50 protein-coding genes and 1 riboswitch (1 of these 51 running past the window's edge) are annotated in these 57245 nt (G+C 70.2%); of the genes, 27 read left to right on the forward strand and 23 right to left on the reverse strand.

The window, feature by feature from the left end; translation table 11 throughout:
• The first annotated feature begins 207 nt into the window (after window positions 1–207).
• A complete protein-coding gene (locus ACFY0T_RS34215) occupies window positions 208–423 on the forward strand; it encodes a hypothetical protein (RefSeq protein WP_388879507.1) in 216 nt (71 codons plus the stop codon).
• Window positions 424–437: 14 nt separating this feature from the next.
• Here the strand turns inward: ACFY0T_RS34215 and ACFY0T_RS34220 are convergent, their stop codons facing one another.
• The 4 genes from ACFY0T_RS34220 to ACFY0T_RS34235 all read right to left on the reverse strand — a co-directional run bounded on the left by ACFY0T_RS34220 (window position 438) and on the right by ACFY0T_RS34235 (window position 5932).
• Window positions 438–956, reverse strand: coding sequence for a DUF4240 domain-containing protein (locus ACFY0T_RS34220; protein ID WP_388880057.1), 519 nt, complete (start codon window positions 954–956; stop codon window positions 438–440).
• A gap of 181 nt (window positions 957–1137) precedes the next feature.
• Window positions 1138–2115, reverse strand: a complete 978-nt coding sequence (locus ACFY0T_RS34225) for a helix-turn-helix transcriptional regulator (protein ID WP_388879510.1) — start codon at window positions 2113–2115, stop codon at window positions 1138–1140.
• A 148-nt stretch (window positions 2116–2263) separates the two neighbouring features.
• The gene (aceE, locus tag ACFY0T_RS34230; RefSeq protein WP_388879513.1) at window positions 2264–4966 is read right to left on the reverse strand and encodes a pyruvate dehydrogenase (acetyl-transferring), homodimeric type; all 2703 of its coding nucleotides are present in this window, start codon (window positions 4964–4966) and stop codon (window positions 2264–2266) included.
• A 342-nt stretch (window positions 4967–5308) separates the two neighbouring features.
• Window positions 5309–5932: a GntR family transcriptional regulator gene (locus ACFY0T_RS34235; RefSeq protein WP_388879516.1), complete on the reverse strand. Its 624-nt coding sequence runs from the start codon at window positions 5930–5932 to the stop codon at window positions 5309–5311.
• A 278-nt stretch (window positions 5933–6210) separates the two neighbouring features.
• Between ACFY0T_RS34235 and ACFY0T_RS34240 the strand changes: the two genes are divergently transcribed.
• Window positions 6211–6894: a hypothetical protein gene (locus ACFY0T_RS34240; protein ID WP_388879519.1), complete on the forward strand. Its 684-nt coding sequence runs from the start codon at window positions 6211–6213 to the stop codon at window positions 6892–6894.
• Between the two features lie 89 nt (window positions 6895–6983).
• Here ACFY0T_RS34240 and sucB read toward each other — a convergent pair whose 3' ends face one another.
• The 5 genes from sucB to ACFY0T_RS34265 all read right to left on the reverse strand — a co-directional run bounded on the left by sucB (window position 6984) and on the right by ACFY0T_RS34265 (window position 13755).
• On the reverse strand, window positions 6984–8813 hold the full coding sequence (sucB, locus tag ACFY0T_RS34245) for a 2-oxoglutarate dehydrogenase, E2 component, dihydrolipoamide succinyltransferase (protein WP_388879522.1): 1830 nt from the start codon (window positions 8811–8813) through the stop codon (window positions 6984–6986).
• Window positions 8814–8903: 90 nt separating this feature from the next.
• A complete protein-coding gene (gene lpdA / locus ACFY0T_RS34250; protein WP_388879525.1) occupies window positions 8904–10292 on the reverse strand; it encodes a dihydrolipoyl dehydrogenase in 1389 nt (462 codons plus the stop codon).
• Between the two features lie 240 nt (window positions 10293–10532).
• Window positions 10533–12062 carry a leucyl aminopeptidase gene (locus ACFY0T_RS34255; RefSeq protein ID WP_388879528.1) on the reverse strand — a complete coding sequence of 510 codons (1530 nt, stop codon included), beginning with the start codon at window positions 12060–12062 and terminating at the stop codon, window positions 10533–10535.
• 224 nt (window positions 12063–12286) lie between these two features.
• Window positions 12287–12862, reverse strand: coding sequence for an RDD family protein (locus tag ACFY0T_RS34260; RefSeq protein WP_388879531.1), 576 nt, complete (start codon window positions 12860–12862; stop codon window positions 12287–12289).
• 110 nt (window positions 12863–12972) lie between these two features.
• Entirely contained in the window at window positions 12973–13755 is a 783-nt protein-coding gene (locus ACFY0T_RS34265; protein ID WP_388880060.1) for an adenosylcobinamide-GDP ribazoletransferase, read from the reverse strand.
• A 72-nt stretch (window positions 13756–13827) separates the two neighbouring features.
• Here ACFY0T_RS34265 and ACFY0T_RS34270 point away from each other — a divergent pair, with 72 nt between their 5' ends.
• Entirely contained in the window at window positions 13828–14595 is a 768-nt protein-coding gene (locus ACFY0T_RS34270; protein ID WP_388879534.1) for a hypothetical protein, read from the forward strand.
• Here ACFY0T_RS34270 and ACFY0T_RS34275 read toward each other — a convergent pair.
• From ACFY0T_RS34275 to cobT, 3 genes are all read right to left on the reverse strand, one after another.
• Complete coding sequence (locus tag ACFY0T_RS34275; protein WP_388879537.1) at window positions 14532–15242, reverse strand: hypothetical protein; 711 nt, start codon at window positions 15240–15242, stop codon at window positions 14532–14534. The two genes, ACFY0T_RS34270 and ACFY0T_RS34275, sit on opposite strands and share 64 nt — an antisense overlap.
• Window positions 15239–17035 carry a phosphatidylglycerol lysyltransferase domain-containing protein gene (locus tag ACFY0T_RS34280; protein WP_388879540.1) on the reverse strand — a complete coding sequence of 599 codons (1797 nt, stop codon included), beginning with the start codon at window positions 17033–17035 and terminating at the stop codon, window positions 15239–15241. Before ACFY0T_RS34280 ends, ACFY0T_RS34275 begins: the two co-directional genes overlap by 4 nt.
• Before the next feature lie 543 nt (window positions 17036–17578).
• The gene (gene cobT / locus ACFY0T_RS34285) at window positions 17579–18688 is read right to left on the reverse strand and encodes a nicotinate-nucleotide--dimethylbenzimidazole phosphoribosyltransferase (RefSeq protein ID WP_388879543.1); all 1110 of its coding nucleotides are present in this window, start codon (window positions 18686–18688) and stop codon (window positions 17579–17581) included.
• A gap of 193 nt (window positions 18689–18881) precedes the next feature.
• Here cobT and ACFY0T_RS34290 point away from each other — a divergent pair, with 193 nt between their 5' ends.
• Entirely contained in the window at window positions 18882–19943 is a 1062-nt protein-coding gene (locus tag ACFY0T_RS34290; protein WP_388879546.1) for a class I SAM-dependent methyltransferase, read from the forward strand.
• Window positions 19944–20043: 100 nt separating this feature from the next.
• Here ACFY0T_RS34290 and ACFY0T_RS34295 read toward each other — a convergent pair whose 3' ends face one another.
• Window positions 20044–21243: a bifunctional adenosylcobinamide kinase/adenosylcobinamide-phosphate guanylyltransferase gene (locus tag ACFY0T_RS34295; protein ID WP_388879550.1), complete on the reverse strand. Its 1200-nt coding sequence runs from the start codon at window positions 21241–21243 to the stop codon at window positions 20044–20046.
• 323 nt (window positions 21244–21566) lie between these two features.
• Here ACFY0T_RS34295 and ACFY0T_RS34300 point away from each other — a divergent pair, with 323 nt between their 5' ends.
• Entirely contained in the window at window positions 21567–21779 is a 213-nt protein-coding gene (locus tag ACFY0T_RS34300) for a hypothetical protein (protein ID WP_054231569.1), read from the forward strand.
• 76 nt (window positions 21780–21855) lie between these two features.
• Here the strand turns inward: ACFY0T_RS34300 and ACFY0T_RS34305 are convergent, their stop codons facing one another.
• The 3 genes from ACFY0T_RS34305 to ACFY0T_RS34315 all read right to left on the reverse strand — a co-directional run bounded on the left by ACFY0T_RS34305 (window position 21856) and on the right by ACFY0T_RS34315 (window position 24452).
• On the reverse strand, window positions 21856–22980 hold the full coding sequence (locus ACFY0T_RS34305) for a S1C family serine protease (RefSeq protein WP_388879553.1): 1125 nt from the start codon (window positions 22978–22980) through the stop codon (window positions 21856–21858).
• A gap of 60 nt (window positions 22981–23040) precedes the next feature.
• A complete protein-coding gene (locus ACFY0T_RS34310; RefSeq protein WP_388879556.1) occupies window positions 23041–23742 on the reverse strand; it encodes a class I SAM-dependent methyltransferase in 702 nt (233 codons plus the stop codon).
• 83 nt (window positions 23743–23825) lie between these two features.
• On the reverse strand, window positions 23826–24452 hold the full coding sequence (locus ACFY0T_RS34315) for a DUF3043 domain-containing protein (protein ID WP_388879559.1): 627 nt from the start codon (window positions 24450–24452) through the stop codon (window positions 23826–23828).
• Between the two features lie 268 nt (window positions 24453–24720).
• Between ACFY0T_RS34315 and ACFY0T_RS34320 the strand changes: the two genes are divergently transcribed.
• From ACFY0T_RS34320 to ACFY0T_RS34340, 5 genes are all read left to right on the forward strand, one after another.
• Window positions 24721–25509 (forward strand): PspA/IM30 family protein, encoded by a 789-nt coding sequence (locus ACFY0T_RS34320; RefSeq protein ID WP_388880062.1) that lies wholly within the window; start codon window positions 24721–24723, stop codon window positions 25507–25509.
• 54 nt (window positions 25510–25563) lie between these two features.
• Entirely contained in the window at window positions 25564–25842 is a 279-nt protein-coding gene (locus tag ACFY0T_RS34325) for a hypothetical protein (protein WP_388879562.1), read from the forward strand.
• 200 nt (window positions 25843–26042) lie between these two features.
• Window positions 26043–27263: a sensor histidine kinase gene (locus ACFY0T_RS34330; protein WP_388879566.1), complete on the forward strand. Its 1221-nt coding sequence runs from the start codon at window positions 26043–26045 to the stop codon at window positions 27261–27263.
• Entirely contained in the window at window positions 27260–27943 is a 684-nt protein-coding gene (locus tag ACFY0T_RS34335) for a response regulator (protein WP_388879569.1), read from the forward strand. Before ACFY0T_RS34330 ends, ACFY0T_RS34335 begins: the two co-directional genes overlap by 4 nt.
• A gap of 202 nt (window positions 27944–28145) precedes the next feature.
• Window positions 28146–31274 carry an efflux RND transporter permease subunit gene (locus tag ACFY0T_RS34340; RefSeq protein ID WP_388879572.1) on the forward strand — a complete coding sequence of 1043 codons (3129 nt, stop codon included), beginning with the start codon at window positions 28146–28148 and terminating at the stop codon, window positions 31272–31274.
• A gap of 284 nt (window positions 31275–31558) precedes the next feature.
• On the opposite strand, the gene nadA is transcribed toward ACFY0T_RS34340, so the two are convergent.
• Entirely contained in the window at window positions 31559–32743 is a 1185-nt protein-coding gene (gene nadA / locus ACFY0T_RS34345) for a quinolinate synthase NadA (protein WP_388879575.1), read from the reverse strand.
• 349 nt (window positions 32744–33092) lie between these two features.
• Here nadA and ACFY0T_RS34350 point away from each other — a divergent pair, with 349 nt between their 5' ends.
• Window positions 33093–33449, forward strand: coding sequence for an iron-sulfur cluster assembly accessory protein (locus ACFY0T_RS34350; RefSeq protein WP_028805207.1), 357 nt, complete (start codon window positions 33093–33095; stop codon window positions 33447–33449).
• Between the two features lie 132 nt (window positions 33450–33581).
• On the opposite strand, the gene ACFY0T_RS34355 is transcribed toward ACFY0T_RS34350, so the two are convergent.
• Together ACFY0T_RS34355 and ACFY0T_RS34360 are read right to left on the reverse strand one after the other, a co-directional pair.
• On the reverse strand, window positions 33582–35177 hold the full coding sequence (locus tag ACFY0T_RS34355; RefSeq protein ID WP_388879579.1) for a hypothetical protein: 1596 nt from the start codon (window positions 35175–35177) through the stop codon (window positions 33582–33584).
• A 187-nt stretch (window positions 35178–35364) separates the two neighbouring features.
• Complete coding sequence (locus tag ACFY0T_RS34360) at window positions 35365–35586, reverse strand: hypothetical protein (RefSeq protein ID WP_388879582.1); 222 nt, start codon at window positions 35584–35586, stop codon at window positions 35365–35367.
• A gap of 134 nt (window positions 35587–35720) precedes the next feature.
• Here ACFY0T_RS34360 and ACFY0T_RS34365 point away from each other — a divergent pair, with 134 nt between their 5' ends.
• A complete protein-coding gene (locus ACFY0T_RS34365; RefSeq protein ID WP_388879585.1) occupies window positions 35721–36695 on the forward strand; it encodes a carbohydrate kinase family protein in 975 nt (324 codons plus the stop codon).
• Window positions 36696–36703: 8 nt separating this feature from the next.
• On the opposite strand, the gene ACFY0T_RS34370 is transcribed toward ACFY0T_RS34365, so the two are convergent.
• A complete protein-coding gene (locus tag ACFY0T_RS34370) occupies window positions 36704–38086 on the reverse strand; it encodes a cysteine desulfurase/sulfurtransferase TusA family protein (RefSeq protein ID WP_388879588.1) in 1383 nt (460 codons plus the stop codon).
• 326 nt (window positions 38087–38412) lie between these two features.
• Between ACFY0T_RS34370 and coxB the strand changes: the two genes are divergently transcribed.
• From coxB to ACFY0T_RS34390, 4 genes are all read left to right on the forward strand, one after another.
• Window positions 38413–39378, forward strand: coding sequence for a cytochrome c oxidase subunit II (gene coxB / locus ACFY0T_RS34375; RefSeq protein WP_388879591.1), 966 nt, complete (start codon window positions 38413–38415; stop codon window positions 39376–39378).
• Window positions 39375–41111, forward strand: a complete 1737-nt coding sequence (gene ctaD, locus ACFY0T_RS34380; RefSeq protein WP_388879594.1) for a cytochrome c oxidase subunit I — start codon at window positions 39375–39377, stop codon at window positions 41109–41111. The genes coxB and ctaD overlap by 4 nt, the downstream gene beginning before the upstream one ends.
• Entirely contained in the window at window positions 41108–41506 is a 399-nt protein-coding gene (locus ACFY0T_RS34385) for a cytochrome c oxidase subunit 4 (RefSeq protein WP_388879597.1), read from the forward strand. Before ctaD ends, ACFY0T_RS34385 begins: the two co-directional genes overlap by 4 nt.
• A 130-nt stretch (window positions 41507–41636) precedes the next feature.
• Window positions 41637–42896, forward strand: coding sequence for an Ig-like domain-containing protein (locus ACFY0T_RS34390; protein WP_388879600.1), 1260 nt, complete (start codon window positions 41637–41639; stop codon window positions 42894–42896).
• A gap of 116 nt (window positions 42897–43012) precedes the next feature.
• On the opposite strand, the gene ACFY0T_RS34395 is transcribed toward ACFY0T_RS34390, so the two are convergent.
• Window positions 43013–43414, reverse strand: coding sequence for a hypothetical protein (locus tag ACFY0T_RS34395; RefSeq protein WP_388879603.1), 402 nt, complete (start codon window positions 43412–43414; stop codon window positions 43013–43015).
• A 193-nt stretch (window positions 43415–43607) separates the two neighbouring features.
• Between ACFY0T_RS34395 and ACFY0T_RS34400 the strand changes: the two genes are divergently transcribed.
• The 6 genes from ACFY0T_RS34400 to ACFY0T_RS34425 all read left to right on the forward strand — a co-directional run bounded on the left by ACFY0T_RS34400 (window position 43608) and on the right by ACFY0T_RS34425 (window position 50829).
• Window positions 43608–44228 carry a heme-copper oxidase subunit III gene (locus ACFY0T_RS34400; RefSeq protein ID WP_388879606.1) on the forward strand — a complete coding sequence of 207 codons (621 nt, stop codon included), beginning with the start codon at window positions 43608–43610 and terminating at the stop codon, window positions 44226–44228.
• 64 nt (window positions 44229–44292) lie between these two features.
• A complete protein-coding gene (locus ACFY0T_RS34405) occupies window positions 44293–45102 on the forward strand; it encodes a c-type cytochrome (RefSeq protein ID WP_388879609.1) in 810 nt (269 codons plus the stop codon).
• Window positions 45099–46163, forward strand: a complete 1065-nt coding sequence (locus tag ACFY0T_RS34410) for a Rieske 2Fe-2S domain-containing protein (protein WP_388879612.1) — start codon at window positions 45099–45101, stop codon at window positions 46161–46163. The genes ACFY0T_RS34405 and ACFY0T_RS34410 overlap by 4 nt, the downstream gene beginning before the upstream one ends.
• On the forward strand, window positions 46160–47800 hold the full coding sequence (locus ACFY0T_RS34415) for a cytochrome bc complex cytochrome b subunit (RefSeq protein WP_388879615.1): 1641 nt from the start codon (window positions 46160–46162) through the stop codon (window positions 47798–47800). Before ACFY0T_RS34410 ends, ACFY0T_RS34415 begins: the two co-directional genes overlap by 4 nt.
• Before the next feature lie 141 nt (window positions 47801–47941).
• The gene (gene trpD, locus ACFY0T_RS34420; RefSeq protein ID WP_388879618.1) at window positions 47942–49006 is read left to right on the forward strand and encodes an anthranilate phosphoribosyltransferase; all 1065 of its coding nucleotides are present in this window, start codon (window positions 47942–47944) and stop codon (window positions 49004–49006) included.
• Between the two features lie 131 nt (window positions 49007–49137).
• Window positions 49138–49254: riboswitch (SAM riboswitch) on the forward strand.
• A gap of 213 nt (window positions 49255–49467) precedes the next feature.
• Window positions 49468–50829 (forward strand): aminotransferase class V-fold PLP-dependent enzyme, encoded by a 1362-nt coding sequence (locus tag ACFY0T_RS34425; RefSeq protein WP_388879621.1) that lies wholly within the window; start codon window positions 49468–49470, stop codon window positions 50827–50829.
• An 838-nt stretch (window positions 50830–51667) separates the two neighbouring features.
• Here the strand turns inward: ACFY0T_RS34425 and ACFY0T_RS34430 are convergent.
• Together ACFY0T_RS34430 and ACFY0T_RS34435 are read right to left on the reverse strand one after the other, a co-directional pair.
• Window positions 51668–51949: an Lrp/AsnC family transcriptional regulator gene (locus tag ACFY0T_RS34430; RefSeq protein WP_388879624.1), complete on the reverse strand. Its 282-nt coding sequence runs from the start codon at window positions 51947–51949 to the stop codon at window positions 51668–51670.
• On the reverse strand, window positions 51946–52680 hold the full coding sequence (locus ACFY0T_RS34435) for a rhomboid family intramembrane serine protease (protein ID WP_388879627.1): 735 nt from the start codon (window positions 52678–52680) through the stop codon (window positions 51946–51948). Before ACFY0T_RS34435 ends, ACFY0T_RS34430 begins: the two co-directional genes overlap by 4 nt.
• Before the next feature lie 154 nt (window positions 52681–52834).
• Here ACFY0T_RS34435 and ACFY0T_RS34440 point away from each other — a divergent pair, with 154 nt between their 5' ends.
• The 5 genes from ACFY0T_RS34440 to ACFY0T_RS34460 all read left to right on the forward strand — a co-directional run.
• Window positions 52835–53074, forward strand: coding sequence for a hypothetical protein (locus ACFY0T_RS34440; protein ID WP_037624014.1), 240 nt, complete (start codon window positions 52835–52837; stop codon window positions 53072–53074).
• Window positions 53075–53108: 34 nt separating this feature from the next.
• Window positions 53109–54458, forward strand: coding sequence for an NYN domain-containing protein (locus ACFY0T_RS34445; protein WP_388879630.1), 1350 nt, complete (start codon window positions 53109–53111; stop codon window positions 54456–54458).
• 328 nt (window positions 54459–54786) lie between these two features.
• Window positions 54787–55821 (forward strand): NlpC/P60 family protein, encoded by a 1035-nt coding sequence (locus ACFY0T_RS34450; protein WP_388879633.1) that lies wholly within the window; start codon window positions 54787–54789, stop codon window positions 55819–55821.
• A gap of 221 nt (window positions 55822–56042) precedes the next feature.
• Complete coding sequence (locus tag ACFY0T_RS34455; protein WP_388879636.1) at window positions 56043–57065, forward strand: NlpC/P60 family protein; 1023 nt, start codon at window positions 56043–56045, stop codon at window positions 57063–57065.
• A 32-nt stretch (window positions 57066–57097) separates the two neighbouring features.
• A protein-coding gene (locus ACFY0T_RS34460; RefSeq protein ID WP_388879638.1) for a hypothetical protein crosses the window boundary here: on the forward strand, window positions 57098–57245 show its beginning. It continues 1049 nt past the right edge of the window; only the first 148 of its 1197 coding nucleotides appear in the window; its start codon is at window positions 57098–57100; the stop codon falls past the right edge of the window.

The raw sequence follows: 57245 nt of genomic DNA on the forward strand, positions 1-57245 counted from the left end.
CCGTCCGGCGTTTGAGGACGAGCGCGTTAGCGCGATACGGGGGTCTGGGGGCGGAGCCCCCAGGGACGGGACGGGTAGGGGCGGAGGGGGCGAAACAACGGTGGGGCCCACAGGCGTGGCGCAGGTGGGGCACAGGGTTTCCTGAGGCGGGCGGCCTACGGTCGGCGTACGCACTGACTGGAGGTGGGGAACGTGAGGAGCAGTCGGATGGAGAGCACGCAGAAGACGGCCGGGTGGGCGAAGGCCGCACGGAGCCCGTGGACGGTGGTCTGCGCGGTGGCGACGGTCGTCCTGGGCCCGGCGGCGGTCACCGCGTCCGCCCTGGACCAGGCCAACGCGGCCCCGCTGCACCACGCGGTACGGGCCGACCAGCAGCAGGCGTACATCCCCTCGGACTTCGGCCGCCGACGCACAACGGCCTGAACCCGGGTACGGCGTCAGTCCCTGAACCGGTCCCACAGCTTGGGGTAGCGCTCCGCGACGACCGACTCGTTCTCGAAGTCGAGCGGCGCGCCCTCGGGCTCCGCGGCCGCGGGCGGGATGCCCAGGTCGGGAGCGACGGAGCCGGTGAGCTGCTCGTACGCCTCGTCCGCGGCGTAGCCCAGCTCCTCGCCGTCGCCGTCGATCTCCTCGTCGAAGTCCTCCAGGAGGTCGGCGAGCGCGTCCGGATCGTGCACCGCGCCCTCGAAGACCTCCCGGCCCTGGCCGATCAGCCAGCACCGGAAGAAGTCGAACGCGTCGTCGCTGGCGCCGTCGAGCAGCACCCAGGCCGCGCCCCAAAGGTCCCAGCGGTACGCGCGGTTGTAGCGGGCCTCGAAGTGCCGGGCGAAGTCGAGGACCGCATCCGGGTCCAACTGGACGAGCCGCTCGACGAGCAGGTCGGCCTGTTCCTCGGGGTCGCCCTCGGCGGCCTCGCGGGTCGTGTCCACCAGCTCCCAGAACTCCGTCTCGTCCATCACGGGTCAAGCATCGGGCCTGGACGGGAGGGACGCACGTGGAGTGAGGCAGATTGTTATGCGTGCACATGCCGAAGGTAAAACCGTCGGGTTCGTACGCATTTCAAGGGGGCGGTCACCTGTCCCACACGGCGCGGTCACCCAAGTTCAAGCCCTCCGTCACCCAAGCGCAAACGCGCCGTCACCCGTAGAGCGTCGCCAGCCGGACCGCGTCCCGCGCGAAGCGGTCGCGGAGCGTCCCCGGGGCGAGCACCTCCACCTCCGGCCCGAGCGCCGTGAGCTGCGTATGGGCGACCTCCTCGGACTCGACGGGAAGTGTGACGGTCAGCCAGCCCCTGCGGCCGGGGGCGCCGGGCGCGTCCAGGGCCTCCCGCGCGGACGTGGGATCAACGACGTACGGCAGTCGTCGCACGCCGTGCGGGGACAGCCGTACGACGACCTGCGTCCGCAGGATGGACCGGGCGAATTCCTCGGCCCGCTCCTCCCAGAACCCGGGCAGGTCGAAGCCCTCGTCCCGCCGGAAGCGCTCCTCGCCGGGGTCGACCGCGGCGAACCGGTCGATCCGGTACACCCGGAAGGACCCTGCCTCGGGCACCCGGGCGCACAGGTACCAGACGCCCGCCTTGAGGACGAGCCCGTACGGCTCGAGCGCCCGCTCGACCTCTATCTCCGCCTCGCCCCGCCGGTAGCGCGCCACGATCCGCCGGTCGTCCCACACCGCGTCCGCGACCGAGGGCAGCAGCTCGGGCGTCTCGGGCTCGCTGAACCAGGCGGGCGCGTCCAGATGGAACCGCTGCGCCGCCGTGCGCGACGCGTCCCGCAAGGACGGCAACAACGCCGCGGACACCTTCAACCGGGCCGCCGAGGCCGTGTCCTCCAGGCCCATCTCGCGCAGCGCCCCTGGTACCCCGCTCAGGAACAGCGCCTCCGCCTCACTCCGCGCGAGGCCCGTCAGCCGCGTCCGGTACCCCCCGACCAGCCGATATCCCCCGGCCCGCCCCCGGTCCGCGTACACCGGAACCCCCGCCTCCGAGAGGGCCTGCGCGTCCCGCGTGATCGTCCGCTCGGACACCTCCAGCTCCCGCGCCAGCTCGGCGGCGGTCATCGACGGCCTCGACTGGAGCAGCAGCACCATCTTGATCAGACGAGCAGCACGCATAGGTTCATGATGCAGGGCACCACTGACAACGAAGAGACGTACGACAGACGCCGAAGGGGCACGGCAGTCGCCGTACCCCTTCGCCGAGTTGAGCCTCGCGTCGAATCTCAGGTCCTACAGAACCTCAGGTCCTACAGAACCTCAGGTCCTACAGCCCGTAGCGCTCCCGGGCCTCCTTCACCGCCGATGCCTGGACCTCACCGCGGCGGGCGAGCTGCGCCAGCGCCGCGACGACGATCGACTGGGCGTCCACGCCGAAGTGGCGGCGGGCGGCCTCACGGGTGTCGGACAGACCGAAGCCGTCGGCACCGAGCGAGGAGTAGTCCTGCTCGACCCACTGCGCGATCTGGTCGGGTACCTGGCGCATGTAGTCGGAGACCGCGAGGACCGGGCCCTCGGCGCCCTGCAGCGCCTGGCGGACGAACGGCACCCGCTCCTCGCCGCGCAGCAGCGCCGCGTCGGCCTCGAGCGCGTCGCGCCGCAGCTCGGTCCAGGAGGTCGCGGACCACACGTCGGCGGCCACACCCCACTCCTCGGCGAGCAGCTTCTGCGCCTCGAGGGTCCAGTGGATCGCCGTGCCGGAGCCGAGGAGCTGGATGCGCGGCGCGTTGGCGACCGGGGACAGCCCCGCGGACTCGGCCGTGTTGAAGCGGTACAGGCCCTTGACGATGCCTTCGTCGATGCCGAGTCCGGCCGGCTTGGCGGGCTGCGGAATCGGCTCGTTGTAGACGGTCAGGTAGTAGAAGACGTTCGGGTCCTCGCCGGGCGCGGCCTCGCCGTACATGCGGCGCAGACCGTCCTTCACGATCGCCGCCACCTCGTACGCGAACGCCGGGTCGTACGTCAGCGCCGCCGGGTTGGTCGCGGCGATGACGGGGGAGTGGCCGTCGGCGTGCTGCAGACCCTCGCCCGTCAGCGTCGTACGACCGGCCGTCGCGCCGACCAGGAAGCCGCGGCCGAGCTGGTCGCCGAGCTGCCACATCTGGTCGGCCGTGCGCTGCCAGCCGAACATCGAGTAGAAGATGTAGAAGGGGATCATCGCTTCGCCGTGCGTGGCGTACGCGGTGGACGCGGCGATGAAGTCCGCCATGGAACCGGCCTCGGTGATCCCCTCGTTGAGGATCTGGCCGTCCTTGGCCTCCTTGTAGTACATCAGCTGGTCGCGGTCGACCGGCTCGTACGTCTGGCCCTTGGGCGAGTAGATGCCGAGGGACGGGAAGAGGCTCTCCATGCCGAAGGTGCGCGCCTCGTCGGGGACGATCGGCACCCAGCGCCTGCCGGTCTGCTTGTCGCGGACCAGGTCCTTGACCAGGCGGACGAAGGCCATCGTCGTCGCGACGTTCTGCGAGCCGGAGCCCTTGTCGAAGGACGTGAACGCCTTCTCGGCGGGCGCGGGCAGCGGGGCCAGCGCGTGCGTACGGCGGGCCGGGGCCGGGCCGCCGAGGGCCGCGCGGCGCTCCTGGAGGTAACGGACCTCGGGGGCGTCGGCACCGGGGTGACCGTAGGGAACCACACCATCCACGAACTGGCTGTCGGAGATGGGCAGTTCGAGCAGGTCACGCATCTGCTTGAACTCGTCCACCGTCAGCTTCTTCATCTGGTGGTTGGCGTTCTTGGACGCGAAGCCCTCGCCGAGCGTGAAGCCCTTGACCGTCTGGGCCAGGATCACCGTCGGGGCGCCCTTGTGCTCGACGGCCGCCTTGTAGGCCGCGTACACCTTACGCGCCTCGTGACCACCGCGGGAGAGGTGGAAGCACTCGAGGATCTTGTCGTCGCTCAGCAGCTTCGCCATCTCGACGAGCGCCGGGTCGGCGCCGAAGAAGTCCTGGCGGATGTAGGCGGCGTCGCGGGTCTGGTACGTCTGCACCTGCGCGTCGGGTACCTCGCGCAGCCGGCGTACGAGCGCGCCGGTGGTGTCGAGCTGGAACAGCTCGTCCCAGGCCGAACCCCACAGCGACTTGATGACGTTCCAGCCGGCGCCGCGGAACTGGGCCTCCAGCTCCTGCACGATCTTGAAGTTGGCGCGGACCGGGCCGTCGAGGCGCTGCAGGTTGCAGTTGATGACGAAGGTCAGGTTGTCCAGACCCTCGCGGGAGGCGAGCGCGAGTGCCGCGGTCGACTCGGGCTCGTCCATCTCGCCGTCGCCGAGGAACGCCCAGACGTGCGACTGCGAGACGTCCTTGATGCCGCGGTTGGTGAGATAGCGGTTGAAGCGCGCCTGGTAGATGGCGGAGAGCGGGCCGAGGCCCATCGACACCGTCGGGAACTCCCACAGCCAGGGCAGGCGGCGCGGGTGCGGGTACGACGGGAGGCCGCCCCCGCCCGCCTCCTGGCGGAAGTGGTCGAGGTGCTGCTCGGTCAGCCGGCCGTCGAGGAAGGCGCGGGCGTAGATGCCGGGGGAGGCGTGGCCCTGGATGTACAGCTGGTCGCCGGAGCCGTCCGCCTCCTTGCCCTTGAAGAAGTGGTTGAAGCCGGTCTCGTAGAGCCAGGCGGCGGAGGCGAAGGTGGCGATGTGGCCGCCGACGCCGTATTTGCTGCCCCGGGTCACCATCGCGGCCGCGTTCCAGCGGTTCCACGCGGTGATCTTCCGCTCCATCTCCTCATCGCCGTCCACGACGGGCTCGGCGGCGGTGGGGATGGTGTTGACGTAGTCCGTCTCAAGCAGCTTGGGCAGCGCGAGGCCGTTGCCCTCGGCGCGCTCCAGTGTGCGGCGCATCAGGTACGCGGCACGGTGCGGCCCGGCCGCCTTGGTGACGGCATCCAGGGAGGCCTGCCATTCGGCGGTCTCCTCCGGGTCGCGGTCCGGGAGCTGATCGAGCTCGCTCGGCTGGATTGCGGTGGGGTCGGTCATTGCGCCGCCTTCCGGATGCGGAGGGGGGTTCCCTCATCGGTAAGGGGTTTTCGGGGGTGCCCTTGGTCTTTGGCAGGACAGGGCGGCGGGCTTTGGTGGAAGCCCGTCGGTGACTGTAACTCCCTGATCGATGATCGATCAAAGGGTTGCGGGCCAAAACCTCTTCAGATCGAGAAAGTCGGCACCCGGTGCCTTCGAGGCAGGCACCGGGTGCCTTGAAATCGAAGGTTTGCGCAGGTGAGAGCACGCCTGAGCACGTGCTCGCTCCCCTGTGTCAGGCGCGCGGGGCCCTGTGCCGGGTGTGCGGCGGGCTGTGCTGTGCGGGGCGTGCGGGGCATGGCGTCAGGCGCGCGGGGCGCAGCCCAGCACATGCGCCTTCACCAGGTCGGCGATCAGCGGATCCCGCCGCCGGAAGGCGTCCACCAGGGCCTCGTGCTCCTCCGCGTACGACTGCTGCACGGTCCCCAGCCACCGGATCGACAGGGCCGTGAACACCTCGATGCCCAGCCCCTCCCACGTGTGCAGCAGCACGGAGTTCCCGGCGGCCCGCACCAGCTCGCGGTGGAAGGCGACGGTGTGCCGGACCTGCGCGGTCCCGTCCGCCAGCCGGTCGGCCTCGTACAGCGCCGTGACGTGCGGCTCCAGGGCCGAGCAGTCCTCGGCGAGCCGCTCGGCCGCCAGCTCCGCCGCGATGGCCTCCAGACCGGCCCGTACCGGGTAGCTCTCCTCCAGGTCGGCGGCGGTCAGGTTCCTCACCCGTACGCCCTTGTTCGGCGCCGACTCGATCAGCCGCAGCGACTCCAGCTCGCGCAGCGCCTCCCGCACCGGCGTCTGGCTGACCTCCAGCTCGGTCGCGATCCGCCGCTCCACGATCCGCTCGCCCGGCTTCCAGCGCCCGCTGACGATCCCCTCCACGATGTGCTCGCGGATCTGTTCGCGCAGCGAGTGGACGACGGGCGCGGTCATGAGGGCTCCTTTGAACGGGGCGCACCGGCCCCGGGGCGTTTGACGTTTAGACAATAAGGCCGCGCCCCCGCCGGTGAGAGGCGCACGGGGGCGCTTTCCCGCAGGTGAGACGAGACTTACACGCTGTCAGAGTGCCCGCGGCTGTAAAGACCCGTACCGGGTACGGCGCGGAGGTGTCACCACCGTGTCACCCCGAGAACCCGTGAGCCCCCACCCGCCGTGGCGATGGGCAGAGGGGTCGCTGCCATCGGCACCTCCGGTCACATCAGGGGGATGTCATGAAGGGTCGGGTACGCACACTGCGCTGGGCCGTCGCCGCAGCGGCGGCAGCCGCGGTCGTGGGGATGACCACCGGCTGCCAGCCCATGGACACGGGAGCCGCGGCGAAGCCGAGCGGCGGCACGCACTCCCCGGGCTCCTCGCCCGCCGGGGGCTCGGCCGGGCAGCCCGCGGGCCCCGGCGGCGCCTGCGTCTTCGTCAAGCCCGACGGCGCGCAGAAGTTCGGCCACACCGGCTGGGGCTTCCGCATCACGGGCACCGACCGCTGGGAGTACGGCGCGGTCGAGAACCCGACCAACGCGCTCTACACCCCGCCCGGCGGCGACATCGGCGCCTGGCACGCGGAGGGCACGTACGCCCAGATGCTCAGCGACATGTCCCGCGACGCCCACTACCCCGGCAAGTCGACGCACCCGTACAGCCGTTACCGCTGCACGTCCTCGTCGACCAGCGATGTCACCGCGGCCCGCCGCATGATCCGCATCGTCGCGAACCGTGGCTTCCTCGTCGGCGTCGACCCGGAGACAGGCGACCTCGGCTCCCGCGACTGCCTCGACGCGACGTACAACGTCCTCCAGGCGTACCGCACACGGCACTTGACCCCCGCGTACCAGACGGAGATCCCGAACGTGTGGGTGGAGACCCTGGTGCTGTGGACGGACAAGACCCTCAAGCCGCACTAAGCGGCCCTGCTGAGAAACGCGATGCCCCCGCCCGGAAGGTCCCGGACAGGGGCGTCGCACAAGCGATACGGCGATGACGCGGTGCGGGACTACAGGCCGAGCTCGACCTCGAACTCGCCCGCTTCCAGGATCGCCTTGACCGCGGTCAGGTAACGGGCCGCGTCGGCGCCGTCCACCAGACGGTGGTCGTAGGAGAGCGTCAGGTACGTCATGTCGCGGACGCCGATGACGGTGCCCTCCTCCGTCTCGATGACGGCCGGACGCTTGACCGTGGCGCCGATGCCCAGGATCGCGACCTGGTTCGGCGGCACGATGATCGTGTCGAAGAGCGCGCCGCGCGAGCCGGTGTTGGAGATGGTGAAGGTCGCGCCGGACAGCTCGTCCGGGGTGATCTTGTTGGCCCGGACCTTGCCCGCCAGGTCGGCGGTGGCCTTGGCGATGCCGGCGATGTTCAGGTCGCCCGCACCCTTGATGACCGGGGTCATCAGGCCCTTCTCGGAGTCCACCGCGATACCGATGTTCTCGGAGTCGAAGTAGGTGATCGTGCCCTCGGCCTCGTTGATCCGGGCGTTGATGACCGGGTGGGCCTTCAGCGCCTGGGCCGCCGCCTTCACGAAGAACGGCATCGGGGAGAGCTTGACGCCCTCGCGCGCGGCGAAGGAGTCCTTGGCCTGGGCGCGCAGGCGCATCAGGCGGGTGACGTCCACCTCGACGACCGAGGAGAGCTGGGCCTGCTCGTGCAGGGCCTTGACCATGTTGTCGCCGATGACCTTGCGGATGCGCGGCATCTTGACGGTCTGGCCACGGAGGGGGGAGACCTCCAGGACCGGGGCCTTCTTGGCGGCGGCAGCCGGAGCAGCGACCGGAGCCTGAGCGGCGGCAGCAACCTTCGCGGCCTCGGCGGCGGCGAGGACGTCCTGCTTACGGATACGTCCGCCGACGCCGGTGCCCCTGACGGCGGCCAGGTCGACGCCGTTCTCGGCGGCGAGCTTGCGCACCAGCGGGGTCACGTACGCACCCTCGTCGGTGGCCTGCGCGGCGGGCGCCGGAGCCGGGGTGACGGGGGCGGGAGCGGCGACCGGCGCGGGAGCCGGAGCGGCGGGCGCGACCGGGGCCGGAGCCGCGGGCTGGACCGGAGCCGGGGCGGCAGCGGCCGGGGCGGCCGGAGCAGCGGGGGCCGGAGCCGGAGCGGCGGGGGCCGGAGCCGGAGCGGCGGGGGCGGCCGGGGCGGCGGGAGCCGCGGCCGGGGCAGCCGGAGCCGCGGGGGCGGCGGCGGCCGGAGCGGCGCCGGGGGCGCCGATGACGGCGAGCTTGGCGCCGACCTCGGCGGTCTCGTCCTCGCCGACCACGATCTCCAGCAGGACGCCGGCGGCCGGCGAGGGGATCTCGGTGTCGACCTTGTCCGTGGAGACCTCGAGCAGCGGCTCGTCCTCCGCGACCTCCTCGCCGACCTCCTTCAGCCAGCGGGTGACGGTGCCCTCGGTGACCGACTCGCCCAGTGCGGGCAGCACGACGTCGGTACCGGTGGCGCCGCCGGCCGGAGCGGCGGGGGCGGCGGGGGCCGGGGCGGCCGGAGCCGCGGGGGCCTCGGCGACCGGGGCGGGGGCGGGGGCGGCCGGCGCGGCAGCCGGGGCCGGAGCCTCGGCGGCGGCCGGAGCGGGGGCGGCAGCGGGCGCGCCCGTGCCGTCGTCGATGACGGCCAGCTCGGCGCCGACCTCGACCGTCTCGTCCTCGGCGACCTTGATGGAGGCGAGCACGCCGGCGGCGGGCGAGGGGATCTCGGTGTCGACCTTGTCGGTCGACACCTCCAGCAGCGGCTCGTCGGCCTCGACGCGCTCGCCCTCGGCCTTCAGCCAGCGGGTGACAGTGCCCTCGGTGACGCTCTCACCGAGCGCCGGAAGGGTTACGGAAACCGCCATGGTTTCTGTTGCTCCTTACGAATGGTGCGGAAGTCTGTGGTCGTCTTCGCGCCCTACTCGACGCGGTGACTGGGGACAGCCGGCGGCTGATCAGTCGTGCGAGTGCAGCGGCTTGCCCGCGAGGGCCAGGTGGGCCTCGCCGAGCGCCTCGTTCTGCGTCGGGTGGGCGTGGATGAGCTGGGCGACCTCGGCCGGCAGCGCCTCCCAGTTGTAGATCAGCTGGGCCTCGCCGACCTGCTCGCCCATACGGTCGCCGACCATGTGGACGCCGACCACGGCACCGTCCTTCACCTGGACGAGCTTGATCTCGCCCGCGGTGTTGAGGATCTTGCTCTTGCCGTTGCCCGCCAGGTTGTACTTCAGCGCGACGACCTTGTCCGCACCGTAGATCTCCTTGGCCTTGGCCTCGGTGATGCCCACGGAGGCGACCTCGGGGTGGCAGTACGTCACCCGCGGCACACCGTCGTAGTCGATCGGAACGGTCTTCAGACCGGCCAGACGCTCCGCCACCAGGATGCCCTCGGCGAAGCCGACGTGCGCGAGCTGGAGCGTCGGGACCAGGTCACCGACGGCGGAGATGGTCGGGACGTTCGTCCGCATGTACTCGTCGACCAGGACGTAGCCGCGGTCCATCGCGACGCCCTGCTCCTCGTAGCCGAGACCGGCGGAGACCGGGCCGCGGCCGACGGCGACGAGCAGCACCTCGGCCTCGAACTCCTTGCCGTCGGCGAGGGTGACCTTGACACCGTTCTGGGTGTACTCGGCCTTCGAGAAGAAGGTGCCCAGGTTGAACTTGATGCCGCGCTTGCGGAACGCGCGCTCAAGAAGCTTGGAGGAGTTCTCGTCCTCGACCGGGACGAGGTGCTTGAGGCCCTCGATGACCGTGACGTCGGAGCCGAAGGACTTCCACGCGGAGGCGAACTCCACGCCGATGACGCCGCCGCCCAGGATGATCGCGGACTGCGGGACGCGGTCCAGGACCAGCGCGTGGTCGGAAGAGATGATGCGGTTGCCGTCGATCTCCAGGCCCGGCAGCGACTTCGGCACGGAGCCGGTCGCCAGCAGGACGTGGCGGCCCTGGACGCGCCGGCCGTTCACGTCGACGGAGGTGGGGGAGGACAGTCGGCCCTCACCCTCGATGTACGTCACCTTGCGGGACGCGATGAGACCCTGCAGACCCTTGTACAGGCCCGAGATGACCCCGTCCTTGTACTTGTGGACGGCCGGTACGTCGATGCCCTCGAAGGTGGCCTTGACGCCGAACTGCTCGCTCTCGCGGGCCTGGTCGGCGATCTCGCCCGCGTGCAGCAGAGCCTTGGTGGGGATGCACCCACGGTGCAGGCAGGTACCGCCGACCTTGTCCTTCTCGATCAGGGCGACGTCCAGGCCCAGCTGCGCTCCGCGCAGCGCCGCGGCGTAACCGCCGCTACCGCCGCCGAGGATCACTAGGTCGAAAACGGTGCTGGCGTCGTTCGCCACGTCACGTCCTCCATGCATGTGCGCCGTACGCCGGTCGTCCATGACCGCGCGGCGGCTGGTGTCCGGCCGCTCTTTCTCCGGCCCTGTGGTGGGGGCCCTGTCCTGCCGAGCCCCATCTTCGCACTTGTCGGCGGCGTTCGAGACGCCGGGCCGGTGTGTGAGACGTCCCACTGTCCCGTTCACGGCGGACAAAACGGCCCCGGGCGACTTGGCACCCGGGGCCGTACGGAGCGTTCGGCGTCAGCCGAGATCCCCGGCCGCGGTCAGCTCGGCGAGGCGGACCAGGGTGCGTACGGCCGACCCCGTACCCCCCTTCGGCGTGTACCCGAAGGGGCCGGACTCATTGAAGGCCGGGCCCGCGATGTCGAGGTGCGCCCAGGTGATGCCTTCGCCGATGAACTCGCGCAGGAACAGGCCCGCGACCAGCCCGCCGCCCATCCGCTCACCCATGTTGGCGATGTCGGCTGTGGGGGAGTCCATGCCCTTGCGCAGGTGCTCGGGCAGCGGCATCGGCCAGGACGCCTCGCCGACCTCCTCCGCGGCCTCGACGATCGCGGTGCGGAACGCGTCGTCGTTGGCCATCACGCCGAAGGTGCGGTGGCCGAGCGCCAGCACCATCGCTCCGGTCAGCGTCGCCACGTCGACGATCGCGTCCGGCTTCTCCTCGGACGCCTTCCACAGCGCGTCGGCGAGGACCAGGCGGCCCTCGGCGTCCGTGTTGAGAACCTCGACGGTCTTGCCGCTGTACATGCGCAGCACGTCACCGGGACGGGTGGCGGTGCCGGAGGGCATGTTCTCGGCGAGCGCGAGCCAGCCGGTGACGTTGACCTCCAGGCCGAGGCGCGCGGCGGCGACCACGGCGGCGAAAACCGCCGCCGCACCGCTCATGTCGCACTTCATCGTCTCGTTGTGCCCGGCGGGCTTGAGGGAGATGCCGCCCGAGTCGTAGGTGATGCCCTTGCCGACGAAGGCGAGGTGCTTGGTCGCCTTCGGGGAGGTGTACGACAGCTTGACCAGGCGGGGACCGGCGGCGGAGCCCGCGCCGACGCCGAGGATGCCGCCGTAGCCGCCCTTCTCCAGGGCCTTCTCGTCGAGCACCTGCACCTTGATGCCGTGCTCCTTGCCGGCCGCGGTGGCGACGGCGGCGAAGGACTCCGGGTTGAGGTCGTTCGGCGGGGTGTTGATGAGGTCGCGGGCGCGGTTGAGCTCCTCGGTCACGGCGGTGACGCGCGCGATGGCCGCCTTGTACGCCGCGTCGCGGGGCTTGCCGCCGAGCAGCGCGACCTCGCCGAGCGGGGCCTTGCCGTTCTTGGCGGCGTCCCCCGACCTGCCGGTCTCCTTATAGGCGTCGAAGGCATACGCGCCCAGGCGGGCGCCCTCGGCGATGGCACCGGCGTCGGCGGCGTCCGCCATCGGCAGCGCGAAGGCGGCCTTCTTGGCACCGGCGAGGGCGCGGGCGGCCGCACCGGCCGCGCGGCGCAGCGCCTCGGCGCTGAACGTGTCGTCCTTCTCCGGGACCGCTCCCAGGCCGACGGCCACGACGACGGGTGCCTTGAAACCGGAGGGCGCGGGCAGCTTGGTCACCTCGCCCTCGGCCCCGGAGGCACCGAGGGTCTCCAGGATTCGGGCGAGGGAGCCGTCGTACGCCTTGTCCACGGCCTCGGCGCCCGGTGCGACGACCGGGCCCTTGGGGCCCTTCGCGACACCGACGACGATCGCGTCGGCCCGCAGACCGGACGCTGCGGCGGTGCTGAGAGTGAGAGCAGTCACGGTGGTGAAATCTCGCTTCCGTTGAAGTTGCTGTGGCCGAGTGGGGTGGGTCGACCGGGCCCGACGGCTGACCCTAGATCCGGCCTGCGGGGGCGGTCCCTACCGGGGTAGGTAAGTACCCGGGACGAGCCTACGCTCGGGGCCGGGTTTCGCTCATTCCAGCAGGCGTTCACCGACCGGTGGCGTCGTGTCCACTTCTCACCCGTCACTCCCGGTGACCCGCGTCACGCTGGGGGTGTGGCGCCGGGCGTGCTGAGCCCGAGGCCGGTGACCGCCGTGCCGGCCAGGCGGTCGGCCAGGGAGCGGCGGGTGGGGGAGAGCACGGGCAGGGCGTTGAGGAAGAAGAGCACCACGGCGATGCCCCACACCAGGACCGAGAGGGCGAACTCGCCCTCGACCAGGAGGATGCAGGCCAGGGCGTACACGGCGACGTCGGCCGTGGTCGTGATCGCGGCCCGTAGCGCGGCCTTGCGCGGGGCGGTCGGGGTCACCTTGAGGCCGAGCAGGGCCTTGCCGATGGTGCGTCCGGTGAGGGCGAGCGTCGACCACTGGTAGAGGAAGGTGGCGATCACCAGCAGCCCGAAGGCCTGCTCCACATCCCGGACGACCTTGTGCCACAGGGAGAGCCCGAAGCCCTCGGAGGCGTCGACGACATCGCCGCGCGAGGTGAGGATGTCCCAGCCGCCCCGCGTCGCGAGGTCCGGCACGTCCGTCACGAGCGCGGATATCCGGTGGAAGGTGAGCACGGCGAGCGCGGACGCCGCCGCGAGCACCAGCGCGAAGTCGATGAACCAGGCCATGAACCGCCGAAGTTTCGGCACAGACGTCCCCCGATCACGATCTTTTGTCTGTTCGGCGGATCAGATTAGTGGGGGTGGAGGGGCCCGAGAGCCGTCCGCCGGTGATCGTTTCAGCCCAGTGACAGAACGACCAGCGCGGTGGTCGCCGCCGTCTCCGCGAGGCCGCCGAAGACATCGCCCGTAACGCCGCCGAAGCGGCGCGTGCAGTGGCGCAGCAGCAGTTCGGCGACGGCACAGGCGGCGAGCACCGCCACCGCGCCGCGCACGAGGTCGTACGTCCCGAAGAGCGCGCCCGCGCCCGCCGCCGCGCCGACGGCGGCCACCGTCACCAGCAGCGCGCCACGCACCGGCACCGTGCCCGCGACGGCCGCGCCCAGGCCCTCGGGGCGGGCCGGGGGCACCCCGGTGCGGGCGGCCAGGGTGAGGGCGAGGCGGGCCGCGGTCGCCGCGACGACGGCCGCGAAGGCGCCGCGGGCCCACGAGGTGTCGTACGCCTGGAAGAGGGCGGCCACCTGGGCGAGCAGCACGAACAGAAGGGTGATCACACCGAACGGGCCGATGTCCGACTGCTTCATGATCCGCAGCGCGTCCTCGGCGGGCTTGCCGCTGCCGAGCCCGTCCGCGGTGTCGGCGAGGCCGTCCAGGTGCAGGCCGCGGGTGAGCGCGGCCGGTACGGCGGCGGTGGCCACGGCCGCGAGCAGCGGGCCCGCGCCCATCGCGAGCAGTGCCACGCCCACCAGGGCCGCGCCCGCCCCGACCACCAGCCCGGCCACGGGCGCGCACAGCATTCCGCCCCGTGCGGCCTCGCGGTCCCAGCGGGTCACCTTCACGGGCAGCACGGTGAGGGTGCCGAAGGCGAAGCGGAGGCTGTCGGGGAGGGGGGTCTTGGACACCGTCTTGGACACCGGCGCAGGCTATCCGGATGCCCGGGGAGCACAGACAGCGGCTGTGGATAAAGTTCACATATGGGTCATTGGCTGTATCGGAACATCGTCGAGCCGGGAAAATTGCCGCTGTTGCTGGCGCTCGCCTCCTTTGTGCTGACCTTCGTGATCACGCGCGTCATCGTCCGGCTGATCCGTGCGGGCAAAGGTCCGTTCGGCAATGTGAAGGCCGGTGGCCTGCACATCCACCACGTCGTGCCGGGTGTCGTGTTGATCGTGATCGGTGGCTTCGGCGCGGTGGCCAGCAGCCGGTACGGGTTCGGCGCGGGCCTGAGCGCCGTGCTGTTCGGAATCGGCGCGGGCCTGGTGCTCGACGAGTTCGCGTTGGTCCTGCACCTCGACGACGTCTACTGGACCGAGGCCGGCCGCCAGAGCGTCGAGGTCGTGGTGGTCACGGCGGCCCTCGTCGGCCTCGCACTCATCGGCTTCTCGCCGTTCGGGGTCAACGACCTCACCGATGAGGAGCTGCAGGACCGCGGAGGCGTGATTCTGACCGTCGCGGTGAACTTCCTCTTCGCGCTGCTCGCCCTCAGCAAGGGCAAGACGCGCACCGCCGTCTTCGGGGTGGTCATCCCCTTCATCGCCCTGATCGGCGCGGTCCGGCTGGCCCGGCCCGGCTCCCCGTGGGCCAAACGCCTCTACCGCCGACGGCCGCGCGCCCGGGCCAGATCGAGCCTGCGCGCCTACCGCCACGACCGCCGTTGGGTGGGCCCCAGCCGCAAGTTTCAGGACTGGATCGGCGGCAAACCGGATGATGAGCTCACCGGTTCCCTGCCCGAACGCCGGTGACGTCCATGGCGCAGCGCGGAGATCGCGCACACCACCAGGACGGCGGCGATGGCCGCGAGGTGCTCCTTGCCCGCGAGGTTCTCCTTGAGCAGCACCTCCACCACCATGGCCCCGATGACCACACCCGCCGTGACATACGCGCGATAGCGCCAGCCGAGGAACACCGCGAGGCCCACCACGGCCGCCGACGGGCCGGTGTCGACGACCTGCGCGTCCGACCCCGGCAGCCCCAGCGGGCTGTGCGGGCCCAGCGCGATGCCGACGCGCGCGTAGAGCGTCCCGGCCAGCGTGGCGACGTACGCGATGACGAGGGTGCGCCACCAGCCCAGACAGATCTCGGCGATACCGAACACAATGAGGATCTGCGCGAGCGCACCCCACACGGGAAGGTCCAGGGCCGGTACGAACAAGGAGAGCGGGGTGCGCAGCAGGGCCGGCCAGAGCGGCTCCTCGGCCCGTACGGAGCCGATGTTCTGGACGAACCGATAGCCCCACGACTGGTTCTGCGTGAACTGGAGGGCGGCCGTCAGACAGACCGCCCCGAGCGTCATGGGGATCGCTCGCCGGCGCCGTGCGCGAAGGGCCTGCCGCACGGTGACGTACAGCAGTCCCCATTCGGCGCGGGCCCAGCGGGCCGGCGTACTCATCTGTGCGACTCCAGGTGCTTGCGGTGCAGCCACTTCGGCAGCCCCGGCGCCTCCAGAAACCCCTCGGCACGCGCGGACGCGACACCGATGCGCAGCAGGTCCGCGCTCTTCTCGAAGAGCAGGAACCGCGGCTCCCAGATGGGCCGGTACTTGGCGTTGGCGCGGTACAGCGACTCGATCTGCCACCAGCGCGAGAAGAAGCTGAGCAGTGAGCGCCACAGCCTCAGCACCGGCCCGGCGCCGAGGCGTGCGCCACGTTCGAAGACCGAACGGAACATCGCGAAGTTGAGCGAGACCTGAGTGATCTCGATCTCCCGGGCCCGTCGCAGGAGTTCGATCACCATGAACTCCATCAGCCCGTTCTCCGAGTCGCGGTCACGCCGCATCAGGTCCAGGGAGAGCCCGTGCGGCCCCCACGGCACGAACGACAGCACGGCCCTCAACTCGCCCTGCGCGTCGGTGCATTCGAGCATCACGCACTGTCCGTCGTCGGGGTCGCCGAGCCGCCCGAGCGCCATGCTGAACCCGCGCTCGGTCGCCCCGTCCCGCCAGTCGTCGGCGCGCTTCAAGAGGTACGCCATCTCGTCCGCCGCGATGTCCTCGTGGCGCCGGATGCGCACCTGGTACCCGGCGCGCTTGACCCGGTTGTAGGCCTGCCGGACCGTGCGCATGGCCCGCCCCTCGAGGGTGAACTCGGCGGTCTCCACGATGGCCTCGTCGCCCAGCTCCAGCGCGTCGAGACCGTGCCGGGAGTAGATGGTGCCCGCCTCCTCGCTCGCACCCATCACCGCCGGAATCCAGCCGTGCGCGCGGGCCTCGGCGAGCCAGGGCTCGATGGCACCGGGCCACGCCTCCGGGTCGCCGATCGGATCGCCGGAGGCCAGCGAGACCCCGCCGACGACGCGGTACGCCACCACGGCCTTGCCGGTCGGCGACCAGACCACACTCTTCTCCCGGCGCAGCGCGAAATAGCCGAGGGAGTCGCGGTCGCCGTTCCTCTCCAGCAGCGCGCGCAGCCGTTTCTCGTCGTCCTCGGTGAGCGGGTCGACGGCGCGGCGGGAGCGGAAGGCCGCGTAGAAGACGGCGAGGACCAGCACGGTGCTGAGCACGTTGATGGCGACGTTGACCCAGTTGGGCGTCGCGATCCCCGGGAAGTGGGAGTCGTCGGCGGCGACCGAGACCAGTCGCAGGGTGCCGTAGCGCCAGCGGTCCAGGAAGGTCGAACGGTTCGCGCCGTGGGCGTGGTTGGTGACCGTGACCAGCAGTGCGGCGAGCAGCGAGGTGACCAGCAGCCCGCCGACCGCGACGGCCGCGGCGAGCTTCGGGTTCGACCGGTCGCCCTTCGCGTAGAACTCCCGGCGGCCGACGACGAGCGAGGCGACGAACGCCGCGGTCAGGACGAGCGAGATCCAGTTCTGCGCGTACTGGCGGATCTCCGGGAACGCCATCGCCACCGCGAACAGCAGCAGGAACAGCCCGCTGAGGACGAAGTTGAGGATCCACGCGGCCCGCTTGCGCCGCCGCATGGTGATGGCGAGGAACATCGTGAACACACCGGAGGCGAAACCTGCCGTCAGCAGGTACGGCGTGAAGTAGTTCTCCGTGTTGTGCCGGCGCACGTCCTGCCCGAGCGAGACCCACACGGCGCTCAGGAAGTTGATGAACGCGACGGCACGCAGATACCAGACGGCGAAGGCGGCGGCGCGCCGTGAGGCAGCGGTGGACCGCCGGTCCCCGTCCCCCTGGCGGGCCGACGCCCGTTCCTGCTCGATGGCAATTCGGGCATCTCCCATAAAGGGCGATGATATGGGGCGGGGTGGTGTGGGCGGGGGAGGGATGCGGCGGATGATGCGGGCCGGAGGATTGTGACGCGACGGGTTGCGCCGTCGTGCCCGGCGCCGGGCATTCCGCCGCTCCGCGGCCCGTTTCGCGCCGCTCCGCGCCGGGATCTTCGGCGCTCCGCGCCGGTGCTTCCCGCCCACCCGCCCGTCTCGGTCAGCTGCCAACGGCGCCCTCGAACGACCGCTGCCGCGCCGCTCCGCGCCGGGATCTTCGGCGCTCCGCGCCGGTGCTTCCCGCCCACCCGCCCGTCTCGGTCAGCTGCCAACGGCGCCCTCGAACGACCGCTGTCGCGCCGCTACGCGCCGTGTGTTTCCCGCCCACCGGCCCGTCTCGGTCGGCTGCCAACGGCGCCCTCGAACGACCGCTGCCGCGCCGCTACGCGGCCGCGCTTTTAACCGTCCGCCCGCCCGACTCGTCCGCCACAAGGGAAATCCGCCGCAACGGCGCTCAGCCAAGGCGGCGGATTTCGGCGGATCCGAACCGGGCGTAGCCGGTTACTCGTCCTGGGCGGAGGCCTCGGGCTCCGACTCCGGCTTCGGCTCCGGCTTCGGCTCGGGAGACGGTGCCTCAGGCAGCTCGGCTGCCAGGGCCGCCGCTGCCTGGACCAAGGGCAGCGCCAGGAGCGCGCCGGCGCCCTCGCCGACGGTCACCCCGTGGTCGAGGAGGGGCTCGATGGCCATCCGGTCCAGGGCCTTCGCCTGGGCCGGCTCCCCGCTGTTCTGGCCGGCCAGCCACCAGTCCGGCGCGCGGAAGGCGACCCGCTGCCCGACCAGGGCGCACGCCGCCGAGACGACCCCGTCGAGAATGACCGGCATCTTCCGCACCGCGCTCTGCAGCAGGAACCCGGTCATCGCCGCGAGATCCGCCCCGCCGACGGTCGCCAGCAGCTGCAGCTGATCCCCGAGTACGGGCCGGGCCCGCCGCAAGGCGTCCCGCACGGCGGCGCACTTGCGCATCCACGCGAGGTCGTCGATGGCCCGCCCGCCCCGCCCGGTGACGACGGACGCGTCGGTCCCGCACAGCGCGGCGACCAGCACGGCGGCGGCCGTGGTCCCGCCGACGCTGATGTCGCCGAGCACCACCAGATCCGTACCGGAGTCCGCCTCTTCGTCCGCGACGGCGACGCCCGCGCGGAACGCGGCCTCCGCCTCCTCCAGGGTCAGCGCGTCCTCGACGTCGATACGACCCGAACCGCGCCGCACCCGATGCCGTACGACCTCGTCGGGCAGTCCCTCCGGCTCGCAGTCCAGCGCCATGTCGATGACGCGCACCGGCACGCCGAGCCGCCGGGCGAGGATCGCCGCGGGACTCGCGCCCTCCAGGACCGCCCCCACCAACTGGTCGGCGCTGCCCGCGGGCCGCGCCGACACGCCGAGTTCGGCGACCCCGTGGTCGCCCGCGAACAGCACCACACGCGGGTGCTCGATCGGCCGCACCGGCACCGCGGACTGCGCCGCCGCCAGCCACTCACCCAGGTCGTCGAGGCGGCCCAGAGACCCGGGCGGCACGATCTGGCGCTCCCGGCGCGCCTCGGCGTCACGGCGGACGCCTCCGTCGGGGCGCTCGATCAGATCGGTGAAGTCGTCGAGATTAAGCGAGCTCATTCGCCGAACAGTACCGGCAGCGATCGAACACGTCCGCGCCACGTCGTTGCACCCCGGATCGCGATCCGCTCCGTACCGTTTGTGTCGGATTGTCGTATGGCCGGCTGGTCGTTCATCCAGGACCTTGGCCGCCCCTCGTCACGCCACGTTGTCCCACGTCGCCCCACGCCCCCGCGTCCCCCCAGGAGCGCCCATGCCCCCCACCCCGCAGTCGATCGCCGAACGCCGCGCCGCCTACGCCGCCGAACTCGCCCAGGGCACCGACCGCTTCCACGAACCGCGCCGGGAGGACTGCCCCTGGTGCGGCTCGAAGCGGCTGCGCACCCGGTTGCGTACGCCGGACCTCGTGCAGCGCAAGCCCGGTACGTTCGTCGTCGACGAGTGCGGGGACTGCGCGCACGCCTTCCAGAACCCCCGGCTCACCGCGGAGGGGCTGGCCTTCTATCACCGGGACCTGCGCGGCGGCGCCCACGAAGGCCTCGTCGAGCGGCTCCTCGGCGCCCGCGGCAGCCGCGCATGCCACCGCGCCGCCGCCCGCGCGATGCTGCCGTACGGCGAACCGGAGAGCTGGCTCGACGTCGGCACCGGGCACGGGCACTTCCCCGCCGTCGCCAAGGAAGTCCACCCGTACACGGCGTTCGACGGGCTCGACCCCACGCGGCGCGTCGAGAAGGCGCGGGCCGCCCGGCGGATCGAGGAGGCGCACCGCGGCCAGCTCACCGACGCCCGGATCGCCGAGCGGCTGCGCGCCCGCTACGACGTCGTGAGCATGTTCCACCACTTGGAGCACACCCCCGACCCGCGCGAGGAACTGCGCGCCGCCCTGGTGGTCCTGCGGCCCGGCGGACACCTTCTCGTCGAAGTCCCGGACCCCGACTGCGCGTTCGGCGCACTGCTGGGCAAGTGGTGGGTGTCGTACGGCCAGCCGCGCCATCTCCACCTGATGCCGCTGCCCAACCTGCTGGGCGAACTGGAGTCCCTCGGCTGCGAGATCGTCGCGACGGACCGTCGCGAACCGCACATCCCCTACGATCTCGCGGGCGCCCTCGCGCTGGCCCTCGGGCGCGTGCTGCCCGACCTCGACGCGCCCTGGCGGCCCGCGCCGCCGACCCCCCTCCAGCGCACGCTGCACGCCGCCCTGACCCGAGCGTCCAGCCCTCTCCTGGCCTCTACCTCAGCCCTGGACCACGCCCTCGCCCCGTTCCTCCGCCGCACCCGCTTCTCGAACGCCTACCGGATCATCGCCCGGCGGTGAGCCCCGGCCCGCTCCCCCTTTTCCCCGCCGTTCCGCGGCGGTCTCCCCCCGCCCTTTTTTGACCGCTCCGCGGTCCCCGCACCCCGCCGCTCCGCGGTCCTCACCCCCGCAGAGCCACCGCCTGCCCCGCCACCACCAGCACCACGTGCTCGCACTCTCCTGCGAACACCGCGTTCAACCGCCCGAGTTCGTCGCGGTAGCGGCGTCCCGACGCGGTGGCGGGGACGATGCCGGAGCCGACCTCGTTGGAGACGGCGACGATGGTGCGGCGGGTGCGGCGGACGGCGGTGGTCAGCTCCTCGACCCGGGCCCGCAGCGCGCGCTCGCCGCCGTCCGCCCACTCCGCGTCGTCCCAGGCGTTCACGGAGTCCATCGCGTCCGTCAGCCACAGGGACAGACAGTCGATGAGCAGGGGAGGGCCGTCCTCCTCCAGGAGGGGGACGAGGTCGCAGGTCTCGGCGGTGCGCCAGGAGCCGGGGCGCCGCTCACGGTGCGCGCTGACCCGCGAGGCCCACTCGGTGTCCCCGTTGCGGGAGCCGCCCGTCGCGACGTACAGGACGTCGGGGAAGCTCTCCAGCCGCCGCTCCGCCTCCACCGACTTGCCCGAACGCGCGCCTCCGACCACGAGGGTGCGGCGCGGCACGTCCGGTACGTCCTCGTAGACGCCGACGTCCAGCGTCGTCCCGTCCGGCACCGCCCGCGCACCCGCCGCCGCGAGCCGCCGCCGCAGTTCCGGGCCCGGCGGTACCTCGTGGTCGAGGTGCACCGCGATCACGTCCGTCGTCGGCCCGACCGCTCCGACCGCCCGCAGCTTCGCCAGAGCGTCGGGGCGCCGCACGACATCGGCGAGCACCATGTCGTACGCGGCACCGTTCGCGTCGAGCCCGGCGGGCGCCGCACCCGGCGGCAGATAGAGCAGCCGCTGCCCGTCCGGCCCGGTCACCGCGTACCCCGTGCCGGGCGCGTCCAAGGCCACCGCCCGCACCCGGTGCCCGGTGAGCAGCGCCAACTCACGCCCGTCGGGCACCCGCCCGGGCTGCGGCAGCCCGGCCGGCACCTCGACCGGGGGGCCGTCGTGCGGATGCGAGAGCAGTACCTGCCGTACGCCGCCCAGCGAGTGCCCGGCGCGGGCGGCCGCGAATGCCGCGCCGGGCGTCAGGTCCAGCAGCAGCGTGCCGTCCACGAGCAGCGCGGTGGCCGCCCGCGCGTCCTCGCCGAGCGCGGTCGCGCAGGCCGCGCAGGGACAGTCGGGGCGGGGCAGGCCCTCGGGGGCGCCGGTGCCGAGCAGAGTCAGTTCCACGAGGTTGATTTTTGCGTGTCCCCGCAGGTCTTGCGCGTCCGGCTAGGCCCTGTCGTCAAATTCCCGTCGTCCGCCCGGAGGGCGGGCCTCGCGGCGTCAGGTGCGTGCTCTCGGCGTGCCGGGCCCAGAGCCTCGTACTGGATGTACTTGAGTCTGGGCCCGGTGCGGCGAGTGGGGGCACCTCCCACGCCCTCAAGGCAGTGGGGGAGCGTGCATGGCGTCTCGAGGCAGGCGGGAATTTGACGACAGGGCCTAGGCTTCGGACAGGAGCCGGATCTTGTCCGGCTTTCGCTGTGGAGTGTGCTCATACCCTGGAGGCGTACATGGCGGCATGGACGTGGCGGTTCGAGAAGTCCGACGGGACAGAGGTCCAACCCGCGGTGCAGCCCGAGGAGTTCACCACGCAGGGGGACGCCGAGTCCTGGATCGGCGAGGTGTGGAAGGACCTTCTGGAGGGCGGCGCGGACCAGGTGTTCCTCTTCGAGGACAGCACCAAGATCTACGGGCCGATGAGCCTGCACGCCGAGCCGGAGTAGGCCGGTCGGGGTTGCCGGGCCGGTCCCCGGCAACCCACTCCCCTGTACGTGCCCGGCGCCCACCGCTCACCCGACGTCAGATCTCGCCCAACGTCACCTCCACCGTCTCCTCGCTCCCGCCCCGCAGGAACGTCACCTTCGTCTTGCCGCCCGGTTTTTCCGCCGCGAGCGCCTCGGCGAGCGAGGTGATCGTGGTGATGTCGGTGTCGCCGACCTTGGTGATGACGTCGCCGGGCCGGATGCCCGCCTTGTCGGCCGCGCCGCCGCTCTTCACCTCGACCACGGCGACCCCCACGGGCTGGTAGTCGTCGTTGACGACCGTACGGCCGGTGATGTCGAGCGCGGCCCGTCCCGAGTTGGTGACCCTGCCGTTCTTGATGATCTGGTCGGCGATGGTCTTCACCATCGACGCGGGGATCGCGAAGCCGATGCCGGGTGCGCTGCCTCCGAGATCGGGGGCGGTGGCGGCGAGGGTGGGGATGCCGATGACCTGACCGTCGAGATTCACCAGCGCGCCGCCGCTGTTGCCGGGGTTGATCGCCGCCGACGTCTGCACCAGGTTCCCGATGGTCGCTCCCGTACCGCCGTCGGTACGGTCCTCGCTGACGGTGCGTCCGGTCGCCGAGACGATGCCCTGGGTCACGCTGGACGACAGCCCGAGCGGCGACCCCATCGCCAGGACGATCTGGCCGACCTCGACCTTCGACGAGTCCCCGAAGTCGGCCGCCTTCAGCCTTTCGGGCAAGTTGTCCAGCTTGATGACGGCGAGATCCTGGTCCGGGTACGCGTAGACGAGCGTCGCCGTCAGCTCGTCCTCGCTGTTGGCGGTCGTGACCCTGAACTTCCTCTCGTCCCCGACCACGTGCGCGTTGGTGACGATGTGCCCCTTGTCGTCGTAGACGACCCCCGACCCCAGATCGTGGCTCGCCTGGATCTGCACCACCGACGGCAGGGCTTCCTTGATCACCCTCAGGTAGTCGTCCTCAAGGTCATTGTTCGCCGCGGGGACGGCGGCCTGCGTCGTCGTCGAGCCGTCCTTCTTGGACGACGAGGAGTCGTCGGAACAGCCGCAGAGCAGGGCCGCCGCACAGGTGAGAACGGCTACGGGCGCGAGGAGCCGGAAGGTGCGGAGGCGAGGGCGATGGCGAGGGCGGGTGCGGGGACGAGTACGGGGGCGGGTACGCGTACGGGAAGCATCCATGCCCGAAGTGTCCCTTTTCGAGGGATGTCCCGACCCGTGAGGCACACCCGAACGGGTCGCTCAGCCACGCACTCCGCACAGGTGCAGCAACGCCGCCACCTGCCGATAGGGATCCGTACGCCCGGCCCGCTCCTCGGCGGCCAGGAGAGTCTCCACATCCGGCGGAACCGGCGCCCCGTCGGCCGCGGTGTCCGTGAAGACCCGCACCCCGTACCAGGCGTGCAACGGCGCCCCGATCCCCGCGAGCGTGGCCGTCAGCGTGGCGAGCCGGTCGGCGCGCACATCGAGGCCGAGCCGGTTGGTGTACGCGGTCGTGTCGAACGAGGCGAGCGTCGCCGCCCAGTCCCCGGACAGGCCGGGCCGCATGGCCAGCGCGTCCGCGTTCCGCACGAGCAGCGAGAGCAGCCCGCCGGGGGCCAGCATCCGCGCCAGGCCGGCGAGCAGAGCGTCCGGCTCCTCGACGTACATCAGTACGCCGTGGCACAGCACCACGTCGAAGCTGCCCGGCAGGAAGTGGACGCCGGTCTCGCGCCCGTCGCCCTCGATGAGGCGGACACGGCTACGGATGCCCTCGGGCTCGGCGGCCAGCGCCTCGCGGGCCACGGCGAGCATCTTCGCGTCCTGCTCCAGGCCGGTCACCTGGTGCCCGGCGCGGGCCAGGCGCAGCGCCTGCGTGCCCTGGCCCATCCCGACGTCGAGGACCCGCAGCCGCCGGCCCACCGGGAACCGTGCGGCTATCTGCTCGTCGAGCTGCCGGGCCACCAGCTCCTGTCGTACGACATCACGCAGCCCGCCCAGCTTGTTCAGCCAGGCGTCCGCCGCGCCCCCGGAGAAAGACGTCGTGCTCAGGGCCGCTCTCCGCGCTTGACCTGCGGCTTCGGCAGCCTCAGGCGACGCATCTGGAGAGTGCGCATCAGCGCGTAGGGGACCGCGCCCTTCTTGGGCAGGTCGGGGAAGCGCGCGTTCAGCTGCTTCCTCAGCCGGATCGCGATACCGATCGAGTCGACCACGATCATCACGATCACGACGAGCCACAGCAGCAGCGCGATGTTCTGCAGCGAGCCCACGCGGACCATGCTCAGGACGAGGATGACCACGGCCAGCGGCAGGAAGAACTCGGCGATGCAGAACCGCGAGTCCACGAAGTCGCGAGCGAACTTCCGCACCGGCCCCTTGTCACGGGCGGGCAGATAGCGCTCGTCACCACTGGCCAGCGCCTGGCGCTGCCGCTCCATCGCGGCACGGCGATCGTCGCGCTGCCGCTTGGCCGCCTCCTTGCGCGTCGTCGGCGTATTGGCGACGCTGCGACGCTGGGTCTGGGCCTCACTGCGCTTGGGCGTGGGGCGGCCCTTGGGGGCCTGCGGATCACGGGTCTGCTTGGAGTCGGTCACCTGCGCCTTGTCGGCGGGGGCCTTCTCTTCCTTGGCACGGCTACGGAACACAAAACCCAAGGGTACGGGGTTCGGGGGCATGGACGTCGTTCGAGTGGGGAACGATCCGGCAACACCGTACGTCTGTAGTGGGACAGAGGGGACGTTGCGCGCGGCTCTGCCGGGCGGTGGGGCCGGGGGATCCCCGAGGTCCACCTACTCCCTACGCCGGAGCGGTGCCGTACGCAGTCGTCCTTGGGGATGAGCGCATCCGTCCCCGAACAGTGCGGTAATGGATGCAGACCCCGTACCGTGGGATCTGTTGCAGTACCTGGAGCTGGAGTCCGTCAGAAGGGGGCGCGCGAAGCCCATGAGCGGTGTCATGAAGCGTATGGGGATGATCTTCCGCGCGAAGGCGAACAAGGCCCTTGACCGGGCCGAGGACCCGCGCGAAACCCTCGATTACTCGTACCAGAAGCAGCTGGAGCTGCTGCAGAAGGTGCGCCGCGGCGTCGCGGATGTGGCGACCAGCCGCAAGCGCCTCGAACTGCAGCTCAACCAGCTCCAGAGCCAGTCCACCAAGCTGGAGGACCAGGGCCGCAAGGCACTCGCGCTCGGCCGCGAGGACCTGGCCCGCGAGGCGCTGTCCCGGCGTGCCGCCCTCCAGCAGCAGGTGACGGACCTGGAGACCCAGCACCAGACCCTGCAGGGTGAGGAGGAGAAGCTCACCCTCGCGGCCCAGCGCCTCCAGGCCAAGGTGGACGCCTTCCGCACGAAGAAGGAGACCATCAAGGCCACGTACACGGCGGCCCAGGCGCAGACCCGGATCGGCGAGGCGTTCTCCGGCATCTCCGAGGAGATGGGCGACGTCGGCATGGCCATCCAGCGTGCCGAGGACAAGACCGCCCAGCTCCAGGCGCGCGCCGGCGCGATCGACGAGCTGCTCGCCTCCGGGGCCCTCGACGACCAGTCCGGTATGGCCAAGGACGACATCCAGGCCGAGCTGGACCGGCTGTCCGGTGGTACGGATGTAGAGCTGGAGCTGCAGCGTATGAAGGCGGAGCTGGCCGGCGGGTCCTCGTCGCAGCAGGCGATCGAGGGCGGCACGGGCCAGTCCCAGTCTCAGACGCAGGACACTCCGCGCTTCGACAAGCAGTGACCGGCTCGACAAGCAGTGACCGACTGATCGGGGCCCACGCCTGAGGAGGGCGACATGATCGTACGGATCATGGGGGAGGGGCAGGTGAGGCTGGACGACAGCCACCTCACCGAACTGAACAAGCTGGACGACGAGCTGCTGGCGGAGATGGAGAACGGCGACGAGTCCGGCTTCCGCCGCACCCTCGGCGCCCTCCTGGAGTCGGTCCGCCGCCTCGGCGCTCCGCTCCCCGACGACGCGCTCGAACCCTCGGAACTGATCCTCCCCTCCCCGGACGCGACCCTCGCCGAGGTCCGGGAAATGCTGAGCGACGACGGCCTGATCCCCGGCTGAGCCCCCTCCGCGCCCCTGCAGGGGCGCGGGGAACTGCGCGACAAGCCCCCACCGGTCCGCGCCCAAAAGACCCAGGGGGGTCTGGGGGGCGGAGCCCCCCAGGTACGGGACGGGTAGGGGCGGAGGGGGCGAACAAACCCTCCCGGCGCTACCCCGTAGCACCGTTCCAAGCCCGGCAGGGCCCCCGTACCGTAAACGGAGTGAGCACCCTAGAGCGCACGAGGGACTGGCTGCGCGCCCACCCCCTCGCCCTGGACGCCGCCCTGGCCGCAGGCGTCCTCGCCAGCATGGTCGCCGGCTCCTTCGTAGACCCGCACGGCGAGAACGGCGCGACATGGGGCGCCCGCACCCCGAATGCTTTCAGCCTCACCCTGATGGTGCTCGGCGCCGCGGCCCTGGTCTTCCGCCGCCGCGCCCCCATGACGGTCCTCGCGGCCACCGGCGCCGTCTCCCTGGTGGAGCTGGCCACCGGCGACCCCAGAGCCCCGGTGGCGATGTCCGCCGTCGTCGCCCTCTACACCGTCGCGTCGGCCACCGACCGCCCCACGACCTGGCGCGTCGGACTGGTCACGATGACGGTCCTGACCGCGGTAGGGATGCTCGCCGGCCCGATGCCCTGGTACGCCCAGGAGAACCTCGGCATCTTCGCCTGGACCGGCATGGCCGCCGCAGCGGGCGACGCCGTACGCAGTCGGCGCGCCTTCGTGCACGCGATCAAGGAGCGTGCCGAACGCGCCGAACGCACCCGCGAGGAAGAGGCCCGCCGCCGCGTCGCCGAGGAGCGGCTGCGGATCGCCCGCGATCTGCACGACGTCGTCGCCCATCACATCGCCCTGGTGAACGTCCAGGCGGGGGTCGCCGCCCACGTCATGGACAAGCGGCCCGACCAAGCGAAGGAAGCCCTCGCCCACGTCCGCGAGGCCAGTCGGTCCGCCCTCAATGAACTCCGCGCCACGGTCGGGCTGTTGAGGCAGTCCGGAGATCCCGAAGCGCCCACCGAACCCGCCCCCGGCCTCGCCCGGCTCGACGAGCTCGCCGACACCTTCCGCAACGCCGGCCTCCCCGTCGAAGTCGCCCGCTGCGACCACGGCACCACCCTTCCCGCCGCCGTCGACCTCGCCGCGTACCGCGTCATCCAGGAAGCCCTCACCAATGTGCAGAAGCACGCGGGCCCGGAGGCGAAGGCCGAGGTCAGCGTCGTACGCGTGGGACCCAATGTGGAAGTCACGGTGCTCGACAACGGGCCCGGGCAGGACGGCGGGCCGGAGGAGGGCGGCGGGCACGGGCTGCTGGGCATGCGCGAGCGGGTCACCGCGCTCGGCGGCACCTGCACGGCCGGTCCCCGGTACGGAGGCGGCTTCCGGGTCCATGCGATCCTTCCGGTCAAGAACCGCACGCCTGCCATGGGGGACCCCGTATGACCATCCGTGTCCTGCTCGCCGACGACCAGGCATTGCTGCGCAGCGCCTTTCGCGTGCTCGTCGACTCCGAGCCCGACATGGAGGTCGTCGGCGAGGCGTCCGATGGCGCGGAGGCGGTCAGGCTGACCAGGGACGAGCGCGCCGATGTCGTCCTCATGGACATCCGGATGCCGGGGACCGACGGGCTCGCCGCCACCCGGCTGATCACCGCCGACCCGGGGCTCGCGCATGTACGGGTCGTGATGCTGACGACGTTCGAGGTCGACGAGTACGTGGTGCAGTCGCTGCGGGCCGGCGCGTCCGGGTTCCTCGGCAAGGGGGCCGAGCCCGAGGAGCTGCTGAACGCCATTCGGATCGCCGCGGGTGGCGAAGCGCTGTTGTCCCCGGCGGCCACCAAAGGGCTCATCGCCAAGTTCCTCGCGCAGGGCGACGGTTCGGACGACGAGCGGGATCCCGCCCGCGCCGAGCGGCTCGACGCGCTCACCGGGCGCGAGCGCGAAGTGCTCGTCCAGGTCGCCGGCGGGCACTCCAACGACGAGATCGCCGAGCGCCTCGAAGTCAGCCCGCTGACGGTGAAGACGCACGTCAACCGGGCCATGGCGAAGCTCGGCGCGCGCGACCGGGCCCAGCTGGTCGTCATCGCGTACGAGTCCGGGCTGGTACGTCCAAGGGTGGACTGAGCTCCACCCGGGCGTACTGCGCCTGGAGTAGGAGCCGTATAAGGAAATGGACCTGGGGGCGACGGATCGGCTCCCGTGGATGGCTCAGGGTGTGACACAGGGCGCTCACATGTGCGTGCTCCCGTAACTTCTGCACCTCTGGCCATGCCTGTCACTTCTGGCAGACATGCCACACCCGCCACGGAAGAGAGACCCGCCACCCATGTCCTGGCTGTCCCGATTCAGCCTCGCGCAACGGGCCCTCATAGGGCTGATGTCGATCGTCGCGCTCGCCTTCGGAGCGATCGCGATCCCCCAGCTCAAGCAGCAACTGCTGCCCACCATCGAACTGCCCATGGTCTCCGTGCTCGCGCCGTACCAGGGTGCGTCTCCCGACGTGGTGGAGAAGCAGGTCGTCGAGCCCATCGAGGACACCCTCGAAGCCGTCGACGGCATCACCGGTGTCACGTCCACGGCCGGCGAGGGCAACGCCGTGATCATGGCGTCCTTCGACTACGGCAACGACACCGAGCAGCTCGTCGCCGACGTCCAGCAGGCCGTCAACCGGGCCCGTGTCCAGCTCCCGGACGACATCGACCCGCAGGTCATCGCCGGCTCCACGGACGACATGCCGACCGTCGTCCTCGCCGTCACCTCGGACGCGGACCAGCAGGCCCTCTCCGACCAGCTCGACCGGACCGTCGTGCCCGACCTGAAGGACATCGACGGCGTCGGCCAGGTCACGGTCGACGGCGTACGGGACCTGCAGGTCACCGTCACGCCCGACGACAAGAAGCTGGCGAAGGCGGGCCTCACCTCCGCCGCCCTCGGCCAGGCCCTGCAGGCGGGCGGCGCGACCGTCCCCGCCGGCTCCTTCGACGAGGACGGCAGCAACCGCACCGTCCAGGTCGGCGGCGGCTTCACCTCGCTGCAGCAGATCCAGGACCTGATGGTCACCGGCCAGAGCGGCAAGAAGCCGGTGCGCCTCGGTGACATCGCCACCGTCAAGCAGCAGCAGGCCACGGCCGACTCCATCACGCGTACCGACGGCCGCCCGAGCCTCGCCGTGAACGTCACCATGGACCACGACGGCAGCGCGGTCGCCATCTCGGACGCGGTCAAGGACAAGCTGGCGGACATGCGGGGGGACCTGGGGGCCGGGGCGACGATCACGGTCGTCAGCGACCAGGGCCCGGCGGTCTCGAAGTCCATCCACGGCCTGACCACGGAAGGCGCGCTGGGCCTGCTCTTCGCGGTCCTCGTCATCCTGGTCTTCCTGGCGTCGATCCGCTCGACGCTCGTCACGGCGGTGTCCATCCCGCTGTCGGTGGTCCTCGCCCTGATCGTGCTGTGGACCCGGGACCTGTCGCTCAACATGCTCACGCTCGGCGCGCTCACGATCGCCATCGGCCGCGTCGTCGACGACTCGATCGTCGTCCTGGAGAACATCAAGCGGCACCTCGGATACGGCGAGGAGCGCGAGGAGGCCATCCTCAAGGCGGTCCGCGAGGTCGCCGGCGCGGTTACCTCGTCGACCCTCACCACGGTCGCCGTCTTCCTGCCGATCGGCCTGGCCGGTGGCATGGTGGGCGAGCTGTTCGGCTCCTTCAGCCTGACGGTCACGGCGGCGCTGCTCGCCTCCCTGCTCGTCTCGCTGACGGTCGTCCCCGTCCTGTCGTACTGGTTCCTGCGCGCCCCGAAGGGCACCCCGGCGGACGCGCAGGAGGCGCGCCGCAAGGCGGAGGAGAAGGAGGCGAGGAGCAGGCTCCAGCGCTTCTACGTCCCCGTCCTGCGCTTCGCGACCCGTCGCCGTCTGACCAGTGTGCTGATCGCGGTCGTGATCCTCGTCGGCACGGGCGGCCTCGCGACCATGCTGAAGACGAACTTCTTCGACCAGGGCGACCAGGAAGTCCTCACCGTCAAGCAGGAGTTGAAGCCGGGCACCAGCCTGGCGGCGACCGACGCACAGGCGAGGAAGGTCGAGAAGCTGCTGGACGGCGTCAAGGGCGTCAAGGACTACCAGGTCACGGTCGGCTCCTCCGGCTTCATGGCCGCCTTCGGCGGCGGCACGGACAGCAACCAGGCCTCGTACCAGGTCATGCTGGAGGACTCGGCGTCGTACGAGGATGTCCAGGACCGCATCGAGGAGGGGCTCGGCGAACTCTCCGGCATCGGCACGACCACGGTCGCTGCCGGTGACGGGTTCGGCAACCAGGACCTCAGCGTCGTCGTGAAGGCGGCCGACGCTGACGTGCTGCGCAAGGCGGCCGACCAGGTGCGCGACGAGGTCGCGAAGCTCGACCACGTCACGGACGTGACGAGCGACCTGGCGCAGAGCGTGCCGCGCATCTCGGTCAGGGCCAACTCCAAGGCCGCGGCGGCCGGTTTCAACGACACGACGCTCGGTGCGGCCGTCGCCGAGGCGGTCCGCGGCACGACCAGCGGCAAGGCGATCCTGGACGACACCGAGCGGGACGTCGTCATCAGGTCGGCGAAGCCGGCCGGCACGCTGGACGAGCTGAGGAACCTCCGGCTGGGCGCGGTGAAGCTCGCTGACATCGCGAAGGTGAAGCTGGTCGACGGTCCGGTCTCGATGACCCGGATCGACGGTCAGCGGGCCGCCACGATCACGGCGAAGCCGACCGGCGACAACACCGGTGCGGTCAGCGCCGACCTCACCTCGAAGCTGAAGGCGCTGAAGCTCCCCGCGGGTGCGACGGCGGAGATCGGCGGCGTCTCGCAGGACCAGGACGAGGCGTTCGCGTCCCTGGGCCTGGCGATGCTGGCGGCGATCGCGATCGTCTTCATGCTGCTGGTGGCGACCTTCCGCTCCCTCGTCCAGCCGCTGATCCTGCTGGTGTCGATCCCGTTCGCGGCGACCGGTGCGATCGGCCTGCTGGTCGCCACCGGCACCCCGATGGGCGTACCGGCGATGATCGGCATGCTGATGCTCATCGGCATCGTGGTGACGAACGCGATCGTGCTGATCGACCTGATCAACCAGTACCGCCGACAGGGCTACGGCACGGTCGAGGCGGTCATCGAGGGCGGCCGCCACCGTCTGCGCCCGATCCTCATGACGGCCCTGGCGACGATCTTCGCCCTCCTCCCGATGGCCCTCGGCGTCACCGGCGAAGGCGGCTTCATCGCCCAGCCCCTGGCCGTCGTCGTCATCGGCGGCCTGATCACATCGACCCTGCTGACCCTCCTGCTCGTCCCGACGCTCTACACGGTGATCGAACTCCGCAAGGAGCGCCGGGCGAAGAAGAGGGCGGCGAAGCGAGCGAAGAAGACCGGAACGCCCTCCCAGCCGACGCCGGCTGCGGACGAACCGGAACCCGCGGGCGTCTAGCCAGTCGTTCGGGTGCGGGGCCTCGGCCGCCCTGCATAAGGTCTGGGGGCTGTGCCCCCAGCCCCCAGCAGCACGGAGGCCGGGTCCGCACGACGTGCGGACCCGGCCTCCGTCGGACCTCGACCCAATGGTGGGCGGGTGGGTGGGAACGAGTCGCCGCGGAGCGGCAGACCCCGCACCCGCGCATGGCGGGAAGCCCCTGCCGGGTGGGCCGGCCGCCACACAAGCGATGGGGTGCTCCCCAGCAAGAGGGGCACCCCATCGGCGTACGCACAGCGCGAGCGTTACGGCAGCGCCAGCATCCGCTCCAGCGCCAGCTTGGCGAACTGCTCGGTCTCCCGGTCCACCTCGATGCGGTTGACGAGGTTGCCCTCGGCGAGCGACTCCAGGGCCCACACCAGGTGCGGCAGGTCGATGCGGTTCATCGTCGAGCAGAAGCAGACCGTCTTGTCGAGGAAGACGATCTCCTTGCCCTCGGGCGCGAAACGGTTCGCGAGCCGCCGTACGAGGTTCAGCTCCGTGCCGATCGCCCACTTGGAGCCGGCGGGGGCGGCCTCCAGCGCCTTGATGATGTACTCCGTGGAACCCACGTAGTCCGCCGCCGCGACGACCTCGTGCTTGCACTCGGGGTGGACGAGGACGTTCACGCCGGGGATCCGCTCGCGGACGTCGTTCACGGAGTCCAGCGAGAAGCGGCCGTGGACCGAGCAGTGGCCCCGCCACAGGATCATCTTCGCGTCGCGCAGCTGCTCCGCCGTCAGCCCGCCGTTCGGCTTGTGCGGGTTGTAGACGACGCAGTCGTCGAGGGACATGCCCATGTCGCGGACCGCGGTGTTGCGGCCGAGGTGCTGGTCGGGCAGGAAGAGTACCTTCGACCCCTGCTCGAAGGCCCACTCAAGGGCCCGCTGGGCGTTGGAGGAGGTGCAGATCGTGCCCCCGTGCTTGCCCGTGAACGCCTTGATGTCCGCGGACGAGTTCATGTACGAGACCGGTACGACCTGCTCGGCTATCCCGGCCTCGGTCAGCACGTCCCAGCACTCGGCGACCTGCTCGGCGGTGGCCATGTCGGCCATCGAGCAGCCCGCGGCGAGGTCCGGCAGCACGACCTTCTGGTCGTCGCTCGTCAGGATGTCGGCCGACTCCGCCATGAAGTGCACACCGCAGAAGACGATGTACTCGGCCTCCGGGCGCGCTGCCGCGTCCCGGGCCAGCTTGAAGGAGTCGCCCGTGACGTCCGCGAACTGGATGACCTCGTCGCGCTGGTAGTGGTGGCCGAGCACGAAGACCTTGTCCCCGAGCTTCTCCTTGGCCGCGCGGGCGCGCTCCACCAGGTCCGGGTCGGAGGGCGAGGGCAGGTCGCCGGGACACTCGACGCCCCGCTCGCTCCTCGGGTCGGCCTCGCGGCCGAGCAGCAGCAGGGCGAGGGGCGTCGGCTGTACGTCGAGCTCCTGGGTCTGGGCGGTGGTCACGACACGCACCCTTTCTGTTCTGCGGCTCGCCGGGCTCGTAAGGAAGCGGGCCCGGCGGAACGATGCCTTTTCGTCGAATTGACGCTATCTATCATAACCGCTTCACGTCACGTTGACGATGTCCATAGCGTCGATGTGACGTGAATCCCGGTCGCCTCTACGGCAGGTGACATACAGGTGTCGGCCGGGTTGTCCGTGGGGTTGTCCACAGGTCGGTGTTCGTGTCTGGGCGCATGTGCGAGCATGAAGAGAGAAGGCACAAGACACGCGCTCGGCCCGGAATGAATCCGCGGCCCCGCCGGTTGCAACCGTCGGCAAGCAGTCTCCGTACAACCCGGGAGAGAAGCAGATGTCCGTATCGGACGAGACCACCACCGTGAGCGACGGCATCATCCTGTCCGACGCCGCCGCGGCCAAGGTCAAGGCCCTGCTCGACCAGGAAGGCCGCGACGATCTGGCACTGCGCGTCGCCGTTCAGCCCGGCGGCTGCTCCGGCCTGCGCTACCAGCTCTTCTTCGACGAGCGCTCCCTCGACGGCGATGTCGTCAAGGACTTCGGCGGCGTCAAGGTCGTCACCGACCGCATGAGCGCCCCGTACCTGGGCGGCGCGTCCATCGACTTCGTGGACACCATCGAGAAGCAGGGCTTCACGATCGACAACCCGAACGCGACGGGCTCCTGCGCCTGCGGCGACTCCTTCAGCTAAAACCGGCAGCTCCCTCAGCCAAAGCCGGCAGCCCACGGCTGACTCCATGCTGAGAACGCGATAACCGCGTACGAAGGCGGCGTCCCCCTCCGACAGGGACGCCGCCTTCGCGTATCCGGAGCCGCCGCGCCGCTACTGGGGCTGCGTCGCATTCTGATTCCGAGCGCCCGGGGACTGCACCGAGACGCCCGGCACCTTCCCCTCCGGGATCTCCTTGCCGTCCGACCCCACGACCTTGCGGTCACCGAGCGGCTGGTCCAGGTGCACCGTCTTCTCGTAGATCTTGGCGATCAGGATGCAGATCTTGTCCGGCCAGGGCTTCTCGGTGACCGTGACGGTCACCTTGTCGGAGCTCTCGCTCGCCGAGGCCGAGTAGTCGGCGCACACCCCGCCCGTGAAGCTGACCGTCAGGTCCTTCCCGTCGACGGTGTAGCCCTGCACCTTGACGTCACGGGTGGTCGGGGCCGCGGTCGGTTCGTCGCCCGGCGCGGTCGGCGACGGGGTCGGGCTCGGCTCCGCGGTCGGCCCCCCGGAGGCCTTCGGCGAGGTCAGGTACCGCGGATCGACCGCCGGATGCGTGACCGTGAAGCTGTCGTCGGCGCCGTTCGTGCGGACGTCGAACAGCCAGGACGGCACCAGCGTCTGCCGCCCGTTCGCGTAGTGCGTCGCCAGCCCGAAGGTGGCCTTCTCGACGGTCACCGCCTGAGGCGCCGGCGTCACCGTCGTGTGCTCGCACGGCATCTCGTCCCGGTCCTTCAGTGGTACGGGACTGGCGCAGCCGCCGATGCCCTTGCGCCCGCCGCCCGACGCGGACGCCGAGCCGTTCATCAGGTCGAGGGTCTTCTGCGCACTGATGACGGGGTACGTGTCGCCCTTCACCGGTGCCTTCAACTGGCCGCTGCCGCTGAAGACTTCGCCCTCGGAGTTGACCTGGAGGCCGGTCGTCCAGCCGTACGTCGGCAGCCCGCCGATCACCGGGTCGGCGTTCACCACACGTACCCGGTCATCGTTCATGAGCTGGCTCGCGTCCAGCTTCGCGTCGTCCTGACCGATCGCCTTCAGCACCGGAGCGGCCGCCTTCTTGGCCTCCTCCTCGCTCACCGCCGCCGGGCGCAGACCGGCCAGGCCGCTCGACCCGACCGGTACACAGCGCTTGCCCTTGGGGCAGTTGTCGGTCCCCGGCACATACGAGCTGAACGTCCAGGTCCCCGGCGCGTTCAGGCTCACCCGCAGGTTCGGCTGCGAACCGTCGTGCGTGGAGCCGACCGTCCAGCCGTCGCCGACCAGCCGCGGTGTGCCCTTCAGGCCGAGGGCCTTCGCGAGGCGGGCCACCTCGTCCTTCGTCACCTCGCCCTTCGCCCAGTACACGGGCGCCGAGTCCGGGCCGCCGGGCAGCTTGCCGTCCGCGTGGTAGGTCGCGCCGTACGGGTTGGGCTCGCCGGGCGCGATGCCGTTCGTCCTGCCCGTACCGCTGGTGCCCTCGGAGTAGCCGTCGAGGGCGAGGGGCGGGGGAGTGCCGTTGCCACCGGGCGTGGAGGAGTGGTCCTCGGAACCGCCGGACGCCGTCGTCGCGAAGTACGCCCCGCCGCCCCCGACCAGCAGGACCGCGGCCGCGACCGAGGCGACGACCAACGGCGAATGCCGGCGGCGCGGCCTGGCCGGCTCGGCGCCCTCGGCGGGACCCTCGACGGGATCGGTCGCGTCCTTGTCGGGTCGCTCGGTGCTCACCGCATCGCTCCTTCGGCTCACTGCTGTCCCAGATGACCCGGCCCTGCCAAAAAAGGGCACTGAAGGGTCGTATACCGCATCCCCAATACGGGGGACAGCGATGGGACGCAGCGGGGGAGCGCACGGTTCCCTGCGGGCGCTCTCCGAATTCCCCCGTTCGGCGTCGCCCGTTCGGCTCAGGGCCTGATCAGTCGCCGTAGTCGGACATCGCGTCCAGCAGCCGTGCGGAGGTCGGCGGCACGGTCACCCCGTGGATGAGCGAGGGAGACACCGGGAGGGGAGTGACCGGCGCGGGTGCCGACCAGTGCCGGGCCATCCGGGCGCAGTCGCCGCGCAGCGACGCCAGATCGCCTTCGAGGTCGCTCACGAGGCCGAGCGGTGCGGAGCCGTGGACCTTGAGGTTCGTCATACCGGAACCGTATGCACCGGTGCCGTCACGAAGAAAGATCTACTATCGGGTAGTTTTGCCCGCTTCAGTGAGCCCGTGCGGACCGGGTAGCGTGAACTGTCAATCCCCTCCCCTCGCAGGAGCGTGTCCTAGCCGTGCGTATCGCAGTCACCGGCTCCATCGCCACCGACCACCTCATGACCTTCCCCGGCCGTTTCGCCGACCAGCTCGTCGCGGATCAGCTGCACACGGTCTCCCTCTCCTTCCTGGTCGACAACCTCGACGTACGCCGGGGCGGGGTCGGCGCGAACATCGCCTTCGGCATGGGCCAGCTCGGCACCCGGCCGATCCTGGTCGGGGCGGCGGGCTCCGACTTCGACGAATACCGCGCCTGGCTGGACCGCCATGGCGTCGACACCGGCTCGGTCCGCATCTCCGAGGTGCTGCACACCGCGCGCTTCGTGTGCACCACCGACGCCGACCACAACCAGATCGGCTCGTTCTACACGGGCGCGATGAGCGAGGCCCGCCTCATCGAGCTCAAGGCCGTCGCGGACCGGGTCGACGGCCTCGACCTCGTCCTGATCGGGGCGGACGACCCCGAGGCGATGCTGCGCCACACCGAGGAGTGCCGCTCCCGCCAGATCCCCTTCGCGGCCGACTTCTCCCAGCAGATCGCCCGGATGAACGGCGACGAGATCCGGATACTGCTGGACGGGGCGACCTACCTCTTCTCGAACGAGTACGAGAAGGGGCTCATCGAGTCCAAGACCGGCTGGACGGACGAGGAGATCCTCGCCAAGGTCGGCCACCGCGTGACGACCCTCGGTGCGCAGGGTGTGCGCATCGAACGGGCCGGCGAGGACCCGATCGAGGTCGGCTGCCCGGAGGAGGAGCGCAAGGCCGACCCCACGGGCGTCGGCGACGCGTTCCGCGCGGGCTTCCTCTCCGGCCTCGCCTGGGGCGTCTCCCTCGAGCGCGCCGCCCAGGTCGGCTGCATGCTCGCCACGCTGGTCATCGAGACGGTCGGCACCCAGGAGTACCAGCTGCGCCGCGCCCACTTCATGGACCGCTTCACCAAGGCGTACGGCCATGACGCCGCCGCCGAGGTCCAGGCCCACCTCGCGTAACGACGTACCTACGAGAGCCGGCGGACCACATAGGCCGAGCCCCGGTCCGCCGGCTCCTCACCCACGTACTCCTGCCCGCGCATCTCGCACCACGCCGGGATGTCCAGCCGGGCCGCCTCGTCGTCGGAGAGGACGCGGACCGTGCCGCCCACCGGCACGTCCCCGATGACCTTCGCCAGCTCGATCACCGGGATGGGGCAGCGCTTGCCCAGGGAATCCACGACCAGGGTGTCGGCGGCCGCAGGCGCCTTCGTCGGCGCCGCCGGAGCCCCCAGCTTCTCGCGGACCGCGGAGACCGTGCCCGGGAGCACCGAAAGGAAGCGGTCGACGTCTTCTTCCGGCGTGCTCGGCGGCAGTGACACGCGGATGTTGCCCTCGCTCAGGACGCCCATCGCCTTCAGGACATGGCTGGGCGTCAGCGTGCTGCTCGTGCACGACGATCCCGAGGAGACCGAGAAGCCGGCGCGGTCCAGTTCGTGCAGGAGTGTCTCTCCGTCGACATAGAGACAGGAGAAGGTGACGATCCCCGGCAGCCGGTGCTCCGCGTCGCCGACCACCTCCACGTCCGGGACGAGTTCGGGGACGCGACCGCGGATCCGCTCCGTCAGCTCCCGCAGCCGTTCGGCCTCCGCGGCCGACTCCGCGCGTACGGCGCGCAGCGAGGCCGCCGCCGCCACGATCGCGGGGATGTTCTCGAACCCGGCCGCCCGCCCCGACTCCCGCTCGTCCACGGCCCCTTGGGGAGCGAACCGCACCCCTTTGCGTACGACGAGGAGACCGACCCCCGAAGGGCCACCCCACTTATGGGCACTTGCCGTGAGCAGGGACCAGTCGCCCTCCACCCGCCCCCAGCCCAGCGACTGCGCCGCGTCCACCAGCAGCGGCACCCCGGCCGCCCGGCACGCCTCGGCCACCGCGGCCACCGGCTGCTCCGTACCCACCTCGTGGTTGGCGGACTGCAGACAGGCGAGCGCGGTGTCGGGGCGCAGGGCGTCCGCGTACGCGGAAGGGGACACCCGGCCCGCGCGGTCGACCGGGATCTGTGTCACCGGCCCGCCCGCCGCCTCATGGACGTCTGCCGAATGGAGCACCGACGAGTGTTCGACCGCTGACACGATCAGGTGGCGTCCGACGCGGCGGCGGCCGGCCAGGGCACCCTCGATCCCGGCGTGCACCGCCCGCGTACCGGACGCGGTGAAGACCAGCTCGTCCGGGCGGCAGCCCACCGCCTCGGCCGCCGCCTCCCGCGCCGCGTCGAGCAGCAGCCGGGCCCGCCTTCCCTCCCGGTAGAGCCGGGCAGGATCGGCCCACCCCTCGTCGAGCGAGGCCTGCAGGGCCTGCCGGGCGACGGGGTGGAGGGGAGCAGCGGAAGCAGCATCGAAGTAGGCCACACAGCAACGCTAAATCCTCCGGCCAGGGAAGGGGGGCGCGGGGGGAACGGCGCGATCGGCCACGGACGACCCGCAGTCGCCGACGGACGTGGCCGACCGGGCCACCAAGCGCCCCAAACCCCCGTCAGAAGGCACTCGGAGCCGGGCATTCCACCCCTTCGGGGTGCCTCGCGGCGCGTTGGGCACCCTCCCCGCGCGACCCCAAATAGCGTCCAGTAGGGTTTGGTCCGCATAAACATCCAAACCCCTGCCCGACGCAGGGCGGCGACCGACCAGCGAGAAGGCCGCAGCCAGTAGCGCGGGCGAGACTCTCGGGAAGGCGCTACGTGAGTCCCAACGGCTCCGACCGCTCGCCGCGGCGCCCGATGCGGCGGAAGCTGCTGCAGGCAATGACTGCGGGCCTGGTCCTGGCGACAGCCACCGGTTGCTCGTACAACTGGGAAGACTTCCCCCGCCTTGGTATGCCCACCCCGGTCACGGAAGAGGCTCCGCGGATCCTCTCGCTGTGGCAGGGGTCCTGGGCGGCCGCGCTCGCCGTCGGCGTGCTGGTGTGGGGCCTGATCCTGTGGGCGGCCATGTTCCACCGGCGCAGCCGCACCAAGGTCGAGGTTCCTCCGCAGACCCGGTACAACATGCCCATCGAGGCGCTGTACACGGTGGTCCCGCTCATCATCGTCTCGGTGCTGTTCTACTTCACCGCCCGCGACGAGTCGAAGCTCCTCAGTCTCTCCCCGAAGCCCGACGTCACGGTCAACGTGGTCGGCTTCCAGTGGAGCTGGGGCTTCAACTACATCGCGGACGTCCCCGGTTCCACCGGGAACGCCAAGATCGACCCGAACCTGGCCGCCATTCCGGACCGGTTCAAGGAAGACTTCCCGGCGAACGCCGGCGGTGTCTACGACGTCGGCACGCCCGGCACGCGGAACCCGCAGACGGGCAACCCCGGCCCGACCCTGTGGCTTCCCAAGGGCAAGACGGTCCGCTTCGTTCTCACTTCGCGTGACGTCATCCACTCCTTCTGGGTGGTGCCGTTCCTGATGAAGCAGGACGTCATCCCGGGCCACACCAACGCCTTCCAGGTGACCCCCAACAAGGAGGGCACCTTCCTGGGCAAGTGCGCCGAACTCTGCGGCGTCGACCACTCCCGGATGCTCTTCAACGTGAAGGTCGTCTCCCCCGAGCGCTACGAGGCCCACCTCAAGGAGCTCGCGGCGAAGGGTCAGACCGGTTACGTCCCGGCCGGTATTGAGCAGACGGGCCACGAGAAGAACCGGGAGACGAACAACCTGTGAGCATCCTCAACGAACCCCAGGGTGCCGCCGCAGCCGAAGACTCGTACGAGAACGAGCTGCCGGTACGGCGCAAGCAGCCCGGCAACGTCGTGATCAAGTGGCTCACCACCACTGACCACAAGACGATCGGCACGCTGTATCTGGTCACGTCGTTCGCGTTCTTCGTGATCGGTGGCGTCATGGCGCTGCTCATGCGCGCCGAACTCGCCCGGCCGGGTCTGCAGATCATGTCGAACGAGCAGTTCAACCAGGCGTTCACGATGCACGGCACGATCATGCTGCTGATGTTCGCCACCCCGCTGTTCGCCGGTTTCGCGAACTGGATCATGCCGCTGCAGATCGGCGCGCCCGACGTGGCGTTCCCGCGGCTGAACATGTTCGCCTACTGGCTCTACCTGTTCGGCTCGCTCATCGCGGTCGGCGGCTTCCTCACCCCGCAGGGCGCGGCCGACTTCGGCTGGTTCGCCTACAGCCCGCTGTCGGACGCGGTCCGCTCGCCGGGCATCGGCGCCGACATGTGGATCATGGGTCTGGCCTTCTCCGGCTTCGGCACGATCCTCGGCTCGGTCAACTTCATCACCACGATCATCTGCATGCGTGCCCCCGGCATGACGATGTTCCGCATGCCGATCTTCGTGTGGAACGTGCTGCTGACCGGTGTGCTGGTCCTGCTGGCCTTCCCGGTCCTCGCGGCCGCGCTGTTCGCCCTGGAGGCGGACCGCAAGTTCGGCGCCCACATCTTCGACGCGGCCAACGGCGGAGCCCTGCTCTGGCAACACCTCTTCTGGTTCTTCGGTCATCCAGAGGTGTACATCATCGCGCTGCCATTCTTCGGCATCATTTCCGAAGTCATCCCAGTGTTCTCGCGCAAGCCGATGTTCGGCTACATGGGCCTCATCGCCGCCACCATCTCCATCGCCGGTCTGTCCGTGACCGTGTGGGCCCACCACATGTACGTCACCGGCGGCGTATTGCTGCCGTTCTTCTCCTTCATGACGTTCCTGATCGCCGTGCCAACGGGCGTGAAGTTCTTCAACTGGATCGGAACGATGTGGAAGGGGTCCCTGAGTTTCGAGACCCCGATGCTCTGGGCCACCGGCTTCCTGATCACCTTCACCTTCGGTGGTCTGACGGGCGTCATCCTGGCCTCCCCGCCGATGGACTTCCACGTCTCGGACTCGTACTTCGTGGTGGCGCACTTCCACTACGTGGTCTTCGGCACCGTGGTGTTCGCGATGTTCTCCGGCTTCCACTTCTGGTGGCCGAAGATGACGGGCAAGATGCTCGACGAGCGCCTCGGCAAGATCACCTTCTGGACGCTGTTCGTGGGCTTCCACGGCACGTTCCTCGTCCAGCACTGGCTGGGCGCGGAGGGTATGCCGCGCCGGTACGCGGACTACCTCGCGGCCGACGGCTTCACCGCACTGAACACGATCTCGACGATCAGCTCGTTCCTGCTCGGCCTGTCGATCCTGCCGTTCCTCTACAACGTGTGGAAGACGGCCAAGTACGGCAAGCCGGTCGGCGTCGACGACCCGTGGGGCTACGGCCGTTCGCTGGAGTGGGCCACCTCGTGCCCGCCGCCGCGGCACAACTTCCTCACCCTGCCGCGGATCCGCAGTGAATCCCCGGCGTTCGACCTGCACCACCCGGAGATCGCCGCGCTCGAGCAGCTCGAGAGCGCCGGTCACGGTACGTCGGCTCTGTCTGGTGGCAAGGAGGCCGGCAAGTGAAGGTCCAAGGCAAGATGTTCATCTGGCTGGCCGTCTTCATCCTCGTCATGGCGATCGTCTATGGCGTGTGGTCGAAGGAGCCGGCCGGCACCACGGCGCTCTTCCTGGCCTTCGGCCTGAGCATGATGATCGGCTACTACCTGGCCTTCACGGCCCGGCGGATCGACGCGCTGGCGCAGGACAACAAGGACGCGGACGTCGCGGACGAGGCCGGCGAGGTGGGCTTCTTCAGCCCGCACAGCTGGCAGCCGCTCGCGCTCGGCGTCGGTGGCGCGCTCGCCTTCCTGGGCATCGTCTTCGGGTGGTGGCTGCTCTACTTCTCGGCCCCGATCATCATGATCGGTCTGTGGGGCTGGGTCTTCGAGTACTACCGCGGTGAGAACCGCACGCAGTAACACGCGCTGAACGCCCGGGAGCCCGGACACTCCGTCAGGAGGGTCCGGGCTCCCTCGTTTGCTCTACATCGTGTCCCTCACACGGCTCACTCGCCGCGCCGTAGTTGACGGTCGTTCATAGCGTGAAGCCATGAACCACTCACCGCGCATCCGCACGGTCGTCAGCTGCACCACGCTGGTGGTCGCCCTCGGCGCGGCCGTCACCGCCTGCAGTTCCGACGGCCACCCGCTCTCGGCGAAGCCGTACGACGCGGCGGGGCAGATCTCCTTCAACGGCAGCGGCGACAGCCGGAAGGTCGACCCCGACAAGCCTCTGGAAATCACCGCCACGGGCGACGACGGACGCATCACCGACGTCACGGCCACGGACGCCTCAGGTCGCTACGTCGCGGGCGAACTCGCCGCCGACGGCAGCCGCTGGCACAGCACCTCACCGCTGGCCGCGGGGGCCCACTACACGGTGTGGGTGAGCACCGAGGACGAGGACGGCGCCCCCGGCCGCAAGGTCATCGACTTCGACACCATCACACCCAAGACGAAGAAGCAGCTGGACGTGAAGTTCGGGCCCGAGGCGGGCAAGTACGGCGTCGGTCAGCCCGTCACCGCCGCACTCAGCGTCCCCGTCAAGGACAAGGCCGCCCGCGCGGTCGTCGAGCGCGCCCTCAAGGTCGACTCGGAGCCCGCCGTGGAGGGCGCCTGGCACTGGGTGGACGACAAGACGCTGCACTACCGCCCCAAGGAGTACTGGCCCACGAACGCCACCGTCCAGGCGCACAGCAACCTCACGGGCATAAAAATCGCCGACCGTCTCTGGGGCGGCAACGCCAAGTCCCTCAAAATCACCACGGGCGACCGCCTCATCGCCGTCACGGACGCCTCCGCGCACTCCATGACGGTCTACCGCGACGACGAGGCCATCAAGCAGATCCCCGTCACCACCGGCAAACCCGGCTTCGAGACCCGCAACGGCGTCAAGGTCGTCCTCGGCAAGGAGTACTTCGTACGGATGCGCGGTACCACCGTAGGCATCGCCGAGGGCTCCGCGGACTCGTACGACCTGCCCGTGTACTACGCGACCCGCGTCACCTGGAGCGGCGAGTACGTGCACGCGGCGCCCTGGTCCGTGGGCGACCAGGGGTACGCCAACGTCAGCCACGGGTGCACCGGGATGAGCACCGCCAACGCCCAGTGGTTCTTCAACAATGTGCGCCAGGGCGACATCGTGAAGGTCCAGAACTCCAACGGCGCCATGATGGCGCCGTTCACCAACGGCTTCGGCGACTGGAACCTCGACTGGAAGAAATGGCGCGAGGGCAGCGCCCTGGTGGCCGGGGTTCCCGAGGGCCCGACTCCGCAGGACAGGGCCAGACTGCGCCCCGAGTCAGTGTGAGCTTGGGCTGTGCGCCCCGTAAGGGGCGCGGGGCCGTGCCATGTACGGCTCCGCCGCACGGGCGCGACAAGCCACAATCAACCCGCGGCCGCCGAACCACAAGGGGACCCGAGCTCTCAGGCGCCCGTAAGAGCCTTACGACGCAGCAGAGAGGCCAGCGCAGAGGCGAACTCCACCGGATCCACCGGCAGCGTCACGGCGGCGTCCGCACGGCTCCAGGTAGCCAGCCAGGCATCCTGGGGCCGCCCGATCAGCACCAGCACGGGCGGACAGTTGAAGACCTCGTCCTTGATCTGACGGCACACCCCCATGCCGCCCATGGGCACGGCCTCACCGTCCAGCACACAGACGTCGATCCCGCCCTTGTCCAGCTCCTTGATCACGGCGCCGGGCGTCGCGCACTCCACGAACTCGACGGAGGGAACGTCCGGAGCGGGCCGGCGCCCGGTAGCGAGCCGCACCTGTTCGCGGGTGTTGGAGTCGTCGCTGTAGACGAGCACCGTGGCGGTCGGCTGCATTGTTCCTCCACGCATCTAAGACGCACAGCATTGGTCGGGAACCACTGGTACCGATGGCGCGGATGCTACTCCCTTGAACACCTCGTCAACACCGGTTCGGACAGGGCTTCGATGGGCCATACGGGCTGGACACACCCCGTCAACACTCCGAACGGCACCCCCCGGGGTGAGGGCGGGATAAGCGACCGACATAATGTCGGTCGTGGCGACAGCAACGACAGTAGAAACCGGGCACGCGCACCCGTCGGTCAATCGGCCGAACCTCACCAGCGTCGGAACCATCATCTGGCTGAGTTCCGAGCTGATGTTCTTCGCGGCCCTCTTCGCGATGTACTTCACCCTGCGATCGGTGACCGGGCCGGAGCACTGGAAGGAAATGGCCGAGAGCCTGAACTTCCCGTTCTCGGCGACGAACACCACGATCCTGGTGCTCTCCTCCCTGACCTGCCAGCTCGGCGTGTTCGCCGCCGAGCGCGGGGACGTGAAGAAGCTCCGGATGTGGTTCATCGTCACCTTCATCATGGGTGCGATCTTCATCGGCGGTCAGGTCTTCGAGTACACCGAACTGGTCAAGAAGGACGGGCTCTCGCTCTCCTCCGACCCGTACGGCTCGGTGTTCTACCTGACCACCGGCTTCCACGGACTGCACGTGACGGGCGGTCTCATCGCCTTCCTGCTGGTCCTGGGCCGCACCTACGCGGCCCGGAGGTTCACCCATGAGCAGGCGACCGCCGCCATCGTCGTGTCCTACTACTGGCACTTCGTCGATGTCGTCTGGATCGGCCTCTTCGCCACGATCTACATGATCAAGTAATCGGGCCCACCGCCCGAAACATCCAGAAGCATCGACGCAGAAGATCCTGACACCGGGGTAATCCGTGAAAAAGCTCTCCGCACGACGACGCCATCCGCTGGCGGCGGTCGTCGTCCTACTCATCGCGCTGGCGGCCACCGGGGGGCTGTACACCGCCTTCGCACCCGCGGGCCAGGCGCAAGCCGATGAGACCGCCCAGTCCCTCGCCATCGACGAGGGCAAGAAGCTGTACTCCGTGGGCTGCGCAAGCTGCCACGGCACCGGCGGTCAGGGCACCTCCGACGGGCCGAGCCTCGTGGGCGTCGGCGCCGCGGCGGTCGACTTCCAGGTCGGTACCGGCCGTATGCCGGCCCAGCAGCCGGGCGCGCAGGTCCCGAAGAAGAAGGTCATCTACTCGCAGGCCGAGATCGACCAGCTCGCGGCGTACATCGCCTCGCTCGGTGCCGGTCCCTCGATCCCGACCAAGAGCCAGGTCAACCCCGAGGGCGCGGACATCGCCAAGGGCGGCGAGCTCTTCCGTACCAACTGCGCGCAGTGCCACAACTTCACCGGCAAGGGCGGCGCATTGACGCACGGCAAGTTCGCGCCCAGCCTGGACGGTGTCGACCCGAAGCACATCTACGAGGCCATGCAGACCGGCCCGCAGAACATGCCGTCCTTCCCCGACACGACGCTGTCGGAGAAGAACAAGAAGGACATCATCGCGTACCTCGACGCGGTCAACGGTGACGACACCGAGAACCCCGGCGGTCTCGAACTGGGCGGCCTCGGGCCGGTCACTGAAGGACTGTTCTCCTGGATCTTCGGACTCGGCGCCCTGATCGCCGTCGCCGTCTGGGTCGCCGCTCGGACCGCAAAGGCCAAGAAGTCATGAGTAGCCAAGACATTCCAGAAGAGAACGTGCCCGCTGAGCGGGCCACCGACGAGCACGGTCAAGCGGTAGCCGTCGCGGACGAGAAGAACCCGTTCGCGGACCCGGGACTGCCGCCCCACGAGCACCGCGTCCAGGACATCGACGAGCGGGCCGCCAGGCGGTCCGAGCGCACCGTCGCCATGCTGTTCACGCTGTCGATGCTGGCCACCGTCGCCTTCATCGTCTCGTACGTGGCGATCCCGAACGACAAGTCGATCTTCGTGTTCCCGATCGGGCACATCAGCGCGCTGAACTTCGCGCTGGGGCTGACCCTCGGTGTGGCGCTGTTCTCGATCGGCGCGGGCGCGGTCCACTGGGCCCGCACGCTGATGTCCGACGTGGAGATCGTCGACGAGCGTCACGCGATCGAGGCGGAGCCCGAGGTCAAGGCCAAGGTCATGGCCGACTTCAAGCAGGGCGCCAAGGAGTCCGCGCTCGGCCGCCGCAAGCTGATCCGCAACACGATGTTCGGCGCGCTGGCCCTGTTCCCGCTCTCCGGCGTCATGCTGCTGCGCGACCTCGGCCCGCTGCCCGGCACCAAGCTGCGCCACACGATCTGGTCCAAGGGCAAGCTCCTCGTCAACATGAACACGAACGAGCCGCTGCGTCCCTCGGACGTCGCCGTCGGTTCGCTCACCTTCGCCAAGCCCGAGGGCTTGGAGGAGCACGACGAGGACTTCCAGAAGGAGATCGCCAAGGCGGCCCTGATGATCGTCCGGATCCAGCCGGACAACATCAAGGACAAGCAGGAACTCGAGTGGTCCTACGAGGGAATCGTGGCCTACTCGAAGATCTGCACCCACGTCGGGTGCCCGGTCTCCCTGTACGAGCAGCAGACGCACCACGCCCTCTGCCCGTGCCACCAGTCCACCTTCGACCTCTCCGACGGTGCCCGAGTCATCTTCGGCCCGGCCGGTCACGCCCTGCCGCAGCTGCGCATCGGTGTGAACGACGAGGGCTACCTCGAGGCGCTCGGCGACTTCGAAGAGCCCGTCGGTCCTGCATTCTGGGAGCGCGGATGAGCACTACCACCACCTCCGACTCGCGCTCGCCGCGCGAGAAGGCGCCCGCCGGCGAGCGGGTGGCCGACTGGGCCGACGGCCGTCTGGGGATCTACTCCCTGGCCAAGTCCAACATGCGCAAGATCTTCCCCGACCACTGGTCGTTCATGTTGGGTGAGGTCTGCCTCTACAGCTTCATCATCATCATCCTCACGGGTGTGTATCTGACGCTGTTCTTCCACCCGTCGATGAACGAGGTGGAGTACCACGGCAGCTACATCCCGCTGCAGGGCCAGCTGATGTCCGAGGCGTTCAACTCGACCATGCACATCTCCTTCGATGTGCGCGGTGGTCTGCTGATCCGGCAGATCCACCACTGGGCGGCGCTGATCTTCCTCGCCGGCATGTTCGTGCACATGATGCGCGTGTTCTTCACGGGTGCGTTCCGCAAGCCGCGTGAGGTCAACTGGCTGTTCGGCTTCCTGCTGTTCGTCCTGGGCATGTTCACCGGCTTCACCGGTTACTCGCTCCCGGACGACCTGCTCTCCGGCACCGGTGTCCGCTTCATGGAGGGCGCGGTCCTGTCCGTGCCGATCGTCGGCACGTACCTGTCGTTCTTCCTCTTCGGCGGAGAGTTCCCGGGCGGCGACTTCGTGGCCCGCTTCTACTCGGTCCACATCCTGCTGCTGCCGGGCATCATGCTCGGCCTGGTGGTCGGCCACCTGATCCTGGTCTTCTACCACAAGCACACGCAGTTCGCGGGCCCCGGACGGACCAACAAGAACGTCGTCGGCATGCCGCTCCTTCCGGTCTACATGGCCAAGGCCGGAGGCTTCTTCTTCCTGGTCTTCGGTGCCATCGCGGCCATCGCGGCGGTCGCTCAGATCAACCCGATCTGGGCCATGGGCCCCTACCGTCCGGACCAGGTGTCCACCGGCGCCCAGCCCGACTGGTACATGGGCTTCTCCGAGGGCCTGATCCGCTTCATGCCGGGCTGGGAGGTCAACCTCTGGGGTCACACGCTCGTCCTGGGTGTGTTCATCCCGCTGATGATCTTCCCGCTGGTCCTGGTCGCGATCGCGGTCTACCCGTTCATCGAGTCCTGGATCACCGGCGACAAGCGCGAGCACCACATCCTGGACCGCCCGCGCAACGCCCCGACGCGTACCGGCATCGGCGTCGCGTGGATCACCCTGTACATGGGGCTGCTGATCGGTGGCGGCAACGACCTGTGGGCCACGCACTTCCACCTGTCGATCAACACGGTCACCTGGTTCGTGCGGATCTTCTTCTTCGTCGGACCGGTCCTCGCGTTCCTCATCACCAAGCGGATCTGCCTCGGCCTCCAGCGCCGCGACCGGGACAAGGTGCTGCACGGCCGCGAGTCGGGCATCATCAAGCGCCTGCCGCACGGTGAGTTCATCGAGGTCCACGAGCCGCTGCCGCAGTCGTCGCTGCACGCCCTCACGGCGCACGAGCAGTACCTGCCGGCCGAGATCGGCCCGACGGTCGACGAGAACGGTGTCGAGCGCAAGGTCACGGGCACGCAGCGGCTGCGCGCCAAGCTCAGCAAGGGCTTCTACGGGGAGAACAACCAGATCCCCAAGCCCACGGTCGAGGAGTACAAGGAGATCACGAGCGGCCACGGCCACCACTGATCCTCTGATCGGTCCTTATTGATCGCCACGGCTGGAGCCCCGTCCATTGCATGGACGGGGCTCTTTGCCGTCTCCCGGGCTGGATAGGGTGTTCCCATCCCTATAAGGAGTCCCTTTCCGGGACTGAACCAGGAGCGGCTTATGAGCGCTGTGAACCCCGCTGGAGGCGACACCGCGGCGGGCCGTTCCTGGCCCCAGGTGCTGAACGGCCTGCTCGACGGCCGTGACCAGAGCGCGGACGACACGGCCTGGGCGATGGACCGCATCATGCGCGGCGAGGCGACGGACGCGCAGATCGCCGGTTTCGCGGTGGCGCTGCGGGCCAAGGGCGAGACGGTCGAGGAGATCTCCGGGCTCGTCCGGACGATGTACGAGCACGCCAATGTGATCGAGGTGCCGGGGCCGACCGTCGACATCGTCGGTACGGGCGGCGACGGCGCGAAGACCGTCAACATCTCCACGATGTCGGCGATCGTGGTGGCCGGGACCGGCGCCAAGGTCGTCAAGCACGGCAACCGTGCGGCGTCCTCGGCCTCCGGTGCCTCGGACGTCCTGGAGAAGCTCGGCGTCAACCTCGAGCTGCCCCTGAAGCGGGTCGCCGAGGTGGCCGAGGAGGCCGGGATCACCTTCTGCTTCGCGGTGAAGTTCCATCCGGCGCTGCGTCATGTGGCGGCGGCGCGGGGTCAGTTGGGGATCCGGACGACGTTCAATGTCCTCGGGCCGCTGACGAATCCGGCGCGGGTGCGGGCGCAGGCGGTCGGGGTCGCGGATCTGCGCATGGCGCCGATCGTGGCGGGCGTCTTCGCCGAGCGCGGCAACTCCTCGCTGGTCTTCCGCGGCGACGACGGCCTCGACGAGCTGACCACCACGTCGACGTCCAAGGTCTGGGTCGTCCGCGACGGCAAGGTGACCGAGGAGCGCTTCGATCCGCGCGACGTCGGTATCGACCTCGTCCCTGTGGAGGCCCTGCGCGGCGCCGACGCGTCGTACAACGCGGACGTGGCCCGTCGACTGCTGAACGGCGAGACCGGGCCCGTACGGGACGCGGTGCTGCTGAACTCGGCGGCGGCCCTGGTGGCGCTGTCGCCGGGCGACGCGCCGCTGGTGGACCAGATCCGCGCGGGCATGGCGAAGGCGGCGGAGGCCATCGACTCCGGGGCGGCGAAGAGGACGCTGGAGCGGTGGGTGGCGGCCACCAACGCATGAGCCGTACGCCGACTCCGAGCCCATTGAGCCGTACGTCGGCTCCGAGGCCGTACGTGAGGTGACGCGAGGCGCAGTCCGGATCCTGGACTGCGCCTTGCGCGTCGAAGATCTTCTGGCAAGATGCTGTACCAGGTCATGAGCGACAGCCATCAGGCCCCGGCCGGCTGTCCGGCAACCCTCCGTCCGTGGCGGGGTGCCCCGGGTGAAGACCAGGCCGTAGGCAGCGAGGTCTACGGCAAGCGCGGACCCCTCGCACGCTTTCAAATAAGCGCGGTACCAGGGGTCCTGGTCGTTCGAGGGAGCCTTCTGTGAGCAAGCGAATGCGATAGGGCGTAGAGCCCCGCCTCCGCATACCCCCTTTCCACCCTTCCCGCGCTGAGCCGTATTCCGGTGTACCCGATCCCGGTGTACCCGGTACCCGCTCGCGCGGTGATTCCTTCTGCCTCTCACAGGAGCTCGCCATGTCTGTCTTCACCGCTGCCGCCGACCAGACCGTTTGTGCCCCTCTGCCCGTCCTGGGGCGAGATGTCACCGTCCCGCTCGTCACCGGTGGCGAGGTCACCTACGCCGCGCTCGACTACGCCGCCAGTGCCCCGGCCCTGCAGCGGGTGTGGGACGACGTGGCCGCATACGCCCCGTACTACGGCAGCGTGCACCGCGGTGCCGGGTACCTGTCGCAGCTGTCCACCGACCTGTTCGAGAACGCTCGCAAGACCGTCGCCGAGTTCCTGGACTGCCGCGAGGGCGACCAGGTGATCTTCACCCGGTCCACCACCGACTCACTCAACCTGCTCGCCGCCACCCTTCCGGCCGACTGCCAGGTCTTCGTCTTCGAGACCGAGCACCACGCCTCGCTGCTGCCGTGGCGGGATGCCCGGGTGACGTACCTGAACGCCCCGCGCACGCCTGACGAGGCCGTCGCGACGCTGGAGCGCGCGCTCGCCGACCGCGACCCGTACGGGCCGGCCCTCGTCTGCGTCACCGGGGCCTCGAACGTCACCGGTGAGCTGTGGCCGGTGCGGGAGCTCGCCGCGGCCGCGCACGCGCACGGCGCGCGTATCGTCCTCGACGCCGCGCAGCTGGCCCCGCATCACCCGGTGTCCGTCCGCGACCTGGACGTCGACTGGGTCGCCTTCTCCGGCCACAAGCTGTACGCGCCCTTCGGCTCCGGTGTCCTCGCGGGCCGCTCCGACTGGCTGCGCGAGGCCGAGCCGTACCTCGCGGGCGGCGGTGCGAGCCGGAAGGTCGCGCGGCGTACGGATGGTGGCGTGGACGTGGAGTGGCACGAGAGTGCGGCGCGGCACGAGGCCGGGTCGCCGAACGTGATCGGCGCCTACTCGATCGCGTCGGCCTGCAAGGCGCTGGCGGAGGCCGGCTTCGAGGGGCTCGTCGCCCGGGAGCAGCACCTGATCGACACGGTCCGCGCGGGGCTGGCCGAGGTGCCCGAGGTGCGGGTCCTCTCCCTCTTCGGTGACGACGCGCCGCGCGTCGGCGTCATCTCCTTCGTCGTCGAGGGGTGGAACAGCTCGCACTTCGCCGCCGCGCTCTCCGCTGAGTACGGCATCGGGGTCCGGGATGGCCTCTTCTGCGCCCACCCGCTGGTGCGCACCCTCCTCGGCAGCGACCCGGGGACCCAGGGCGAGTGCGGCGCCCCCGAGGCCGCGCCCGGCGAGAAGTCCCTCAACGCCATCCGCGTCAGCTTCGGCGCGGGCACTCCCGACGAGCACGTCCAGCGCTTCGTGACCGCCGTGAAGGAACTCGTACGGGACGGCGCGAAGTGGAACTACCGCACGGAGGACGGCCGCTGCGTCCCGGCGGTCTGACCCGACCGCAGGTGGGTGGGGGCTCGGGCGGGTGGGTCTTTCGCCCCCGCCGCCCCTACCCGTCCCCTCCACCTGGGGCTCCGCCCCAGACCCCGCGAGGGGGCACTGCCCCAGCCCCGGCGAGTGGGCGCTGCCCCAGACCCCGTGAGGGGCGCCGCCCCAGACTCGGCGAGGGGGCGCCGCCCTCTGGACTTTCCCGCACGGGGCTCCGCCCCCAGGGCCCCCTCGGGGCTCCGTCCTTGACCCGCCCGGGGCTCCGCCCCCGTCCCCGCCCGGGGCTCCGCCCCTGACCCGCCGGGGGCTCCGCCCCTGACCCCTGCGCGCGGCTACGTCCTTGGACCTCGTCGGGGGCGCTGTCCCCCCTCGGGACTCGCCTCTGGCTCCTGTCCAGGACTCCGCCTCTGGCTCCTGTCCAGGGCTCCGCCTCTGGCTCCTGTCCAGGGCTCCGCCTCTGGCTCCTGTCCAGGGCTCCGCCTCTGGCTCCTGTCCAGGGCTCCGCCTCTGGCCGCTGTCCGGGACTCCGCCTCTGGCCCCTGTCCAGGGCGCCGCCCCTGGCCCTGTGGGGTGGGCGCTGGCCCCTGTGCCCTGACTGCGGTGCGCCTGCCTCGTACTCGTGGCCGAGGGCTTCGCCCTGGACGCGACGGAGGCTTTGGTTCGGAGCCCGCCCCGCAGCTTCCCCCGGAGCCCTGCCTGGTTCCGGCTCCTCAACCGTCGGAGCGGACCTGTTCTGTCTGTTCAGCCTGTCCGGCGTTTGAGGACGGGGCCGTTCAGGTCGAAGCGGGGGTCTGGGGGCGGCAGCCCCCAGGGGTGGGAATGGGTAGGGGCGGCGGGGGCGAATTCAGCCGTCCAGGCCGATGGCGAAGGCCGCTTCCAGGTCGTGTTGGGAGTAGGTGCGGAAGGCGACGTGGGTGTCGGTGGCCTCGACGCCGGGGATCTTGCTGATGCGGCCCGGGATGACGTCCGCGAGGTCTTCGTGGGCCTTGACGCGGACCATGGCGATCAAGTCGTACGTGCCGGTGACGGAGAAGACCTCGCTGACGCTGTCCAGCGCGGCGATCGACTCGGCGATCTCGGGGATCCGGTCCACGCTGGTCTTGATGAGGACGATCGCGGTGATCACGGTTGGTTCTCTCCCTCGGGGGCGGCCGTCGCTGGGGCCTTCACTCTAGTCGTACGGCCGAATCGGACCGATGCGTAGAGGAAGCCGGCCGAGAAGCCCACCAGGTGGGCCAGATAGGCGACGCCGGGGCCCGATGTGTCGCGGCCCGCCGCGAGCCACTGCAGGGTCACCCAGAAGGGCAGCACCACCCAGGCCGGGAAGCGCAGCGGCAGGAAGAAGAGGAACGGGAAGAGACTGGTCACCCGGGCCTTGGGGAACAGGTACAGGAACGCGCCGAGGATCGCGGAGATCGCCCCGGACGCGCCGACCAGGGACTGTTGCGAGGAGGCGTTCGCGGCGGCGTAGCCCAGCAGGGCGAGATAGCCGCACCCCACGTAGAAGAGGGCGAACTGCACGTGGCCCATGCGTTCCTCGGCCATCGCCCCGAAGACGTAGAAGAAGAGCATGTTGCCGAGGAGGTGGAGCCAGCTGCCGTGGATGAACAGGGCCGTGGCGGGAGTGAGCGCCGCGCGGGGCGCGCCCTCGAAGAGCTCGGTGGGCACCACGCCCCAGCGCCGGAAGTAGGCCCGCTGGGCGACCAGTAGTTCGTCCCCGCTGCCGTACACCGGATTGAGGCCCGCCGCCGGGCCGATCACGAAGATCAGACAGCAGAGGGCGATCAGGCCGTATGTCACCGGCGCCGACTGTCCCCGGATCGCTCTGCCGACCGTCGTACTCCAGTTGCTGATCATGGTGCAGAGCATGGCGTAACGGGAGCCATGCGGACAGACCGCCTCGCCGCTGTGGACAGCCGAGCGTCGGGTACCCGCCAGGCCGTAGGGTTACGAGCCACATGCACCAGGGAGACTGGCGCTGGACGGACACTAGAAGGAAAGCGACTGCCACATGACGGTTCCCCTGCCGGACGCCAAGACTCGCTGGCGCTGCACGCTCTGCGGCAACCTCACGCGTTTCGACGTGACCCGCTCGTCGAAGGTCGTCGAGTATGTGCACCTCGACCTGGCCGGTGAGCCGAAGGTCGAAGAGCGCGAGGTGGTCAGTGAGACCATCGAGTCGGTCCGCTGCCGCTGGTGCAACGCGGTGGATCAGGTGGAACTCGTGGACAGGCCGGGCGCCGGCTCCTGAGGGAGCGGGCCCCGCACAGGCATTGGGGTGACGGATGGTGGAGACCACAGGCGGGGAGCCGGACGACGGCGCCGCTGAGGTGCTCGACCGTCCGCTGCCCGATGGTGTGCGGAGAAGAGTCGTCCAGATTGTCTCCGATGGTTTCGGTGGGCTGACCGTTGGTGAACTGCCTACCCAATTGCGGCAGTACGCCCGGTTCGCCCCCAACCGGCGGGCGAAGTTCGCCGGTAACGCCATGGCTGCGGCGCTGGAGACGGACCCTCTCTTCAGACAGCGCATCGCCGAGAAGCTGAGAGAGGCGCAGCCGGAGCTCACCGGTGCCCTCGACTCGGGCGCGCCGCCCCCGGCCGCGGACCCGCTGGACGTGGCGGCCGCGGCCTATGTGCTGCGCCCCACGGGCTGGGTGAAGCTGGTGACCGCCGCGGGCGAGGAGGCCCTGCGGGCGGACGCCGAGCGCGCCGACGAGGAGAACCGGGCCGAGCTGGAGCGGCTGCGTGAGGAGCTCGCGCAGGCCCGCGGCCAGACGAAGGCCGAGACCGAACGGCTGCGCACGGAGCTGGAATCGGCCAAGAAGGAAGCCGAATCGCTGCACCGCAAGCTCCGCGGCGCCCTCAGCGACGTCAAACGCGGCGAGGCCGCACTGCGCAAGATGCGCGGCGAGATGGACGCCGTGCGGGCGGAGGGGCAGGCCCAGGTGTCCGCCGCCGAGAGCGAGACGCGGCGGCTCAAGGCGCGGCTGGGGGAGGCCGAGGCGACCCTCGAGGCGACGCGGCGAGCGGCGCGCGAGGGACGCAGCGTCGAGGACATGCGCGTACGGCTGCTGCTCGACACCGTGCTGGACGCCGCTCAAGGGCTGCGGCGGGAGCTGGCGTTGCCGCCCGTGTCCGTACGGCCCGCCGAGACCGTCGATGCGGTCGAACCGGGACGGATGACGCCAAAAGACATCGCCGCCCGCGCCCTGTCCGAAAATGATCCGGCGATCCTCGACCAGCTCCTCGCGCTGCCGCAGGCCCATCTGGTCGTCGACGGCTACAACGTCACCAAGACCGGCTATCCGCAGATGCCGCTCGAGAAGCAGCGCCTGCGGCTCCTCGGGCAGCTCTCGCAGCTCGCCGCGCAGACCGGCGCCGAGGTGACCTGTGTCTTCGACGGGGCCGAGCTGGCGGCTCCCGTGCTGCTCGCGCCGCCGCGCGGAGTGCGGGTGCTGTTCTCCAAACCCGGTGTCACCGCCGATGAGTTGATCCGTCAGCTGGTGCGTGCCGAGCCGCCGGGGCGGCCGGTCATCGTCGCCTCCACCGACCGTGAGGTGGCCGACGGCATCGCCAAGGCGGGTGCGCGGCCGGTCGCTTCGGCGGTGCTTCTCAAGCGTTTTTCGCGGGGCTAGTCGAGCGCATCTCGCTCGGTTGACCATCTGGACTGTACGTCTCATAGGGAACGTAAGTCCCATGCGCAACATCCGGGCGTGATGCCCGAATTGGCAAGACCTTCACGCAACGTAGTGTCAAGCCCGCATCACTGCATGTGAGTTGTCGGCAAAGAATGCGCTCGGTGACCGAGATTTTTCCTATGAGGATTTGAACTGATCACGAGAGGGTCACTAGGGTCAGGCCTCGAACCTCCGCTCGGGTGATCACTCATTGGGAGTGACGGCGGAGGGGCACCGCCCGTCGGCGCAATCGGCAGGCGGCTGGAGGAAGAAGGAGCTCGCCTTCGTGGCGTCCCACCGTCGACCCAAGCAGCCGAGCCGCACCCGTGTGACCGTGCTCACCACCGCCGCCGCCGCTGCCGTGGCCCTCAGCGCGAACGCCGCCAACGCCGCGCCGAGCGAGAAGCCGAGCAAGGACGAGGTCAAGGCCAAGGTCGACAAGCTCTACGAGGAGGCCGAGCAGGCCACCGAGAAGCTCGACGGGGCCAAGGAGAAGCAGGAGAAGCTGCAGAAGCAGATCAGCGCCCTGCAGGACAACGTCGCCCGCGGCCAGGAAGAGCTCAACGACCTGCGCGACGGCCTCGGTTCCATGGCCAGCGCCCAGTACCGCACCGGTGGCATCGACCCCTCCGTGGCGCTCTTCCTCTCCTCCGACCCGGACGACTATCTCGACAAGGCGTCCACGATGGACCAGCTGAGCGCTCAGCAGGTCGAGGCGCTGAAGAAGGTCCAGGAGAAGCAGCGCTCGCTCGCCCAGCAGCGCAAGGAAGCCTCCGACAAGCTCAAGGACCTCGCCGACACCCGGGCGGAGCTGGCCAAGAAGAAGAAGGAAGTCCAGAGCAAGCTCGGCGCGGCGCAGAAGCTCCTCAACACCCTGACGGCGCAGGAGAAGGCGGCTCTCGCGGCCGCCGAGCAGGAACGCGCCACCCGGGCCAGCGAGCGCGTCGACCTCGGCAACAGCAAGGCCGCCTCCGGGCGCGCCGGCGCCGCGTTCTCCGCCGCGCAGAGCAAGATCGGCTCGCCGTACGTCTACGGCGCCTCCGGTCCCTCCTCCTTCGACTGCTCGGGCCTGACGTCCTGGGCCTACGCCCAGGCCGGTGTCTCCATCCCGCGCACCTCGCAGGCGCAGGCCAACGCCGGTACGCGCATCTACTCGCAGAGCGACCTGCAGGTCGGCGACCTGGTCATCTTCTACAGCGACCAGCACCACGTCGGTCTCTACGCGGGCAACGGCCAGGTACTGCACGCCCCGCGCACCGGAACGGTCGTCCGCTACGAGTCGATCGGCAACATGCCCTTCCAGTTCGGCGTCCGCATCTGACGCACAGCTGTTGAGGGGACCCCTCGCAGCGCCGCCCAAACGGGCGAATTGCGGCAACTCCCGCTGACCCCACGCCCCGTCGGTGACCTGCGTCTCCGGCGGGGCGTCGCTTTAGTGTGCCCGCGGAGGTCTTTGGCCGGTGCGTAGTCGCACGGCTACTGTCTGGCGCGTTTCCCCCAACTCCGGGGGACCACCGTCAGCGGAAGGGAGAGCGGCTACCCGTGGGGTCCCATCGCCGCCTTGCACCGTCCGGCTTCGACCGGGGCGCAAGCGTCGCCGGTTTCGCCGTCTGCGTGATGTCCGCCGCGGTCGCGGCACTCGGCGCCCTACCGGCGGCCGCGGCACCGCGGGACGACGCCCAGGCCGAGGTGGACCGTCTGTTCGCGCAGGCGGAGAAGGCCACCGAGGCGTTCAACAAGGCCGACGAGCGCGCCGATTCGCTGCGGGGGCAGGTGAGTACGGCACAGGACGAGATCGCCCGGCAGCAGGAGCGCATCAACACCATGCGGGACGCGCTCGGTTCGCTGGCCGGCGCCCAGTACCGGTCCGGCGGCCTCGGTCCCTCCCTCGCGCTGCTGTTCTCCGACGACCCGGAGGAGTACCTCGACAAGGCCGCCGCGCTGGACCGGATCACCGCGCACGAGGCCGGTGAGCTCAAGGACCTCCAGCTCGCCCTGCGCGACCTCGCCCAGAAGCGTGAGGAGGCCACCGGCAAAATCGCCGAGCTGGAGCGCAGCCGCAAAGCCGTCGCCCAGCACAAGCGGACCGTCGAGCGGAAACTGGCCAAGGCAAGGCAGCTGCTCAACTCGCTGCCGGACGCCGTGCGCGACGCCTACGACCGGGCGTCGCGTTCCACGCGCTCCGACATGCCCGACCCCGGGGGCGCGCATCCGTCCTCGGCCCGCGCGGCCGCCGCCGTCGCCGCGGCCCGCTCGGCGCTCGGCCGCCCGTATGTGTGGGGTGCCAACGGGCCGGTCGGCTTCGACTGTTCGGGCCTCATGCAGTGGTCGTACGCGCAGGCCGGAGTCGGTCTGCCACGCACCTCGCAGGCCCAGCGGTACGCCGGACAGCAGGTACCGCTCTCCCAGGCACAACCCGGCGACCTGATCACCTACCGCTCGGACGCGAGCCACATCGCGATGTACATGGGCAACGGCCAGGTGATCCACGCGCCCTACCCCGGCGCCCCGGTGCGCTACGACCCGGTGGGCATGATGCCGATCTCGTCCGTGACGCGGGTCTGACCCCTGGGCGAAGCCGCCGTACGATCGGGAACGTGGCTGGTCGAAGGCGTGCGTCGCGAGTGGTTCTCTCCCTGGTACTGCTGCTCGCCGTGCTCGTCGGCTGCGGCGGCCGGGCGCCTTCGGACACCGCGTCGGCCGAGGTGCAGCGGGTGCTCGACCGGCGGGCGGCGGCGGTCCTCG

The sequence above is a fragment of the Streptomyces sp. NPDC001530 genome (assembly GCF_042894545.1).
Lineage (GTDB): Bacteria > Actinomycetota > Actinomycetes > Streptomycetales > Streptomycetaceae > Streptomyces.

Coding starts and splice junctions, on each gene's coding strand:
- ACFY0T_RS34395 (WP_388879603.1), bottom strand. CDS start 43,414: ATGCAGCCGACCGCCACGGTGCTCGTCTACAGCGACGACTCCAACACC.
- ACFY0T_RS34275 (WP_388879537.1), bottom strand. CDS start 15,242: ATGAGTACGCCGGCCCGCTGGGCCCGCGCCGAATGGGGACTGCTGTAC.
- ACFY0T_RS34305 (WP_388879553.1), bottom strand. CDS start 22,980: ATGGATGCTTCCCGTACGCGTACCCGCCCCCGTACTCGTCCCCGCACC.
- ACFY0T_RS34300 (WP_054231569.1), top strand. CDS start 21,567: ATGGCGGCATGGACGTGGCGGTTCGAGAAGTCCGACGGGACAGAGGTC.
- trpD (WP_388879618.1), top strand. CDS start 47,942: ATGAGCGCTGTGAACCCCGCTGGAGGCGACACCGCGGCGGGCCGTTCC.
- ACFY0T_RS34320 (WP_388880062.1), top strand. CDS start 24,721: ATGAGCGGTGTCATGAAGCGTATGGGGATGATCTTCCGCGCGAAGGCG.
- ACFY0T_RS34340 (WP_388879572.1), top strand. CDS start 28,146: ATGTCCTGGCTGTCCCGATTCAGCCTCGCGCAACGGGCCCTCATAGGG.
- ACFY0T_RS34225 (WP_388879510.1), bottom strand. CDS start 2,115: ATGCGTGCTGCTCGTCTGATCAAGATGGTGCTGCTGCTCCAGTCGAGG.
- ACFY0T_RS34445 (WP_388879630.1), top strand. CDS start 53,109: ATGGTGGAGACCACAGGCGGGGAGCCGGACGACGGCGCCGCTGAGGTG.
- ACFY0T_RS34280 (WP_388879540.1), bottom strand. CDS start 17,035: ATGGGAGATGCCCGAATTGCCATCGAGCAGGAACGGGCGTCGGCCCGC.
- ACFY0T_RS34260 (WP_388879531.1), bottom strand. CDS start 12,862: ATGGCCTGGTTCATCGACTTCGCGCTGGTGCTCGCGGCGGCGTCCGCG.
- ACFY0T_RS34240 (WP_388879519.1), top strand. CDS start 6,211: ATGAAGGGTCGGGTACGCACACTGCGCTGGGCCGTCGCCGCAGCGGCG.
- aceE (WP_388879513.1), bottom strand. CDS start 4,966: ATGACCGACCCCACCGCAATCCAGCCGAGCGAGCTCGATCAGCTCCCG.
- ACFY0T_RS34315 (WP_388879559.1), bottom strand. CDS start 24,452: ATGCCCCCGAACCCCGTACCCTTGGGTTTTGTGTTCCGTAGCCGTGCC.
- cobT (WP_388879543.1), bottom strand. CDS start 18,688: ATGAGCTCGCTTAATCTCGACGACTTCACCGATCTGATCGAGCGCCCC.
- ACFY0T_RS34425 (WP_388879621.1), top strand. CDS start 49,468: ATGTCTGTCTTCACCGCTGCCGCCGACCAGACCGTTTGTGCCCCTCTG.
- ACFY0T_RS34350 (WP_028805207.1), top strand. CDS start 33,093: ATGTCCGTATCGGACGAGACCACCACCGTGAGCGACGGCATCATCCTG.
- ACFY0T_RS34290 (WP_388879546.1), top strand. CDS start 18,882: ATGCCCCCCACCCCGCAGTCGATCGCCGAACGCCGCGCCGCCTACGCC.
- ACFY0T_RS34410 (WP_388879612.1), top strand. CDS start 45,099: ATGAGTAGCCAAGACATTCCAGAAGAGAACGTGCCCGCTGAGCGGGCC.
- ACFY0T_RS34270 (WP_388879534.1), top strand. CDS start 13,828: ATGGGTCATTGGCTGTATCGGAACATCGTCGAGCCGGGAAAATTGCCG.
- ACFY0T_RS34435 (WP_388879627.1), bottom strand. CDS start 52,680: ATGATCAGCAACTGGAGTACGACGGTCGGCAGAGCGATCCGGGGACAG.
- ACFY0T_RS34440 (WP_037624014.1), top strand. CDS start 52,835: ATGACGGTTCCCCTGCCGGACGCCAAGACTCGCTGGCGCTGCACGCTC.
- ACFY0T_RS34400 (WP_388879606.1), top strand. CDS start 43,608: ATGTCGGTCGTGGCGACAGCAACGACAGTAGAAACCGGGCACGCGCAC.
- sucB (WP_388879522.1), bottom strand. CDS start 8,813: ATGGCGGTTTCCGTAACCCTTCCGGCGCTCGGTGAGAGCGTCACCGAG.
- ACFY0T_RS34220 (WP_388880057.1), bottom strand. CDS start 956: ATGGACGAGACGGAGTTCTGGGAGCTGGTGGACACGACCCGCGAGGCC.
- ACFY0T_RS34390 (WP_388879600.1), top strand. CDS start 41,637: ATGAACCACTCACCGCGCATCCGCACGGTCGTCAGCTGCACCACGCTG.
- ACFY0T_RS34325 (WP_388879562.1), top strand. CDS start 25,564: ATGATCGTACGGATCATGGGGGAGGGGCAGGTGAGGCTGGACGACAGC.
- ACFY0T_RS34235 (WP_388879516.1), bottom strand. CDS start 5,932: ATGACCGCGCCCGTCGTCCACTCGCTGCGCGAACAGATCCGCGAGCAC.
- ACFY0T_RS34215 (WP_388879507.1), top strand. CDS start 208: ATGGAGAGCACGCAGAAGACGGCCGGGTGGGCGAAGGCCGCACGGAGC.
- ACFY0T_RS34415 (WP_388879615.1), top strand. CDS start 46,160: ATGAGCACTACCACCACCTCCGACTCGCGCTCGCCGCGCGAGAAGGCG.
- ACFY0T_RS34335 (WP_388879569.1), top strand. CDS start 27,260: ATGACCATCCGTGTCCTGCTCGCCGACGACCAGGCATTGCTGCGCAGC.
- ACFY0T_RS34360 (WP_388879582.1), bottom strand. CDS start 35,586: ATGACGAACCTCAAGGTCCACGGCTCCGCACCGCTCGGCCTCGTGAGC.